Origin of the sequence: Peribacillus sp. NPDC094092 (genome assembly GCF_050279365.1) — a bacterium.
GTDB lineage: Bacteria > Bacillota > Bacilli > Bacillales > DSM-1321 > Peribacillus.
Genome location: NZ_JBNNUC010000004.1, coordinates 112,986 through 170,656 on the forward strand (window position 1 = coordinate 112,986; position 57,671 = coordinate 170,656).

Genomic DNA, 57,671 nt, shown 5'->3' on the forward strand with positions numbered 1-57,671 from the left:
TGTTCTTTCGTCAACACATGGGCTTTATAGCGGAAGGAATCCAGTAAATCCTCCTCAAAATATTTCAAACCCTCGATTTCCTTTATGTACCCTTTTAATGTGTGTTCTTCCAGGCTCAAAAGAAACGGCATGAAAAAAGCAGAAGCATTACTTATTTTCTGCCCTAGCTTACCAGCCCGATCCAGCAATGCTTGTGATGAGGTTACCCGTGTATCCAAATCCGCTTGCAGCATGGCAAAAACATATAGCTTGTTATAAATGTACCCAAGTTCCTCACTTAATCGTAAATACTCGAACAAATCTTGAGCCGACTGTATATGCCCATCATAAGTTTTTAATTTTTCTGTCATCTTCAGGACTTCTTGATAATCTTTTTCCCAATCAGACTGATCATTGTAAATATCCTTTAAGTTCCAAGTTTCTTCTATTTTTATTTCGTCACGTGATTTAAACGTTTGCATATTGTCTGCACTTCCTTTCATGCTTATAGGCTTACCCTTTATTATAATCGACTTTCAGAAAAATCTGCATAGAAAAACCAGTATGATAAAAATACATACTGGTTTTCCTTATAATCATTAGAATTTTGCTGCAGTTTCAGCAACTTTCGCCAATCCTTCTGCAACGATATCCTGTGAACGATCTGGGTATTGATTATGACCCTCGATTACAACTGTTTCTGGGTTTGTTATACCCCATAAGTTTAAATTCATCGTTACGTATTTCTCTGCCATTTCGCCAGCATCCATTCCAGGCAATGCATAATCAGATCCGCGTGCATTAAGTAATGCCACTTTTTTACCTCCAGCTAAGCCTACTGGGCCTTCAGCTGTATATTTGAAAGTTGTTCCCGCTTGAGCAAGATAAGAAATATAAGTTACCAATGGTGCTGGAACCGTTGCATTCCATAGCGGGAAGGCAAATACTACTTTATCGGCAGCAAGGAATTGATTCAAATATTGTTGCACGATATCGGCAATCTCCACTTCTTCTTCAGTCAATTCCATGCCTTGGCTGCGTTTATATAGGGCAGTAATTGCTGTATTTCCGTAGTAAGGTAAGTTCAGTTTAAATAAATCTAATTCAGTAATTTCATCGTTACTATTTGCTTCCTTATATGCGTTCAAAAACGTTTCATACATTTTAACACTAATTGCTTGATCCGCTGGGCGGTCATTTGATTTAACAAATAATACTTTAGACATTTTAGTTCCCCCAATTGTTAATTTTGTATGTTATTAAAAAAATAGCATTTAATCCATATATCTCGAATTAACTGCAATTGCTACTTTCACATTATAAAACTGAATATCCAATAAGGCAAGAAATATGTTTTTTATTTTAAAATGTCTTTTTCAAGAATTTTCACGGCTTAATTTTTTAACCCCCGATGCCTTCAAGTAAGATACGAAAAAACCGAGTGCAATATGCTCTCGGTTAAGTTAACTCTTTATGTTGGAAGGGACACTTACCTTTTATCGGTTCTATATCATCCCCTATGAAAAATTGTTTCCATTCATTATGATTTACATCTCCATAGTGACTGATATCAGGATGTTTAGGAAGGTTATCCCATTTCTCCACTCGTTCCCGAACCTTTTCACGCGACATGATTCCGCCTTTTTCTGTTCCTTCCAGGCCTTCAAAGATCATCCGGGGTTGGAATCCAAGTACAAGGCTATTTCCTAAATCTCGGGTTTTACGCTGTTTATAAGCAGGTGCATTACCAAAGACAAAGATTGGTTCCCCTGCAAAATGATAATCCCATAAATAATGTTCGGGATCTTTCGGCTTTTCAATTGGCCAAGGTTTTTTATCCGCTTTATGCAGGTATTGCAGGATATCCCAAAACCTTTTACGGTAAAATTCTATATCACCCTCTATCGATTCAGGCTCCATAAAGACAAAAAGGCCATGCCTGATATACGGTGGTTCCTGGAATAAATCTAGAAAGCTTTCCACTGCTTTTGGGAGATTGGACCAATCTTCCTGTGTTATATAAGCATAACGGAGTTCCCCTTTATTTTCAGCTTTCATACCAAAATAACAAGGAAAGGTTTTATCGGTCACTGTATTATGGAATGTTTGATATTCGTTAATAAGCCATTGCGGCACTCGATCGGGATTTGTCATATCTTCTTTTGTTAACAAACTTGAATTGGCAGTTAGCATCATTTTTCTCCTTACATCATTTTATTATATGTTACCCGCTTTAAATAAACTAAAACTTCTTAATCCATCGCATCCTATATAATTACTTCGTTATTTAAGAGATTATGACTGCACCCTACTTGGGATTCCAATTCTCAAAACTTTCGATCTGCATATTAATCGTTTTCTTTACATTAGGATAACCTAAGAAAAAAACAGGAGTGATGCAAATTGGCAAGAAGAAGGAAAATTCTAGTAGCTGAAGCGCGAAAAGGACTCAATGATTTAAAAGCCAAAGTTGCTGGTACAAAGAATCCCGAAGAAGCAAAGTTTGAAGTGGCAAAAGAAATGGGTGTACCGCTGAAAAAAGATTATAACGGTGAACTTACATCCAAGCAGAATGGAAAAATAGGCGGAAAGTTAGGAGGAGGCATGGTCAAGGAACTTATAAAGATGGCACAGGAAAACCTGGCAAAAAAACAATAACAAGTCAATCCCAGTTGGGGTTGCTTATTCAAAAGATCATATATCGAAACGAACTGGTTCTTAACATGTTGGATGACATTTTTACCGAACGCAAAAAAGCCAACCTTTATGGGCTGGCTTTTTTTAGCTACTTAATTCTCACGGGTGAAACTTTTGAAGCTACTGACATTATTAATTCTTCAGACATTGGGTAATTAGCGGCAGCTGGATCGGTCATTACTGCTTTAAGTATTATTCCCATATCTGACTGGTTGATGTCATAGGCGCTGAAGTCGGAAGGCAGCCCAAGATCAGATAAGAAAACACGGAGCTTTTCTACCACTTTCGCTAAGATCACTTTTGATTCTTCACCTTGTATTTTCACACTAAAGGCTTCGGCTATCAAATGGGCCTTTGGAAGATATAAATCCGGAATTGATTCCATGACGATCGGTAATAACACGGCATTTGCCAATCCATGCGGAATACGGAATAATGCCCCATATGCGTGGGCAAAGTTATGAACCGGAATCGCATTCAGTGCACTACAAAATGCTGTGATTCCCATCATGCTTCCATGCAGCATTTCCTTTCTGGCCTCAATATTCGATCCGTCCTTAACGGCCCTAGGTAAGTTTCTTTCAATAACTCGAATGGCCTGATAAGCATAGGCATCTGTTATTGATGTCGCTGCAGGTGAAACAATCGCTTCAATTGCATGTGTCAATGCATCTGCACCAGTAAACGCCGTAATGTCAGACGGTAGTCCGACTGTTAAATCGGGATCTAGAATGGCAACATCCGAACTTAAAAAAACATTGTATATATTCATTTTGACTTTTTTATGTTCATTATAAATGACTGCGATCGGCGATACTTCAGAACCGGTCCCTGCTGTTGTGGCTACGGAAATATGCGGGATATTCATGGATTGTGCTTTTGGAAATCCCTCATACAGATAACCGCTTGGTATCGAATCATTTATATCCGTAATTCCTTTATATAATCCGTATTTCAATGCTTTTGCTGTATCAATGACACTCCCTCCACCAATGGCAAGTATGGCATCGGCATTCACATCTCGTGCATATTTCAATGCTTCGTTTACACATTCACTAGCAGCGTCTTGTGTGACATCCAGAAACTGTCCAACTATTTCAGCTCTGGCAACTAATTTCTGTCGCTCAAAAGTTTCGACAACTTTTTTAACGACACCTGCATTTTCCAAGCCTGCATCACTCACGAGTAGAATCCTTTTGGCCCCGAGACCATCGAATAGGTCCGGAATGAGTGAACGAGTGTTAGTGCCGCTGTATACTGAAGACCTTAACCAAAAATTCGAAAAAGCGTTTACCTTCATAAAATATCACCTCAGATAAATTAGTCTTTATTCTCAGTTAAGAATTGTTCATGCCCCTTCCTGCAAGTTTCTGATGTCCATTCATAAGCAAATATAAGCTGGGCACTAAGCTTGACTCTTTTATCGACTTTTACAAAACCCCATATTCCATTTCGTTACTTTGATAGATTTCTTCAATCCCCTTTCCTTTTGCCCTGGCTAAAATCTCCATCCGCACTGTTAATTGTTTCATTGTAAAATCCAAAATAGCTTGTTGGTCATTACCAAATGGATTTCCTAACCGTTCATATCCCTCCGTATTTAACGCGATGGCCAGTGGTGAAAGTTCTGCCATTCTCTTTTCAACCTGTTTAAATATATGTGGATGTTCACTGATGATTCTTTGAAGCAGGAAGGTACCATATGCAATATGGCGTGATTCATCCTTCTTCAAAAGACCCACACCTTTTAATAAACCAGGCATCATTCTATTTGCTTCAAGAGTCTGATAAAACCCGAAATATCCAGTCTCTGCAAGTACACCCTCTGTAAACATATTATAAACAGTGGCTGCTTCTGCCATTGCTTCAGGGGATTGATCGGATAAAAGTTTCTCCATGGCCTCAGGCAATATTTCATAAAAAATCGATTTATATGTGTCTGAGTGATACACCGTCAAATCACCCGTTTCACCTATTTGATCTAATGTATAACGAAAGAACTCCATATGCTTTGCTTCCTCGAACAGAAATGTCGTTAAGTACATTTCTTCTTCGATCCTGCCTTCCTTGGCAATCGTCATAATTAAGGGAAGCAGATCCAAAGTCACCGCTTCTTCTCCGCCTTGAAAAAGGGAAATGATCCTTAATAACACTTGCCTTTCAATATCAGTAAATGACTTCCAATCTTCTTTATCCTGACTGAAATCAATGTCACGTGGATTCCATATACCGAATTTCTTTGCCTTTTGATAAAGTTTAAATGGGAGGGAATCTTCTCTAAAACTCCGGCTGGTGGTCGTTAAATTCATTCTTTTCATGGTAATGCCTCCTTGGAATTAGAACTTTAAACTAATGAATCTCTAAAGATTTTTTAAATTTGTAAGAGTTTTCATTTTATTGTAAGATATCAGTAGAATTTATCCTAGCACTGAAAATGTAGGGAGGAATAAAGTCGAATGCTTGAGGAAACTCTGTTGAATCATGTAAAAAAGATTTCCCAAGAAAAAGATATGGCAAATAAATCACAAATGATCGTAAAGGGCTGTGTGGATTTTTTTTCATTTCAACGAGCATCTTTATTCAGTTACTCATGTTTAACAGGAATGGGGGAAGGAATATGTGCATGTACAAATGAAGATACCTTTTCATTACATAATGTCAGAGAAAATATTCATGATATATACCCCATACACCAAGCAGTCATCCATAACAAACCCATATACTTAACCATCCAGCATGCGAAATCCTCCATCCCTGCAAAATACGTTAAAAGATTTTCCATCTCATCATTAGCAATCGTTCCGATAATTGTGAATGACTTGGCCATCGGTTTAGTTTTGGTCGACCCCATTCACGCCAACGAGCCAGTTACCAAGAATGATTTATTGAAGCTATCCCATTATTTAAAATTGGCTGTCGGTTCTACAATGGATTCCGCCCCTCCCACTTACCTTCTAAGCAAACGAGAAGTGGAGGTCCTTCAATACTTAGCCAATGGAATGGGATTAAAGCAAATGGCACCAAAAATGAGCGTTAGTGAATTTACCGTCAGAGATCATATTTCTTCTGCTATCAGGAAATTGGGAGTGAATCATCGGACCGAGGCGGTCGCGGTTGCCATAAGACACAAAATGATTATATGAAAACAAAAAAAAACCTTCAAAGAAGGTTTTTTTTAAGTATTTATTGAGTCACTTTTTCTTCAACTATCGTTGTCCAGTTCAACTCGTCTGCGACTTTACCTGTTTGGACACCTGTAAGTGTATCATATAGCTTTCTAGAAAGTTCGCCAGTTTCCCCGTTTTGAACAATCATTTCTTCACCGTTCCACAAAAATTCACCAATTGGTGATATGACAGCGGCTGTTCCCGTTCCAAAGGCCTCTTCCAATTGACCTAATTTATAGGCTTCATGGACTTCCTCCATCGAAATGCGTCTTTCCGACACAGGAAGACCCCAATGTTTCAGCAATTCGATAATGGAATCACGAGTAATACCCGGAAGAATACTTCCATTTAAAGCAGGAGTGACAATTTCACCATTAATTTTGAAGAAAACATTCATGCTTCCAACTTCTTCGATATACTTTTTCTCTACTCCGTCTAACCAAAGAACTTGGGCATACCCCATCTTTTCGGATACTTCCTGGGCTTTAAGGCTCGATGCATAATTACCGCCCGTTTTGGCTTCACCCGTACCTCCATTAACTGCACGTGTAAAAGCTGACTCCACTGCAATTTTAACAGGATGAATACCTTCTTTATAATAAGAGCCCACTGGTGACATGATGATGATGAACTGATATTTATCAGATGGAGAAACTCCTAGATATGGCTCAGTAGCTATAATGAATGGCCTGATATATAAGGATGTCCCTTCTGCCTGGGGAACCCACTCCTTATCAACGCTAATTAAAGTCTTTAATGCCTTCAACGCAAAATCCACGTCGATATCCGGTATGCATAATCGGCTATTTGAACTATTTAAGCGTTGGAAATTCTTTTCCGGACGGAATAAGATAATTTCATCCTCTGATGTTGCATATGCCTTCAATCCTTCAAAAACGGATTGACCATAGTGAAAAATCATAGCTGACGGCTCTAATGTGAGCGGTTGATAAGGAACAATTCTTGGATCATGCCACCCTTGCCCTTGTGTGTAATCCATAATAAACATATGATCGGTAAACTGCTTACCGAACTCAAGCTGGTCCGCCTGTGGTTTTTCTTTCTTTGTTGTACTAAGCGTGATTTGCATGTCATGTTCCTTCATTACCAAAACCCCTTGTTGATTAAATTTACAAGATTTCACTTCCATAAAATCTATCTTTAATTAGTTTACTCCTATAAGGAATCATAGTTCAAGCCTTTAAGACGAAATTTTCGGAATTTTTTCAAAATAAATGGGATTTTTTGATTTTCAGACGATGTTTTCTGATAAAAAGAACCCAAATTTCCGAAACCCTTCATCAAAATCTATTCCGATTGTCCGCTAAGGTAATTGAACTCGTAAATATTAGTTTATTTTAACAAAATTATTACAATAAAGCCAATGAGAAAATTTCTAGTTATTCGATCATGGCACCTTAAAGTAAATTCAATCGTTTCCCATTTTGTAAACAGGAAAATCACTATACAAAAAGATGTGCAGCAAGTTTGTGATTACAAGTTCTAAAAGCTTATATAACTGATAGCTACAAACTTATATGTATTTTTTAAGTATAAGAAGATAAAACATTTTTTGGATCTGATTCACAAATGGTTTTTTTAGTGCCATTTCCAATTTCAACCCAATGGAATAAAGAGGAAATTTTTTCATGAAATTCAATTTAGTAGTTTACTACTAAATAATAATCTTATATACTTATCCCACAAGATAGATAAAACGCATGCAAAACGATATATTATAGATAAAACGCATGCAACTTTCTTATTTTTGACGAAAAGGGGTAACAACATGACAAAAAACAGATGGTTAATCGCTTTATCAGCTATCGCCATTCACCTTTCCATTGGTGGTGCATACGCCTATAGCGTATACAAAAAACCGTTAGTTGAGACTATGGGGTGGTCAGAAACTGAAGTAACATTAGCATTCACAATAATGATGGCGCTTGCAGGAACTTCTGCTGCCTTCTTTGGTAAATTCGTGGAAAAAAATGGTCCAAGAAAATCAGCTATGGTGGCAGCTGTATTATTCGGTTTAGGACAAGCTGGTTCCGGATTAGCAGTAATGGTCGATTCACTTCCGCTTTACCTATTGACATATGGGTTTTTAAGTGGACTTGGTATGGGGATCGGGTACATTTCACCAGTATCCACTTTAGTCAAATGGTTCCCTGATCGCAGGGGATTGGCAACAGGGATGGCAGTTTTAGGTTTCGGCGCCGGAGCTCTCATTACAGCCCCAGTAGCTGCAAGCCTTATGGAATCCGTTGGCATTTATACTACCTATTATATTTTAGGAGCAGGCTATTTCATATTGATGTTCTTAGGTGCATCCTATATTGCACCTCCAAAGGCCAACTGGCTACCTGAAGGAATGAAAAAAGATATTGAGTCCGGTAAGAAAGAACTGAAGAAAGACCTAAGGCAATTAACTGCAAAAGAAGCGGTTAAAACTAAACACTTCTGGATGTTATGGTCCATGAAATTGATAAATACAAGTGCAGGGATCATGATGATTTCGGTAGCTTCACCGATGGCTCAAGACGTTGTTGGTCTTTCTGTAGCAGGTGCAGCAACATTAGTGGGCATCATGGGAATCTTTAATGGCGGAGGAAGACTTGGCTGGGCAGCAGCATCTGATTATATTGGGCGTCCAAATGTATTCATCATTTTCTTCATCATTCAAATCGGAGCATTCCTTTTACTTCCAACGACAACAAATACACTATTGTTCCAAGGACTCATCTTACTGGTCGTTAGTTGTTATGGAGGAGGATTTTCAAATCTCCCTGCATTTGCCGGGGATTTGTTTGGAACTAAGGAAATTGGGGCCATCCACGGTTATCTTTTAACTACGTGGTCTCTAGGCGGGGTTTGCGGACCGATGTTGGTAACTGCAATCAGGGAAAGTACGAACAGTTACATCCCGGTATTCTATGTTTTCGCAGCTTTAATTGCGATAGCATTCACCATCTCCATCTGGCTGCGTCTCGACATTAAAAAAATGCAAAGAGAACAGAAACAAGGAGTAACGAACACATTAAGTAAAATATCTTAATTCAAAACCTTGCAAAAAGGCATTATCAAGTAAACTTCCTTAAACGGATTTTACCTTTGATGATGCCTTTTTTAGTTTGTTTATGGCCATAACGGAGTTTCTATAGGAATTGTAGCACATCCGAAATTTTATGGGTGACTTCATTCCCCCGGAAGGTATGCTCGTTCAGTTGTTATCATTTCTGATGCTTAAATCCCATAGTCTTAGGAAATGCATTTAGCGGCGCAATCCTTTTAGGCCGACTTTATTTTGCTTATTAAGGCAGGAAAACGTCAAGGTGACCGATATTTTTTAAAACATTGACCATCATTTCACAGCGATAGACCAAACATTTGAACAAGTTATATAGTTTAACATTAAGCTAAATCAGGGAATCAAGTAAGATATGGATTTAGGGGGGATAGTCTTGTGGATCAATAAACCGTTTTTCAAATATGCATTCGCGACCATTTTGATCATTTTAATTATTTTTTTACTAGGTAAGATTGATTTCATTCTGCTTCCGCTGCAAAAAATCATTGCTGCCATGTTTTTCCCTATTATTGCGGCTGGGCTTTTATACTATATATTACGGCCAGTAGTTAACTTTTTGACTGAATTTATCCCGAGGTCAGCTAGCATCTTCACCGTTTTTTTGACTATATTTTTCATGATTGGGATGGTAAGTTACTTTGGAAGTCCTGTAATCGTGGACCAATTTCAAAAAATGTCTGAAAACCTCCCCAGTAAAGTCAAGGAATTCTCTAAAGAATCTGAAGTGATGATTGAAAAAAATGATTTTGGCATGGTTAATATGGAAGATCTGAAAGAAAAAGCGGTCAACCATTTGAAAAATTACTCGGAAAGAATAATAGTGAATGTCAATACCATTTTCTCCACGATCACGAGTGTATTAACAGTATTGGTCATTACACCATTCATTTTATTCTATTTCTTGAAGGATGGAGATAAATTAAGACCATTTCTATTAAAATATATACCGGACGATGTAGAATCAGAGGGGAACACGATTTTAAAAGACGTCGATAAAGCCCTTTCAACTTATATTATCGGTCAATTCATCATATCAATCGTCATTGGGACTTTGATGTATATCGGCTACCTGATTATCGGCCTCGATTATGCACTCGTATTAGCCTTATTCGCCATGATTTTTACGGTTGTACCATTCCTTGGTCCATTATTAAGCATCATACCTGCCCTTTTCATTGCCTTGCAGCAAGACATTGGGTTGGCAGTGAAAGTACTCATTGTCCTTACCGTTGTTCAACAGGTTGAAGGGCATTTGGTTACACCGAATATTATGGGGAAACGGCTTAACATTCACCCACTTACCATTATCTTATTGCTGCTTGCTGCTGGATCAATTTACGGTTTCATTGGCATTTTAATCGCTATCCCCGCTTATTCTGTAGTAAAAACGATTATAGGGAATTTCAGGAAGTTTTACAGACTACGGAAAAGGATTACATAAAGAATAACGTTTTTTTTAAAAAAGGACTTTCCATTTCAGATTCCTCTATGAGAAACGGTTTTGCCTGCAGTTTTTCTTAAAACTTCTTTTCGCCGACTGCCTGCCAAGCCAGTTATTCGGCAGGAGTGAAGCATATTTTTTCAATCTATTGAAGGTTAAAACAGTAAAAACCATTAAGAATTATCAAATTCAGTTAATTACGGAAGCCGTCGAGACCATGTGGAAAAAACGCGCCCAAGGGAGACCCCACAGGCACAAAGAGCGCCGAGGGACCTCCCCGGACCGCACTCGGAAAGCGAATGCCTAGATTGGAGATGAAAGGCCAAATTAACTAACCCTCAAAAATTCCAGATGATTTCATATACAGTAACAAAAAAGATTACCTTTTCTCGTAAAAATGAGTGAAACCTTCCCCACTTTTGTAGACAAACTAAAAACGTTGATATTCTATCAACGTTTGTTTAATAATTTTTTAACAATGCGTTTAAAAAACGCTTTGAAGCTTTTCTTTTTGATGACTTGCTGGACATGATATTTCTTCTCGATATAAATTTCCTCTTTGTTTATGGCATTATTTTCTGCTAATACCAAACCCAAATCGGAGTTATGTTCTTTATTTAGTACAATTTTGTAAGGAATATTATGACTCATTGCCAATTTTATATATTTCCCTAAATATTGATAGTCCATCTGACCATTTAAAAATAAATTTGAACGGGGGTGTTGCTTAATCATTTGCTCTATCTCCGGATATACGTTCGTCTCAAAGACTTGGCTTTTTTTTAGGACGATGACGACGCGCTCCCGTAATGTTCCTAGGAATTCCCTGCGTTCACCAGGCTTTATTTCTTTTGGACCATGAATGCCTTGTTCTAAATAGTCCTCCACCTTTAGGCGTGACAATTCTTCCCCACCTCCCACTTCAATAATGTATGTAATATGGCCAATATTAGTGCCCATCATTTCTACGTTTGCCAAAAAGCTGAAAGTTGCCCTTGTTTTAATATTACATATTTTTAGTCTACCCCTACTTTAAAAAATTGTCACTCCAGCTTCACTTCATGCATAGGATAGTATATGTGTAAATGTAGGTTGCTTAAATGGGGGACGGGGAGAAACATGAAAAAATTAATGGTATTTATATTAATATTCGCTTTTAGTTTTGTTGGGTTCAGTAATACTTCAGATGCGGCAGCAAGACAACTGATTATCATCAATAAAGCCAATAATCAGCTTGCCTATTACGAAAATGATAATTTGGTGAGGGTATTCAGCGTGGCGACAGGAAAGAAAGCCTCGTACACTCCTGAAGGGAAGTTCAAGGTAGTGACAAAGATTGTGAATCGTCCCTATTATAAAGGCAACATTAGAGGCGGAGACCCAAAAAACCCTCTAGGTAAAAGATGGCTTGGGATCAATGCAAGGAATACACCAGGAAATACCTACGCAATACACGGCAATAATGATCCTTCCACCATTGGAAAATATATAAGTGCCGGTTGTATTCGTATGTATAACAATGATGTTCAATGGCTGTACGATAGGGTGAAAATGAATACTGTAGTGTTGATTGCCAGTTCGAATAAATCATTTGCCACCATAGCTGCCACAAATGGATATAAAGTGAGCGGATCTGTGAGCCTACCTGTAAATACCAACACTTCCCTGAAGAAAGGAAGCAGCGGCCCCCAGGTAATTGAACTGCAAAAAAGATTAACTAAACTTGGATTCAGCACTAAAGGAGTAGATGGGTCATTTGGGAAAAATACTGAAGCTGCCGTAAAGAAGTTTCAAAAATCCAAAAAGCTCACTTCCGATGGGGTCGTCGGACCAAAAACGAAAAAAGCGCTTGGACTTAAATAACCTACATTACCGATATCCGCTGTCGAGGATATCTTTTTTATGTTTTAATTGTACAACCTATACATTATTACCCATATCGACTTTATTTTTCCACCATCAGTTATTGACTTTATGTTATAATTTATTCATCAACAGCTAATCATAATCGCACTGTCATTACATACAAGGAGGTAATACAAATGTACGATGAAATTCTCTTAACATCCATTAAAGCAATTTTTGTAATTGGCACCATCGCGATGTTTGTTATTTTAGGATTCGTAAAAGGACGCCGTTTTTAATCTTATCTAAAATCCTCACTTGCCTGATTGCATGTATAATTTTATACTCGTAATCAGGTTATTTTCACTCAGAAAAAAAGCATATCCTCTCTGGGCATGCTTTTCCTTACCAATTCCAATAATCCGTTTTATCCAAAAGTTGATCGATGTCAAATGTATCAAGATGGAATGGAACTGACTCTTCTGCAATCGCTTCAGTGGCTAACAATAATTGGTCGATATCAATAATGGCCAAAACAGTCCTCTCCCTTTTTTAATGGTTTATACCCTCATTTTCAATACATTAAACACTTCGTTCAAAATAAATTTTATTAGAGGGTATCCTTTAAAATTTTACATTCGACAATCATTTTTGATGCAGGGAGTCTTTTTCAGATCCTTCCTGAGAAAGCGTATGTATCAATTTAACGAGCTTATAAAAGGTCCCGCTGCAGATCGTTACCTCCGGAAGGTTATGGAAAATTGATTTTTTATTAATATGATAATTGTCTTTCTCGGGTGAATACACAATAATTTTCTTATTTAAAGATAAAGCATATCCAAGCTCATATAGATTACCTTTGCCCGCAGTTAGGAATATCAGCATGAAATCGGCTTCCTCAATCCCTTTTTTTTCATATTCCTCTATGCCATCCGTAATTGGGTTATTCTCATCATTCGTAGTCAAATTCAAGTCATTCACACAAGTGAACCCTTTTGAAGTCAATTTCTTGATCAATGACCTTACTTGCTTCAAATTTTTTTCGTCTGATGCTATATAATATTTCACACATACACCTCCAAAAAATATAACTATTGATACTTTTTACCTATGTTACCTTTACTATACATATTCGTTATAAAGAACGCAATATCCTTTTCCCAAAAATAAAAAATATCAAAAGGGGAATTTAAGCAAAACAAAAAACCATCATTCCTTTTACAGGTAATGATGGTTTTACAAAATATGCAGTGGTATCATTTTCACCCTCTACTTATAACGCATAATGTTTTACATTACGGGTTACAAATGTTCATTTTAATTCAAGAAAACCAAAATAAAAACCTTGTCCCCAAATCGGCAAGGTTTTTTTATTTTTCATATATTATGTTTTCTATTTCAATCCTGAAGGGTGCAGCCTCACATATATTAATTCCCCTATCCAGATTCACCTTTTCCATTTCACTTGCATCCGGGATTGTTTTTTTATCATGAATAAAATGTTCGACCATGGATTCCAACAGTTCTTGAGCACAAGCTAAGGCATCTACCCGATTCCTACCGCTAACGGAAGAAATAATCCCTTCTCGCCTAAAATCCGGGAAACAAACTTGAACGGAAAAAGAATCAATAATCAACGGGTGCTTTTCATAATAGAGTACTGCTGGATACTCAAAGATTTGAATGGTCAAAATATCATCCCTTCATACAGTATTTAGGTTTTTTAAGTTAATTATAACATAAAATTCCATTATATATATGTTTAATTTACTTTTCTTAGTTTTTCAGGTTAAAACTAGATTTAAAAGGTTGTTATGTCCGTACTTACTGTGAAATAAAAAAACACCAGGAAAATCAGGATCACGATAACATTCAAGATTATTCCAATAATGCTGCACACTCTGCCAGCTGTCACTAATCCATTTCCAGATTCACCAGTAAGTTTAATCTCTTGTTTACTCTTGGATGCAAATATTAAACCTAGAATACCTAATATGATGCCTATGAAAGGAATAAACAGGGATAATACCCCCATGATCAATGACACTATCGCTTTGCTATTGGTTGGTTTGATTTCCGACATATATCCCACCTTCTTTCTTCCTTATATATACGGGTGGTAAAAGGAAAAGATTCGTTTTTTGTAATTTATTCTTCTCTAATATTCCAGATGAGTTCAGAAATCCGCTCCCTTTCCTCCGACTTTCTGCAACCCTTCTCGCCGCAAGCATCTAACAGTGTCTCAGCTACTTTTAGTTATTCGGCAGTTATATCGCAAATTCTTCAAGCTAGTTAGGGTTTTTCCTAATTAAAAAAAGAAAAATACTTGAGGGTTTCCAAGTCTTTGGGGCAAGACCTTACGAACCCCGTTTTATCCACAAACTAAAACGACTCATCTCTGAGTCGTTTTCTTTAAGTTCGTTTCAATTCAAGTCTCTGGGCTACCAAAGAAAGACTATAGTTTACAATGAAATACATGAGGGCCACAAGGATCAAAATCGGTATTAAATACTTTTGACTTTGTCCATATATGATTTGACCGTGATGAGTCAGCTCCGGTAAAGAGATGACAACAGCTAAAGAGGTATCCTTTAATAATGAAATGAATTGGCTGACAATAGGAGGAACCATGCGGCGCAGCGCTTGGGGCAGAATAATATGTATCAATGCCTGTGTATAGCTCAAGCCAGATGATCGGGCAGCTTCCATTTGGCCTTTATCAATCGATTTTAGCCCACTTCGAATGACTTCGGAAAGCATGGCAGACTCGAAAATTGTCAAGGCAACAATGGCCGCTGGAATGATTTCCAGTTTAATCCGAACCTCCGGCAAAGCAAAATACGTAAAAAATATTATTAATAAAAGCGGTAAATTACGTACCGTTTCTACAATCAAAGCTAATATTTGTGATAACACCGGCACCTTCGCGTAACGGATTATACCTACAAGCCCGCCAATAATGAAACTTAGGATAATGGATATAAACGCTACCTGGAGCGTTACCCAAAACCCTTCTAATAAAAACTTAAGATTATCTGGTGTATAGGCACCTGCAAAATCCATATCATATACCTCCCTCAATTACTCCTAGCCAGACGTTTTTCCAAATAACCAACGCCAAAACTTAAAGGAATGGTAAGTAGTAAGTAAAACGCTGCAACGAAAATGTACACATCAAACACGACAAAAGTCCTTGAAGAAATCAAATCTCCGTGGTACATCAGATCAAGTCCTGCAACGACGGCTAAAATGGAAGAATTCTTAACTAGATTGATAAATTGGTTCCCTAAAGGAGGTATGACTATTTTAACGGCCTGTGGCAATATGACGAGCCTCATTGCCTGCCCATATGTCAGTCCTGAAGAACGGGCAGCTTCCATTTGCCCCTTTGGCACGGAAAGTATTCCCGCTCGAATAGCCTCAGCTATGAAAGATGAAGTGTAAATGGTCAAGGCCAATGTCCCTGCGTATAGACCGCTTAGTTTAAGGCCGAGAAAGAAGAAAAAGGTAATGATCAATAACGGTATATTCCGAATGAACTCGACATAGGCGGTACCTAGCCAGTTTAGTGGCTTTATCGGCGCAATCCGCATGATGGCAATCAGCACACCAAGAATCAGACTAGCAACCAACGCAATCAAACTCGACATGATCGTATTTTTAAAGCCTAATAAATACATATCGAGGTTCTCTGTTAAAATGGAGAAATCAAGCACGGCATACCCTCCTTTAACTAGTAAGGATGAGCAAAACGCGCTCATCCTCACAGACAATGTTCAAATGTTATTCAAGGTCAGCTTCCCTTATACATTTGCAAAAATGTTTAATGTTTAATCCATTTATCATGGATTTCATCGTACTTGCCTGAATCTTTAAGTGACTTAAGGGCTTTATTCAACTCGTCAACAAAGTCAGCATTTCCTTTTTTCACGGCAATTCCATAAGGCTCTTCCGTAAATGTACCGCCAACAAGTTCATAACTTGGATCTTCATCCGCCATTCCATAAAGGATGGAGTCATCCGTGGTCAATGCATCCCCTTGTCCGGACTTAAGTGCAGCGAACGCTTCGGAATAGTTTTCAAATTCAAGCACCTGTGCTTCAGGAGCTTTTTCACGGATATTTATGGAAGAAGTAGATCCCTTGACGGCCAATACCTTTTTACCTTTTAAGCTATCGATACCCTTAATATCACTGCCCTTTTTGACTAGCAAAGATTGTCCGGCATCGAAGTAAACATCAGTGAAGTCAACTTCCTTTTTACGATCTTCCGTGATCGTCATGGTCGCTACAATCGCATCGATATCACCATTATTCAATAATGCCATCCTTGTCTTAGAAGTCACTTCTTTAAATTCAACTTTATTCTCATCACCAAGGATTTCTGCTGCAAGAGCTTTGGCGATATCAATATCAAACCCTTCTACTTCACCAGTTTTAGGATTTTTCAGTCCGAAAAGCCTTGTATCATTTTTCACCCCAAAAACGATCTTATCCTTTTCCTTCACTTGTGCGAGGACATCTTTTTCTTTGTCTTGACCTCCGCCCTCTTCAGCTTTGTCTGAATCATTCCCCCCGCCGCATCCAGCTAATAGGATGACAGCCAGTAATGACAGCAAAGATAATTTTAACCATTTCTTTTTCTTCAACATGTAATTCCCCCCTGTTTTTTATTAATGATTTAATATACGGCTAAGGAATAAACGCGCCCTCTCTTCACGAGGATTGGCGTAAAACTCGGCCGGTGATGCTTCTTCCAAAACCCTTCCTTCGTCCATGAATACGATTCGATCCGCTACTTCACGGGCAAATCCCATTTCGTGCGTAACCACCACCATCGTCATTCCTTCATGGGCAAGGGCTTTCATTACATCCAGTACCTCGCCGATCATTTCTGGATCCAAGGCTGAGGTAGGCTCATCGAATAGCATGATTTCGGGCCCCATTGCCAAACCTCTGGCAATCGCTACACGTTGTTGCTGTCCACCTGAAAGCTGGGAAGGAAATGAATTCGCTTTATCTCCAATCCCCACTTTGTCCAAATACTTTAGTGCAATCTTTTTCGCTTCCTCTTCGGATTGTCCTAAAACCTTCCTGGGAGCAAGCATGATATTCTCGAGCACGGTTTTATGAGGATACAAGTGAAAATGCTGGAAAACCATACCGATATTCCGACGGAGTTTGTTTATGTCCGTTTTTTTATCTGCTACATTTGAACCATTTATGGAAAGGGAACCTTCCGAAATGGTCTCTAGACGATTAATGCATCTAAGGAGTGTACTTTTCCCTGATCCGGACGGTCCGATGACCACTACCACTTCCCCCTTCTTAATTGTAAGATTAATCTCTTTCAATACATGAAAATCGCCATAAAACTTATTCACTCGTTCAAAAACTATCATAATTTGCCCCCCGCCCATAATCAATCTCACGAAACTGAAAATTTATAATAATCAGAATTCTAAAAATGCGATATAGCATTTCCTTAACTCGAATCAAATTTTATGTATAATCCTTTCTTCCAATATTATTTCCCAATATTTCGAGAATGATAGTGAAAAGACCATTTTTATTGTTATTTTAAACTAGTAATTTAAATAATATATTCAATATTCACACTTTTTATTATATAAAATTTTTCTTAAAATTACCATATAAACTTTAAATTGTTAAAAACGGTATCATATTTTATGATATTATTGCTATATTTCATAAAACTGCTAAGTTGAAACGGTTGACTCTCGAATTATTCCCTTTTTTTTGAAATAAATCATTTATTTCCCATAAATACAGGATCTTTAATAATCAGGACGAAAAAAGACAGCAATGCTGTCTTTTTCACCACTCTTTTAGAGCATCTTCAAATGGCGCTGAATATAAACCTTTTGGCGCCAGCATGTCCGTATCCGATTCACGGATTTCCCCACCAAGAGCATATGGACCTGCTGGAAAATAATCAAACAATTCACTTTCCTTGTGTATGATTAAGAAATAATCGAATAAATCATCCATAAGTTCCTGATGTTCATCTATTTTCATGATTTCGCCGCATTCATCAATTTCAAAGTTTTCATTAATCGCATCTTGAAGTTCCTCATTATTTGAATACGTGATATAAAAATCGACATCCCCGCACTCCATGCATAGCAAGAGTTTTTCTTCTAATGCTTCTTCATGGGTTTTCAGGACGATTTCCTTTAAAATGGCATCAATCTTTCCAGTATTATTCAATTTAATTTTAGTCTGGAACACAAAACCCCTCCAATCAAATACAGCATTTAAAAAGTAAACGCCTATTAAACAAGCTCACCTATATAAATGAAATAGTGAAGATGATTTCCCAATCAACCAGATTCGTATACTAACCGCTAGTGGAACCTAGCCCATGACTTGGTCATCAAGGTCAATACATTCAATATTTCCGGATCCCGTTCTTGAATTAGATAGGAAACCCCGCTTCGTGCATATAATAAGTTTGTCCACATAATTAGAATCATAATCTTCTATAATACAAAGAAAAAGATGATCGGAAGCGTAATCAGGCTTAATGAGGTACTTATGAAAGTAGCACTTGATACGAATTCAGGCTCTGTATTGAATTGGAGCGCATACATCGTTGTGTTGGCCGCCGTTGGCATGGCAGCTACGATGATCATTATATGCCTGACCATTTCACCCACTGGTAAGGCAAGTGATAGTAAGAAGGCAATGGCTGGTGAAACGGCAAGTTTAAGAAGCAGCGAAACTGATAGCTTTCGATAGGCAATCTTTTTCAGGGAAATGTTGGCCAGCTGCATTCCCAGTGTAATCATGATTGTTGGAATCGCTGCATTTGCAACAAGGTTAATAGCTTCCATAACCGAATTGCTTAAAGGTATGTTCACGAGCTGAAATACCGTACCCGCAATGGCTCCATAAACAATTGGCATCCGACATACTGCTTTAATCGCGGTTTGGACTCCGTTACCTTCCGGGCTGCCCTTTGCTGCGAAATAAATGCCTATCGTACACATCACTAACTGCTGTCCCACCATAAGAATGATTGCATAATCGAGTCCTGCGGCTCCGAATAACAGGAAAATGACGGGTGTTCCGTAATTCCCGTTATTCATGAATGCCGATGCCAATATCATGCCGCTTGTTTCAGTGACTGTATAATGACGGAATAAAGATATGATATAGACTACCAGAATGAGAGAAAGACAAAGTACTATCGTGAATAAGAAAAGGTAAAAATAATTAATCGTAAATTCTGCGGAATAAAAAGTTCGGAATACAAGAAAAGGTGACATCAAATATAATGCCATCGTGGAAATCGATTTTGTATCAAGCTTAAACTTTTTCTGACCGATGAAACCTAAAACAAATATACCGAATATCGGTAAAAGAACTCCCAAAAACCCCATGCATATCACCTTCATAATTCTAATGATTTTCTTCTAACAATATCAGTTTTATAATTATTTGTAAAAATTCTTTTAAACCACCTTTGATTGCACGTCATATATTCTGACTCAAAATGAATTTTCTTTATTTTCAGAAAATCATACTCCGTTTCCGAATGCATATGGTATATTGATTATTATATTTACGTTATTTAACGTTACATCAACACTTTTTGGTTATAAATATAGGAAGGGGTGTTTTTTAGTGGATGTAAAATACATGGAGATGGCAGTTCGGCTTGCATATGAAAATGTTATGGCAAAGAACGGGGGACCTTTTGGTGCTATTGTCGTTAAAGATGGCAAAGTCGTAGGTAGGGGATGTAATAATGTGACAACGGCCAACGATCCTACAGCTCACGCTGAAGTACAGGCGATTCGTGATGCATGCAGGAATCTCGATAGCTTCCAGCTTACGGATTGTGAAATTTACACTAGCTGCGAGCCTTGCCCCATGTGCATCGGTGCTATTTATTGGGCCCGTCCAAAAGCCATTTATTACGCATGCACGAAAGAAGACGCTGCACTAATTGGCTTTGATGATCACTTTATATATAAGGAACTTGCCCTGCCAATGGAAAAACGGACGATAAAAATGGAACAACTTACTTTCAGCGACTACGAATTACCATTTCAAACATGGGAAACCAGTACTGAAAAAGTGAAATATTAACCGGTTATATTTTTGCCAAAGGGGTTACGCATATGAAAAAAAACTTGCTTAAAAGGAGAATAGACGTTGCCGCAGGGAGAACGCCTGCGGATTGCGTCATTAAGAACGGGCAAATCATAGATGTTTTCAATGGGGAAATCTATACAGGCGACATTGCTATCGCCGATGGTTTTTTTGCTGGAATTGGGTGTTATGAGGGTATTTCAGAAATCGATGCAGCAGGAAAATTCGTATGCCCTGCATTCATTGATGGCCACGTCCATATTGAATCTTCGATGGTAAGGCCATCGGAACTCGCAAAAGTCCTCCTTTTACATGGTGTGACCAGCATTATTGCAGACCCTCATGAAATTGCTAATGTTTCTGGCAAAATGGGCATGGAATATATGCTTGATCAATCTGATCAACTTCCTTTTGACTTTTACTTCATGATGCCTTCTTGTGTACCTGCTACTGAGTTTGAACATTCTGGTGCTGTCCTAAGAAGTGAAGATTTAATCCCATTTTATCAAAACCCGAGAGTGCTTGGTTTGGCCGAAGTCATGAATTTCCCGGCCGTTTCACAAACGGAGGAGGATATGCTGCAAAAAATATACGATGCTAATAGACTAGGCAAAAGCATCGATGGCCATGCTGCCGGATTATCCGAACAACAGCTCGATGTTTATATGTGTGCAGGCATTAAAACGGATCATGAATGCACAACAGCGGAAGAGGCAAAAGAAAGACTGCGTAAAGGGATGTATCTTATGATCAGGGAAGGCACCGTTGCCAAAGACTTAAAAAACCTGATTCCTGTTATTAATGAGAAGAACTCCCGCCGTTGTTTATTCGTCACCGATGACCGGCACCTTGACGATATTGTATCTGAGGGGAGTATCGATCACAACGTTCGACTTTCCATAAAAACAGGTGTCCCGCCCATCACCGCCATTCAAATGGCGACCATTAATGCAGCAGAATGTTTTGGCTTAAAGGAAACTGGTGCCATAGCACCTGGATACAAGGCCGACTTCCTTATATTGGATGATCTTAATTCAGTCATCATCCACTCGGTCTTTAAAGAGGGACAGCTTATCGTTCAAAATAATCGTTTACTTAACTTTCCACCAGAAAAGGAACATGCCATTGACGACGGATTGAAACAATCCGTTCAATTTCATGAAATAACGGAAAGTGATTTAGCGATACCTTTTAAAAGGAAGTTCGCTAATATTATTGAGATAACTCCAAACAGCTTGATTACAAAACATTCTATTGAACCAGTTACACTTAATCAGGATGGGCTCTTCCGGTTCTCCGGACATGCTGATCATATAAAACTTGCTGTAATTGAACGGCATCATATGACCAAACAAGTAGGTCTGGGAATCGTCAAAGGGCTCGGTTTGAATTCAGGCGCAATCGCTACGACAGTAGCCCATGATTCACATAATTTGATCATTGCCGGGACAAATGATCAAGATATGCTTATGGCAGCAAATGAAATCAAAAAAATGCAGGGGGGGTTGGCCGTAATCCAAAATGGGGAAATACTTGCATCCCTTCCCCTTCCGATAGCTGGATTGATGAGTGAGTGGAATTATATGGATGTGGTCAGTTCATTGAAAAAAATCGATGGAGCCCTATTGAAACTGGGTGCAAACCGGCATTTCAACCCTTTCCTTACACTTGCATTCTTGGCGTTGCCTGTCATCCCTGAAATTAAACTGACGGATCAGGGTTTATTTTCAGTTTCTGAGTTTAGGCATATTCCTATCGAAGCATCAAAGCCAGTCGATAAAATTTAACCCCCTAGTCGGGGGTTTTTTTCTACCCACCCCAATAATTTCTAAAAGAATCAGGTTCCAACTCGACTTAAACCGGGAAAAGGATATAATGGGTACCATCTATGTTAAAATAAATGTAAACACACATCTTTCTTGGAGGAGATAAAAATGGCAAATCATGAACAACAAACCATAATTGGATACATAGGCACTTACACAAAAGGAAACAGTAAAGGCATTTACCGCTTCACTTTAGATACAGCAGAAGGAAAACTCAGTACACCGGTTCTTGCAGCTGAATTAACAGATCCGACTTATGTTGCCATCAGCCAGGACAAAAAGTATCTCTATGCCATATTAAAAGAAGCGGGCAGCGGCGGAGTTTCAGCCTATTCGATCAAAGAAGGATCAGGTGAACTTACCTTCTTGGGCAAACAACTGACCCCAAATGGCTCTTCCTGCCATATAAGTGTCGACAGCAAGAAACAGGTCTTGGTCACTTCCAGTTATGGAGAAGGCGTGATTGAATCCTATCCGCTTCATGACGATGGGACCCCTTTGCCTGTTTCATCCACGGTTCAGCATGACGGTAAAGGACCGAATGAAGAACGTCAGGAAAAAGCGCACACTCATTTCGCCGGATTCACACCGGATGAAAGGTTCATTGCTGTAGTCGACCTCGGAATTGATAAAGTAATAACCTATAAATTAGATAATGGGGCTTTAGAAGAAGTAAACAGCTTATCTGTTGCTTCTGGCAGCGGACCACGGCATTTGACCTTCCACCCAAACGGAAAATTTGCGTATGTTATGGCAGAACTTGTACCAGAAGTCATTGTTTTGAGCTACGATAGTCAAACCGGAAGCTTTTCTGTATTACAAACGGTTCGGTCCGTCCCGGAAGATTTCAAGGAAAATAACCAAGGAAGCGCCATTCATATTTCTGATGACGGCCAATTCATATATGCCGCAAACCGCGGACATGATAGTATTGCCGTTTACCGAATCAATCAAGAAACAGGCAAACTGGCATTCTTGGAACTAGTTTCTACAGAAGGCCATTGGCCACGTGATTTTTCCTTGGATCCTAGCGGGAAATTCATGATCGCTTCTAATGAACAATCAGGAAACCTGACACTATATGCCCGGAATGAACAGGACGGAAAGTTAATATTATTGCAAAAAGATGTTCAAGTTCCCTTCCCTGTTTGCGTAAAATTCTTATAATCGATAAAAAAAGGATCGAAGCTTGCACCACAGCTTCAATCCTTTTTTTATTATCCTTCATTAATTCCATTTCTCCGCCATTTCGGGAAAATCTATATATGGGTTACGATTACCCTGCATTTCATGTATTGCCTGGTTTCTATGTTTTTCATACGTGCTGACCGGGAAAAGCCGATGCCATTCCATAAGCAGCTCCATGTCGATATTGCCACTATCGATGATTCCCTCATATCTGAGTAAAAAGTATAACGTAGCCCTAGCCACGATGCCTTTTCCGTATTCAGGTTCGAATTTACCCTCCTCAGATTTCCCGCAACCCGCTTTTATACCGGCAGCCGATTTTTCAGGGATATAATCCTTAAAATCATGGTATGGATAGTTACTCCGGCTACTGTTACATGTTGGCTCACAGGCGAACAGATGATGCAAATCCCCCCTCATCGGTTCTTTTTTATCGAACCATGATTGAGGTACGACATGTTCACAATTAACCAGAATGTTTTCCGTATTCATTGATTCTATGCTTCTTGACATCACTTCTAGTATATGGATATCTTCCTCAATTACTCGTACAGGGTCCATCCCTTTACCGGAATACAGGCTTTTCAACTGGCCATTTTCCTGTAAGTCCACCCAAGGATATACATGACGGTGTGGTGAGTAGTTCAGCTGGTTTTTATGGGTTGCCACAAGTAGGTCCTTCAATCCTTCCCGGTCCAAGGAACCACCTTTATAGTATGCCAGCTTAAGTTCCTGATCTTTGGTTTCATCATAGTATTCGCGGTTTTCGTTGAAGTTCACAAGTGCAGCCATTGCCATTTCCCGTTCTTTTTCAAGTACTTCAAAACTATACTTCATCCACTCATCCCCCCGCTTCTATTAAACCCTAACTATTACCATAATTTAAGTTTAATAGAAATCCATCGAGAAAAAAAGGTGCTTTAGAAGGGTCTAACGAAGAATTTCAATAAAATGGGTAAGGATTTTCGCCGTCATTCCCCAGATTACCCGTTCATTATATATGTAAAAATATTCCTCCATCTGTTTTGGCTGCCATTTATAATTCTCCCCGCCAACTACTAAATCATGAGGGAAGTTGTCATGCGGTTCCACTTTATATTTAACATGATAAATCTCTGGCGGTTTTTCCATGAAAAAGGATAGCGGAACCGTAAAAACGGTTTCTACCTCAGCTGGATTAGGTATTATTCGTTGATGGTTACGAACAAATCCTGCATATGGATAGACAATCATCCCAAATGGAGATACCAAATAATCGATTGGAAAGACATTATCGATATCTTCTTTTCCCAAATTAAGTTCCTCATATGTTTCCCTTAGGGCAGCCGCCTGTTCATCATGGTCCAATTTGTCTATTTTCCCGCCCGGAAAACATATATCTCCCGGCTGCCTTCTCAGTTTGTGTGAACGCTCTTCGAAAAGAACATGAATTCCATCTTCTTTCTCTATAAGCGGTACCAAAACAGCATACTTTGAAAAATTCCCACTCCCTAAAATTTCAGGGATATGCAATGTCAGTTTTTTTGTTATATCATCATGATTCATGTCCCTCACCTCTTCTGACGGATAGTATTGATTTTCTGCCACTCCTTATCATTCCATTTTCGAACATCCGCTATGACTAAGCAAGGAAAACGATTCCAAAATGTCACCTTATTTCGCATCAAAATCCTTTTCCGCTCATTCTTGCTAGATCATTGCCAAAAGCACCGTTCAAAGTTCTGAACGGTGCTAAGATTAAACGCAGCAGTCTCATTAAAAAATAAAATATGGATGCAATCTTACTTAAATAAATAATGAGTATCAACAGGTATATACAAAACTTGATTAAATGCCGAATTTTCAGTTTTTGCAATCACCTTATTTTCATAGTTCAGCTAGCGTTCGCTTTACAGTCGTTATGATGAATGAAAAATCCTCTTCCGTTATACTAAGTGGGGGAGCAAGGGTCAGGATATTATTGAAACCTGCTACTGTATCACCATTTTTACCAATGATCAGACCCTTTTCTTTGCATGATGCAATTACTTTATTGATTTTGGAAAGTTCAATCGGTTGTTTTGTCAGTTTATCTTCCACTAGTTCGATGCCTACCAACAAACCTTTCCCACGTACATCCCCAACATTGGGATGAGATTTGATTTCTTCAAACTCTTGCAGAAAGCGCAGACCTAACTCCTTTGACCGTTCTATAAGTTTTTCATTTTCATATATTTCCATATTCTTCAAAGCAAGGGCACAGGCAGCCGGATTGCCGCCAAATGTATTTACATGTCGAAAGCGGTCATAAACATCAGAGCCAATATACGCCTCATAAATTTCACGTTTGACTGCTGTAGCGGATAATGGCAGGTAAGCGCTCGTGATTCCTTTAGCCATTGTCACAATGTCTGGTTTTACATCATAGTTCATAAATCCGAATTTCTTACCGGTACGGCCAAACCCGCAAATGACCTCATCCGATATGAGAAGGATTCCATTTTTCTCACAAATTTCCTTGACACGTTTCATATAACCATCAGGCGGCATCAAAATTCCGCCCCCAGTGATGATTGGTTCCATGATGACCGCAGCAACCGTTTCACTCAACTCCCATGTAATGGTACGTTCAATTTCAGCCGCACTTTTTTCACCGCTTTCATCCTCTGGATTCCGGTAAGAATCTGGCGGTGATACATGAAGAAATCCCGGGGCGAGTGGTTCATATTTATATTTCCGCTGTGCCTGCCCGGTAGCTGACAGGGCGCCCATTGAATTACCATGATAGCCGCGATAACGGGAAATGAATTTATAGCGTCCATGTTCACCTTTTTGCTGATGATACTGCCGCGCAATTTTAAAAGCGGTCTCATTCGCTTCCGAACCGCTGTTAGAGAAGAAAATCACATAATCCCCGCCAAGCCATTCATTTAATTTCTCTGCTAGCTTAATGGCCGGGATGTGGCTATTCGTTAAAGGGGCATAAGGAAGTTCCTTCAGCTGCTCGTAAGCTGCTTCAGCCAGTTCCGTGCGGCCATAACCAACGTTGACACACCATAAACCTGACATCCCATCCAGGAAACGATTCCCATCAACATCCGTTATCCATGCTCCTTGCCCGTTTTTAATCACCATCGCTCCAGGGCTGGATTCAGCCCCTTTCATATGATGCCATACATATTTACCATCCATCGCTTTAAGGTCCTGCCCCTGTTTTTCAACCTGCATATGCTACACTCCTCCTAAAATAATTTATAAATGAAGGCCGACCACAATTTGTGTCGACCCTCACTTTCCTATCAATATCTTGCCGTTAACATTTTCTTTCTAGTGTAAAATTCAACGCCGTCTTTACCATTGGCATGGAGGTCTCCATAAAATGAACTTTTATAGCCTGAGAATGGAAAGAATGCCATTGGCGCGGGTACCCCAAGGTTAATACCAAGCATCCCTGCATCAATTTCCTCGCGAAATTCCCGGATGGCTTTTGCACTATCTGTATAGAGGCAGGCACCATTGGCAAATTCGGATTGATTGGTCAATTCGATAGCTTCTTCAAGGGTATTAACCCGAACAATGGATAAGACAGGAGCAAAAATTTCATCCTTCCATATCTTCATATTTGTTTTCACATGATCAAATAAAGTCGGTCCAACGTAATAGCCATTTTCCTGGTCGCCTTCATTCCTGCCATCACGAAGAAGGACAGCTCCTTCTTTTTCCCCGATTTCAATATATTGTTCAGTTCTCTTTTTATGAGTATCGCGGATCACTGGTCCCAGGAAAACGTCCTTATCCATACCATTTCCAATCTTGATAGCATCCGCTGCAGCCTTTAATCTCTCAACGAGCGAATCTCCCACTTCGCCCACAGCTACAACTACTGACGCAGCCATGCAGCGCTCACCTGCAGATCCAAAAGCGGCATTCGTTATGTTCGTTACCGCATTATCCAAATCTGCATCAGGCATGACGATTGAATGATTTTTCGCTCCTGATAATGCCTGGACACGTTTTTTATTTGCAGCTGCCGTTTTGTATACATACTCTGCAACAGGCTGGGATCCCACAAATGATACCGCTTTAATGTCTTCATGTTCCAAAATCCCATTCACCACATCGTGTGCACCATGGACGATATTGACAACACCATCCGGAACACCGGCTTCTGTCAATAATTCCACAAGACGGTTCGCTAAGAGCGGTGTCCGTTCTGAAGGTTTTAGTATAAACGTATTTCCACAAGCTATTGCCAGCGGGAACATCCAACATGGCACCATCATCGGGAAATTAAACGGTGTAATCCCGGCAACGACACCCATTGGATACCGGTACATGCCAGATTCAATGCCTGGGGAAATATCAGGCAGCTGACTGCCCATCATCAAGGTAGGCGCACCTGCTGCAAACTCCACGCATTCAATCCCACGCTGAACCTCACCATATGCTTCAGTATAGCTTTTTCCGTTTTCGATAGTGACCAGCTTTGCAAGCTCATCCCAATGTTCTATCAATAATTGCTGGTAACGGAATAAGAAGCGAGCTCTTTTAGGAACGGCCACCTTTTTCCATTCTTTATAAGCCTTTTTAGCAACCTGCACCGCCTGGTTTACATCTTCCTTTGTTGATAGGGGTACGATTGCCAATGCTTCTCCTGTTGCCGGATTAGGCACTTGTTCATGTTTCGAAGTCGTGGAATCCACCCATTTTCCACCGATATAATTTTTCAACGTTTCTACATCATTGATAACTGCCATTAAATAAACCCTCCCTTTCAACACGATTTCATAGTTTCATTATATTTTTCAAATCGACTTTTTACATTAGACGTTTTGTATAGTTTTTGATTCAATATTTGCACATAATGTTTGTTTTTGATTTTCCCATAACCATAATAATCATGAACATAAATTCAGGCTTTCAAAGCCGATGTATATATCCCTATTACTTTGACTTTAATCAGCAGACTTCAAAGCCATCATTTTAAAATGGAATATAACTTTAGGTCTTGATGCTTCCCCTTAACAAACATGCCTTTTCTTATGATTCCTTCAAAAGACATACCAGCCTTTTGCATGACTCGTTCTGAACCCAAATTTTCAACGAAGCACCGTGCCTGTATTCGAACTAGATTCATATTTTCGAAACCAAAGGCGATAATCTTTTGGACAGCCTCCGTCATTAAACCACTTCCCCAATATTCGGGTGCAAGCACATACCCGATTTCTGCACTATGGTGGTCAACCTGCCATGAAACAAAATCAATAGTACCAATCAACTTACCACTTTCCTTGTATTCTATGCCCCATGGAGCAATTTTCTTATCCTCATAATTTTGTAGGATAAAACGGATAAAATCTTTTGTATCACATTGGGAACGATGAGTTTCCCATGTGACGTAACGGGAAACTTCACCGTTGGATGCATAAGTAAACATGTCTTCGGCATCATTCATGGTGACTTTCCTCATTACCAAGCGTTTTGTTTCCATAGTAGGCAGCTGTCCATATATGTCTTTCACATTCATGAATACACCCCATTCCTTTGATTACTAGTATTATAGCAAGATTGATAAGCAATAAGCCTTCCGGATTTAAATATGATCGAAACTTATGAATAATGAGGAATTTATCAATGAGGAGTTCACGCAAAATGGACAAAGATATTGCAGGTGCTGACTTGATGTGTTTGAAACGGTGCCACTTTTTCAGAATAACCCATTATGGTGGTTGAACAATGTAATCATCCCGCCGTACACATCCAGGAAATACGGAATTTAAAGAACAATCTAAATGTGAAAAAACATCCAACAAAATGGCTTGATTTAAAAAATAGGATGTCCAGAATTGTTCATTGTCTGTGTACATAAATAATCTTCCTTGTCAGCTTGCAGATTCCGACATTATCTGTTATATTTAAAAAGAATTATTTTTGTTCGGGAAGATTGATAAGTGAAAAACTTTTCGTCTAATGATTGAGCAAGGGTAGTAACACAATGTGTGGATTCACACTAGGAGGCAACAACAATGGAACAAGGTAAAGTAAAATGGTTTAATGCAGAAAAAGGATTTGGCTTCATCGAACGCGAAAATGGAGACGATGTATTCGTACATTTCTCAGCTATCCAAAGCGAAGGATTCAAATCATTAGACGAAGGTCAAGAAGTTACTTTTGAAGTTGAGCAAGGTCAACGTGGACCCCAAGCTACTAACGTTCAAAAAGCGTAATTTTAAATACACAATATAACAGACCCTACAAGTAGGGTCTGTTTTTTTGATGGAAAAAACCAATCATAAAAAAACCCTATTCACATGGAATAGGGAACATGAAACAAGTTTAGTAAATGGTAAACTCAGTATAACACACAAGGAATAGAAACCCTAATTTATCCGAAAAGTAAAAATTATCACGCACTTCCGAAGCCCTGACATTATCTTTCATTTCTTTTCGACTTCATATGTCCGATCCGTTCCCCAAGGATAAAACGGAGGCATGTCAGTGCTGCTTTTCATTTTGAATTCGGCTTTCCTTTTTTCGAGGAAAGCTTCTATCCCTTCTAGTGCATCCGCTTGTTTTCCGGTCCAATGAATCATTTTCGATTCTATTTTGTGTGATTCAACAGGATGGCTTGCACCGAGCATCGTCCACATTAACTGCCGGGATAGCGTCACAGAGACGGAAGATGTATTTTCCGCAATGTCTGTTGCAATTTCCATTGCAGCCGACATCAATTCATCTGGCTCAACGATCTTGTTTACCAACCTTCCCTCATATGCTTCACTGGCAGAAATCATCCTGCCGGTAAAAATCCATTCGGAAGCTTTACCCATTCCGACAAGCCTAGGTAAGAACCAGCCGCTGCATGCCTCCATCGTTATCCCCCGCCTCGCAAATACAAATCCCATTTTTGCATTTGATGAAGCAATTCTAATGTCCATGGGCAATGTCATTGTTATCCCAATCCCGACTGCCGCTCCATTAATGGCCGCTATCATAGGTTTCTTCATCTCAAAAATCCGTAACGACAGCATTCCCCCTGCATCGCGGTATTCTACCAAAGGAGTGTGATCCATAAAGGTTTCGGCCCCTTTTTCCAAATCCATTCCAGCACAAAAAGCATCCCCTGCACCAGTTAAAATGACGGCTCGCACTTCATCATTTTCATCCGCTTCATTAAAAGCGAGAATCATCTCCTCACACATCTTTTCAGTGAAAGCATTCATTTTCTCAGGACGATTAAGAGTTACAATCATGACACGATCGACGATTTCACTAGTTATCGTAGTATACAATAACAGTCCCTCCTTCTCTCACAAATTGAAAAAATTCCACAGAATTTAATTTTTACATATAATTACATATTATATGTTTTAATTTCAGATTCCTAGTAATTTATTTTGACATACAGTTAAATATTTTATTTCTGCAGGGTGATAGCTCTTATTCAAAAATAATTTACATAATAAAAAAGACCAGTTGCAAATGCAACTGGTTTTTTTGTTTACCAATATAAATGACAAGCAACGAAATGCCCAGGTTTTTGTTCTTTCCATTCAGGTACAGCACTGGAGCATATCTCCATAGCTTTCGGGCAGCGAGTGCGGAATACACAGCCGCTCGGCGGATTGATTGGACTTGGCACATCGCCTTTAAGTACGATTCTTTCCCGTTTAATAGTCGGGTCTGGTATCGGCACTGCAGAAAGCAAGGCTTGTGTGTAAGGGTGAAGCGGATCTTTCGTTAAAGAATCACTATCCGAAAGTTCCATCATTCTTCCAAGGTACATGACTAAAATGCGATCTGAAATATACTTGACCATTGATAAATCATGTGCGATGAATAAATAAGTCAATCCCATTTCTTTTTGTAGCTCTTTTAATAAGTTGACCACTTGAGCCTGTATCGAAACATCCAGGGCTGAAATTGGTTCATCACAAACGATGAATTTAGGATTTAAAGCCAAAGCCCTTGCAATTCCAATACGCTGGCGTTGTCCCCCACTGAATTCATGGGGAAAACGAGTGATATGTTCCGGACTTAAACCAACCAGTTTTAACAGGTCTTCCACCCGTTTTCTTCGCTCTTTACCTTTTGATATCCCATGAATGGCAAGTGGCTCCCCGATCAATTCCTCCACCTTCATCCTTGGGTTCAAGGATGCGTAGGGATCTTGGAAAATCATTTGTATTTCGCGGCGGATGTGTGACATTTCCCCAGGTTTGTAATCGAAAATATTTTTCCCCTGAAAAAGAACTTCTCCATCTGTCGGTTCATAAAGCCGAGTGATTGTACGACCTGCAGTCGACTTTCCGCAACCGCTTTCCCCAACAAGGCCGACGGTTTCGCCTGGATAGATTTTGAGATCCAAACCATCTACCGCTTTCAGCGATTGAGAACCAATAGGAAAGTACTTCTTCAGATTCTTTATTTCAACAAGAGGAGAATTTTCGTTGTCTTTCTTTTCTTTTACTGCCTTATTTTTCAGTGAAACCATTCGTTCTCCTCCTTTAAACATTAGTTGGTGCTTGTACCTGTGCTGCCTTTGCCATCGGGTGATGCAGCCAGCATGCAGCTGTCTGACCTTCTTCCACTGCTTCAAGCTCCGGATCATGGTCTTTGCACACTTTCATTGCTGATTCACATCTTGGATAAAATGGGCACCCTTTTGGCGGATCCAATAAATCTGGTGGTGATCCGATAATCGGAACCAACGGAGCCGTTTTTTCCATATCGAGTCTTGGCACCGTTTTAAGCAGGCCTCTTGTATAAGGATGCTGCGGGTTTGAAAATATAGCTTCGACCGTCCCCGTCTCCACGACCTTGCCTGCATACATGACGACTACCCTTTCACAAGTTTCCGCAACCACACCTAAATCATGCGTGATTAAAATGATGGAAGTATCCATTCTTCGTTGGATATCTTTCATCAGCTCCAAAATTTGCGCTTGTATCGTTACATCCAAAGCTGTTGTAGGTTCATCGGCAATCAGTAATTTCGGTTCACAAGCAAGGGCCATTGCAATCATCGCCCTTTGGCGCATACCACCTGAAAACTCATGCGGATATTGCTGCATCCTTTTTTCCGGTTGAGGAATACCCACCAGTTTGAGCGTTTCCAACGCCCTTTCATATGCATCATTTCGTGGCATATTTTTATTATGCTTTAAAATACCTTCCATGATTTGGCTGCCGATTTTTGTCGTTGGATTGAGCGAAGTCATCGGATCCTGGAAAATCATGCTGATTTCATTTCCGCGGATCTTCTGCATGTCCGGTTCACTTATTTTCAGCAGGTCCTTACCGCCAAAGTTAATCGATCCTTTTCCATACTCTGCTGGAGGTGTTTCCAATAATCTCATGATAGATTTCGCTGTAACACTTTTGCCGCATCCGGACTCCCCAACAATGGCAACGGCTTCCCCTTTTTTCACTTCAAAGTTCACGCCGCGAACCGCTTGCACTTTTCCTGCATAAGTATGGAAGGTGATGTGTAAATCATTGACTTCTAATAGGTTCCCCATCATCGTCCCTCCTATTCTAGTAATATTAAATCTTTATGTTAGGACTCATTTATTTCCGAAGTTTTGGATCTAGGGCATCCTGCAATCCGTCACCAGCCACATTGAATGCGAACATGGTTAAGGAAATCAATATTGCAGGAATTAAAAGTTGATAGAAATTCCCTACCAGAATGCTTCCCAGGGCATCACTTGTCAATGTTCCCCAACTTGCCTGAGGTGCTGGCACTCCCAGCCCCAAAAAGCTAAGTGTAGCTTCGGCAAATATAGCAGTAGGTACAGTCAGCGTTAAATTGACAAGGATCGGTCCCATTGTATTTGGAATCATATGTTTTCTTAAAGTCCAGCTCGTGTTGGCTCCAGAGATGGTTGCAGCATGGATATATTCATTCTCTTTTAGTTGTAAAACCTGTCCACGTACCAAACGGGCCATCGGAATCCACCCAGTTATCGACATCGCAATGATGATCGGTAAAATACCAGGTTTTAATACGACCATCATTAGGATAACCATCAATAGGTATGGAATCGCGTAAATCACTTCGGCAAAACGCATCATGATATTATCTGTGCGCCCACCGCGAATGGCTGAAATCCCGCCATAAAGGACACCAATTAAAAAGTCGATCAGAGCTGCCATCAATCCAATGAACAAGGAAATCCTCGCACCATACCAAGCTCGCGTAAATAGATCCCTTCCTGATGAATCCGTTCCAAACCAATGCTCGCTATTTGGGCTAAGATTCTTTTTCTCGAAATCTTGACCATAATAAGTATATCCGTTAATATACGGACCAAAAATCGCCATCAAGACCAGGAGGATAATAAGAATAAACCCCGTCATCGCCAGCTTATTTTCCTTAAACCGACGCCAGACGTCAGACCAATATGAAACTGTTGGTCTGGCTATTTTTTCAGCCTCCTTAAAGTTGTCTTCTGCGGGTTGGAACATATCTTCGGTTAAATGCACTTTATCTGCCATTATTTCTTCTCCCCCGTCACTTTAATTCTAGGATCAATCAACGTATAGGCTATATCAACAATGAATATCAATAGGATAAGCACCGCACTATACACAATTGTGGAACCAAGAATGACCGGGTAGTCTCTGTTGGATATTCCCTTTACGAACATATCTCCCATGCCCGGAATACCAAAAATACGTTCAATGATGAAGCTTCCTGTCACGATATTAGCCGTAAGGATGCCCAGAATCGTGATAATCGGCAATAACGCATTCCGTATAGCATGTTTGATTATGACACCGCTCCGTTTCAATCCTTTGGCCTTGGCTGTCAAAATATAATCCTGCCCCATCACTTCAAGCATGCTTGTCCGCATCAATCTCGCGATGAAAGCGAGCGGCATCATCGAAAGGGCAATGGATGGTAAAATGGTATGCTGCCATGTCGCCCATGTAGCAACAGGGAATATATTCCATTTTATTGCAAAATAATTAATTAAAATAGTCGCCAGGATAAAGTTAGGAACGGAGATTCCTACGATGGCAATGACCATTGAAAAATAGTCGGGCCATTTATTTCTTTTCAGTGAAGCCACTACACCCAAAATGAGCCCAAAGAAGATGGCAATCACCAATGCTTGCGCCCCTAAATGCAAGGATACTGGAAATCCCTTCAAAATGTAATCATTCACAGAAATGGATGAGGATTTCAATGAAGGACCAAAATCAAATTGAACGACTTCCAATAAATAATTTCCATATTGGGTCAACAACGGCTTATCCAATCCATAGTGGACTTGAAGGTTTTCATAAACGGCAGGAGGCATGGCTCCTTCTTTCGCGAATGGATTTCCCGGAATCGTATGCATTATGATGAACGTTAATGTAATAACAGCCCATAAAGTAATAATCGCCCATTTAAAACGGTTTAATGTATATCTCAACATGGTAATCACCCCAATCATCGATTTTCTAAGGAGTTGAAAACGGAAATGAATTCATGAAATATTCAAATTCGCAATTGAAAAATGGGGTATGTCCTTAAATCGGACATACCTCCCATTTCACTTTTATCACTCTCTTACTTTTTATCCGCGTAAATAAAGTTCGGATAAGCGTTAATCGGAGCATAGACTCCAGTAACATTCGATTTAACCATATATGGTTTTGTATAGAAGTAAATCGGAAGAATCGGCATTTCTTCAATCATGACTTCCTCTGCTTTATGCAAAGCAGCCATGCGTTCTTTTGGTTCCATTGTAGATTTAGCCTTTTTCAATAAACTATCATATTCTTTGTTGGACCAACCTGCATCATTATAAGCTCCGTCAGTTTCCCAAAGCATGAAGGTCATCGGGTCAACATAGTCACCAACCCATCCTGCACGGGAAATCTCGAAGTCCCCAGCTTTTTCACGATCAAGCTTAACTTGGAATTCTGCATTTTCAAGTGTCACTTCAACACCTAGGTTGTCACGCCACATTCCTTGAACGGCTTCAGCAATTTTCTTATGGGAATCTAATGTGTTATACAAAATTGAAAACTCAGGTAATTCTTTCATGCCTTCTTCGGCAAGACCTTCTTTTAACAATTTCTTGGCTTCAGCTACGTTTTCCTCAAATAGGTCACCTGTATTTTCCTGGAAATCACCAGTTGCATCAGGAATTCCCGGAGGGACTACGCCAAATGCAGGCTTTTGTCCGCCTTGAGCAACATTTTCGGTAATTTTTTTACGTTCGATAGCCATTGAAAGCGCTTTCCTTACCTTTGCATTGTTGAAAGGTTTTACTTCCGTATTGAAGTTGTAATAGTAAACAGCAAGTTCTGCGCCGTTTTTGAATTCTTTGTCTCCAGAATTAACCAATTGACCTTGCACATCCACTGGAAGTGGATAAGCGATATCCAATTCGCCACTCTGATACATTTGCCATGCTGTATTTTCATCTTCAATTAGAGCAAAGTTTACCGCATCCAATTTAATTTTATCTTTATCGTAGTAATTTTCATTCTTTTCGATTTTCAGGCTTTCTTTATGTTTCCACTCCGTTAATTTGAACGGACCGTTCGAAACGTGTGTTTTTGCATCCAAAGCCCATTTTGGATTTTCTTCCTGCACCTTTTTGTTGATTGGGTAGAAAGTATAGAAAGAAGTCAAGTCAAGGAAATATGGTGTAGGCTGTTCCAAAGTGACCACCAATGTATGTTCGTCTGTGGCTTTAACTCCTACGTCCTCTTCCTTGCCTTTCTTACTGTTGTAAGCTTCCCCGCCTTTAAGATAATAAAGTTGGTAAGCATAATCAGCAGCTGTTTCAGGTTTCAAAGCATATTTCCAAGCATATTCGAAGTCATTGGCCGTTAGCGGATCTCCATTTGACCATTTCAAACCATCTTTCAATTTGAATGTCCAAGTTAATCCATCTTCACTGATTTCCCATGATTCTGCAGAACCGGGTACGATTTTGCCCTCTTCTGTTTTCTTTGTCAGTCCCTCAAACGTATGTTCAAGGATCCATGATTCATGAGTACCTTGCGCATTGGCAGGGTGAAGAGAACCAGGTTCACTTGAGTTGTTTACGTTTAATACTTTTGAACCGGATGAGTCACCCGAGCCGCCTTCTTTTTCATTCGAAGTTTCCTTCGAACCGCCGTTGCATGCTGCAAGCATAAGCATGATGGCCATAAGAAGAGCAAGCACTGAAAATTTAGACTTTTTCAAAAAATATTCCCCCTCATCTTTAATCTTTCTTAGAATATTCCCATTTAAGAGATTATCCTTCTAGCACCTATTAATCTTCCGTATAGTACATATAATGCCAGCGAGGAAAGTTAGAAGCATTCATTGCAAGAATTCACCAAAAACAACTAGCGAACCGTTTGCATAAATCTGTATTTCTCCCTAAAAAAACGCATTAATGCAGTTTACTAGTAAAAAATCACCCTCTTTTCAACCTCGCTAAAGGTACTATACCTCGAATTAAAGATGTTGAATTTTAAGTATATTACGAATAAATCAAAAAATCAATAAACCGATGAGTACTTTTTCACAAGATAGTAATTATTTGCTAATCAATTCGATCTAGATACTAGGCAAAAAGGAATGATTAACCATTTGATGTACAATGACTTACGTCTTCATGTGGTTTTTTCAAAGAACTTTATGATAGTATTCATATAAGTTCCCTTATCTATTTTTCCTGAATATTCCGATAATTTATCTCGGATTGGTTACTAAGACCACTTTCCTAGCACACCATTCCCAAATCGATAATACTTTTTAGTAGAATAATATTTCTTCTCAATAAAACATTGAGTTAGCTTCTAGTAAATCCCAAATAATGGATAATAACTATATAGAAATAGAGATATTCCATCAGCTTCTCACCTTATGTACACGACAAACCCAATGAATATTGCCCCTTCCTCATTTATGATTAAATAAATATAATGACACGAAAAGTAAACAAATACCTGCCACCTTTTTCGCGTCCAATGGGATTCGTACGCCTCCAAATAAACCGAAATGGTCAATGACTGCCCCGATCAGTATCTGGCCTGCAATAACCCCGACCAATGCTGGTGCCACTCCAATCTGAGGAACGACCAATACCATCACAATGACATAAAAAGCCCCTAATATTCCTCCTATCAATTGCCATTTTGGTACAGACGCGATGGCAGAGATGTTTCCATTTCCAGCGAACAAAACAATAAATAATAAAGCGAGTGTCCCGATTCCAAACGAAATGAAAGAGGCTTCAATAACCCCAACTTTTTTCCCTAATCCACCATTGATTTGTCCTTGTACGGCAATGGTGATTCCACCTAGGACCGCAAGCAACGGAAAGAGTATCTTCACAATGATTTTGCTCCTTTTTACGTCCATCCGGACTTAATTATGAATCCGCACTCTATTTTAACATGAAAAATATGTATATTGTCTTTAGTAATTTAAAATGATCCTAACGGGAGGGATATGCTACAAATAAAAAACTGGCACTATTGGCCAGCTCAATGTCTAATACTAAACTATAATCTATTTGATCCCTGAATACTTTGTTGTCTTAACTGGCAATACTCTGTACTTAACAAAGAAAATACAAGGGCATCATGCGATTGATCCCGAAGAAATAGATAACTTCGAAGGCTGCCTTCCTCCTTAAATCCAAATTTCTTCAGGAGGTTCCTGGATGCAATATTATCCTTGAAAGTTAAAGCGGCGATTCGGTTTAGCCTCAATTCTTCAAAGCAATAGCGCAATACTTCGTTGACAGCTTCAGAAGTAAAGTGGTTCCTCCAATATTCAGGATGGATTTCATATCCTATTTCGGCCCGTTTGTTCGCAAGGCTCAATTGATTCAGGCCAACAGTACCGATGAATTTCCCTGAATCCTTTAAAATGACTCCCCACCGCAGTCCACGTTTGTTTATATAAGCACTTTTAAACGAGTCGATTAAGCGGCGGGCATCTTCAACTCGGGTTAAACTTTCTATTCCATCATATTTGGTCACTTCATCTTTAGAGAGAATTTCAAATAGGCTCTCAGCATGATGGTGACCTATTTCGATTAAACTCAGCCTTTCAGTTTCCAATTCCTTAAACCACATCGAAGAATCCCCCCGGTATTTTCAGCTGTCTACTTTATTCTATTTTTGTAGAAGAGATACCTGTTCAAATGGACAATACTTTTTGAAAAACCCAATTCCTTAACATACAATGCCCTGTCCTTACCTTCCCTTTGTAACCAAATCCCTGATAATATAGGAAAGATTGGCGCTGTAAACCGTCCCATTCCGCCATAAACTTTACTATAAAAAAGCCATAAAGATGGATAGTATTCATTCCTATTGTAAGTTAACCATCATAGGTCCTACAAAAAAAGCCCCCAGGACGACATTCAGAGGCCCGTTTCTGCAAAAAAAAATAGGCTCAATGTGCCCCCATGAATCACTCCCTACTATAGAAACATTGGATATTTTCGAGCTTCAAATGTACCTTTTCCAAAACACTAAGTCCATTCAAGCTCCACCCTAGGATAATTTATTAGATTCATCATTTTTAGTTCCATATAACTATATCGTTTTGATGTTATTATTATTTTCCCTGACAAACATGTCCTGCAAACGTAAAATGATTCTTTATCTACATGAAATAATTCTTCCAATTTATCAAAAAGCCCTATGATTTTGGTTACCCTTAACACACTTCCGGGTTATATGGACTCTTGACATCTTCTCTCCATTAGATACCTTTTTCCCATACCAATAAAGAATGTTAATGAGCTAATTTTACACAAAACTATTTTTATAGCATACTATACTTCCAATCCAGATATTCTACTAGGAGGAATCAAAATGAAGAAAATCATCCTTTTATCAGCACTGTCGCTATCCCTATTATCTCCAAAAGTTGCTCTGGGAGCCAATACTTACGAGGTGGCAAAAGGAGATACCTTAACGAAAATTGCTACTGAATATAATGTCAGCATTGACGAATTACTTAAAACGAATTCCGCTATAAACGATGCAAATCAAATTCGAATCGGACAAATCATAAATCTTCCAACGTCCAACACGACAGTTAATCGGGAAGAAAGTCAATCAGTTGAACAGCAGGTCCTTATTTTAGTGAACGAAGAACGGTCAAAACGGGGCCTTCCTTCCCTTAAAATGGATACAGCCATTTCTAACGTAGCAATCCTGAAATCCGAGGATATGCGAGATAGTAATTATTTCAATCATACAAGCCCCAGTTATGGATCGCCATTCGAAATGATGAAATCCTTCGGGATCAGTTACAAGTACGCAGGGGAAAATATCGCAGCAGGTCAACCTAGTGCGGATGCTGTCATGAAATCATGGATGAACAGTCCTGGACATAAGGCCAATATCCTGAACAAGAACTATACACATATTGGAATTGGGCATGTGACAGGAGGGAAATACACCCACTATTGGACCCAGCAATTCATTGGAAATTAAAAACGTTTGAGGCGGCAATCTGCCGCCTCCTTTTTTATCCTAATATTCCAAATCTAGAGCTTGCTATTTTCCTCTACTAGAGACTCCAAGCATAAATGTGCCGGGGACTTTCACTTTATATAAAAAAGACGCCTTGCAGTTTTCGCTTCAATGATAAGTCGTTTCCTATTTTTTTTGGATAAATACTATAGGAACACAAATAAAGTAGTTATATCATACTATCTTTCAATTATCGTACTTATAAAAATAAAATTATGTTAAAATAGAATTCAGATATAGGTACAAAGGAGCAATTGTAATGAAAATAGAGGTTGGCTCTGTTATCAACGAATTACGAATAAAACAAAATCTTACAAGAGAAGAACTGGCTAAGGATATATGTGACCCTAATGCCCTGTCAGATTATGAAAGAAGCATCACTTCTCCAACCATTGATGAATTGGCACTTTTTGCGGATAAACTTAAAGTTGACCTGCCTTATTTCTTCACTTCCAAAAATGAACCCATTTTTCAATACATAGAAACCATTAAACTTTTGATTAACAAGTACAAACGCACACGTAATTATGAAGCAATTTATGAAATCGTCCTAAAAGAAATGGCAACTGCACCGGAAAAATCGATATCGTTTTATCAATTCTTGAAATGGCATGAAGGTATCTCTTTTTTTTATTTGTACAATGACAAACAAAGGGCTATAGAATTATTGAATGACGCCATTCATATTACCATGGGTAAACGGGTCATTCTTCATCAACAGGAGATTGAAGTTTTAAATAGTATCGGAATTATCCATTTTAAAACGAAGAATTATGATGAGGCCATCGGCATCTTCAATGAAGCAATGGAATATATCGAGAATATTCCCCATGCAAATCAAGAAGGCACCATTATTTTAAAGATCATTCATGGATTGGCACAAACATTGACTGAACTTCATTATTATCAGGAATCATTAAATTATACCCTTAAGGGGATCAACATTTGTAATTCAATAGAATCATTATATTTATATGCGGAGCTCCACCTTTTAACTGGTAAAAATCTGGTTCATCTCCAACAACCTGAAAAAGGACTGCACTATATAAAACAATCCAAGAACATTTTCAGCCTTCAAAAAAACGAAGAATTCATACGAATTGCCGAACATGAATTGGAAAGCATTTTGCAATCCTTATGAACTTCATTGCAAAAAAAGATAGAGATTGCTTGAAAAAGCAATACTCTATCTTTTTTTTGCATGGTTACTCCGCACTTGTTCTTGAAAATCATTTCTAAGGAATGACTTATCTTTTTCAATTTAAAAATGCTACTTTAAAACCATCATTACACTTTCAATAGCTATCGTATGTCAGCTATAATAGAAGAATGTAACCCAACTGGAGGAAAAAAAATTGTCTAATAGATTAGGTTTAGTGCTTGACGTAGAAACAACTGGTTTACGTCCCTCTTCAGATGAGATCATCGAGCTTGCTCTTATACTCTTTACATACAGCAGTGAAACAGGGGAAATTATTAATCTTATTGATCAGGAATCATTTTTAAGGGAGCCTCTCTCCTATGGAGCAAGGAGGAATTATGATCAAGCATACAGAATTCATGGTATACCATTCAGCTCCGTAGAAGGAAAAAGTTTTCACGATGAAAAAATTAAATCCTTCATTTCCCGTACCGATTCGATTTTCGCACATAATGCTTCTTTCGATAGAAGTTTTCTTTACCAAATGTATCCGGAAATCAATGATCAAAAGTGGTTCTGTACGATGCGGAATGTACCTTGGAAGCAATACGGGTTTGAGAATGGTAAACTCTTAACATTACTGCAAGCACATAATATCACCAATTTCCAAACACACAGGGCTATGGACGATATATCTTACCTAATGGAACTCATGAGAAAACCAGGACCTTCTGGAAATCCTTATTTAAAGGAAGTCATTGCAAAAAATCCAATGAAGAAATATGCACCTGCTTCTCAAAAGACTAGGGTATAGCTGATTGCATAATTACTTCTTTGAACAGGCTGCACCGAAGTTTTGTCACAGACAAACCGTTTCATCGGAAATTGCTCATTCCATGAGAAAACGGTTTATGCTGGTATTTTAGGGCACTTCTATTTCCCTGCATTTCACTTATTACCTGATATTTATCAAAACAGCGACCCATGACGGGGCGCTGTTTTTATTACCATTATACAGTTGCTTCTTCCTGTTTTTCATTTAATGCGCCGTTCAATTTCTTATACCGATAAATAAAGTAAAGAAGTGATAATATTAATGCTACAAGAAGGAATATGGCCAATATGCCAAGATTTTGCCACATGAAGCTATAATCTCCTGTTGAGATGACAGCACGGAAAGCATTAATAGAATATGTCATCGGCAGGAACGGTGTGAATCCTTGCAGGAAGCCAGGAACTAATTCATTTGGGAATGTTCCGCCGCTGCTAGTCAGTTGAAGAATCAAAATCAATAATGCTATGAACCGGCCAGGGTTGTCAAAGGCCGAACCCAGGAACTGAATGATTGCCATGAATGTACAGCTAGCAAGAATGCTTACTGCAAAAAATAGCGGCAGGCTCGTAACATTGATTCCAAGACCTAAAATTAAAATCGAGTCCACCAATATGGCTTGACAGATTCCTATAAGTGCCATGACGCTGTATTTACTAATAAACCAGCTAAATCCACTCGCGGGTTTTACAGCAGGATCTTTTAACGGGAAAATGATCGTCAAAACGATAGCCCCGATAAATAAACTTAATGAAATTAAATATGGTGCAAAACTAGTGCCATAGTTCGGGACATTATTAATTGGTAATTTATCCACTTTAACTGGGCTTGCAAACATGTCATATACTTCTTCATTGGACTTAATCTTGCCTGCTTCGTCTGCCCCATCACTTAATTCGTCATGTAATTCTGAAGATCCATCTGAAAGTTTGGCGATTCCATCTTGTAACTTAATGGCTCCATTCGCCAGTTCTCCCATTCCGTTAGTAAGGCTGGATGAACCTTCCTTCAACTTATCCGTTCCTGTAACCAGACCTTTCGAACCTTCGGAAAGCTGTGAGGTTCCACTTGATAATTGCTTGGAACCATCTTCAAGCTGATCAAGCCCGCTTACCAAGTTATTGCTGCCTTCGGTTAACTGTCCAAGCCCGCTTTGTGCTGAATCTATACTATCTCCAAATGTTGTCAAGCCAGATACCAATTGACCTTGACCATTTTTCAGTTCATTCGCCCCATTTGCGAGTCTATCCTGAGCTTGCTTCAATTGAGTGAAACCGCCGCTTATTGCACTTGTGCCTTCACCTAACTGATTAGCTCCAGCACTAAGACTGTTTGAGCCTTTAGCAATTTCAGTTGCACTTGCCGATAGTTTCCCTACTCCTTCAGATACGCCTTTACTACTTTCACTTAAGCGGGTTAGAGAAGTTATCACTCCCTCCAAACGCGCTTTCTCTGCAGGATCATCCGTTGCTCCAGATTGTTGTTTCAATCCGGAAATCACCTCATCCAAACCTGCCGAAACTTCAGATGCCCCAGCTTTTGCTTCGTTCGATGCTGCACTCCATTCAGACAATGAACCTGATAGTTGGGAAGCTCCAGAAGCTACACCATTTGCTCCCTCTGTCAAAGCGGGCAGCTTTTCTTCGATTTGATTGAAGCCCTCTAATGACTGTTGCAGTCCAGAGGCCAATTCACCAGTACCTGCTTCAGATTTCTTGGCCCCTTGCAAAAGCTCGGATTGCCCATCCTTCATTTCTCCAACACCAGAGCTAAACTGTTGTAACCCTTGATTGAGTTCTTTTGATCCTGCAGCTGCCGAACCGACCCCATTCGAAAAGGTCAATGATTTTTCAGCTAATTTTTCCAGGTTTTCATGGATTTCGACAGAACCTGAATGAAGGGAATCAATTCCTTCACCGACTTTTTCGGAACCTTGTTTAGCTGAGTTTATCCCTTCACCAAGTTCACTTGATCCGTTCTTCACTGTATCTGTCCCATCTTTCAATTCGCCAGCTCCGTCACTGGCACTCTTGAGTCCGTCAGCCATTTCGTTCAAATTATCGAACATTGACTCCGCATAGGTTTTCGTAACGGCTGACGAAACCTCCCCTTTAATTCTCTCCGAAGCTGCGTCACCTATTTTAGTGGATATATAGTTGAACCCTTCATTGGACGTATAAATTAAATCAAGCTTTTCCGGATTGTCCTCCTGTAAGGTCGTTGCATTTTTAGAGAAGTTTTTCGGTATTTCTATTTTCATGTAATAATCTTGTTTTTTCAGGCCTTCATTTGCTTCTTTTTGACTGACGAAATGCCAATCGAAATCCTGCTTTTCCTTTAACTCCTTGACTAAATCTTTTCCTATTGTAAGTTCCGATTCATTGAACTCCGCACCCTCATCCATATTGACGATGGCAACAGGCAATTGGTCCACCTTCCCATATGGATCCCAAAATGCCCACAGGAACGTGCCGCTGTATAATAAGGGAACAATTATGATCCCAATTATGGAAATGAGTATCATAGGATGTTTTATTATGGCTAAAAATTCACCCTTTATGGATTTTAACACGCCTATCAAGCCCTCCTATACGACAAATATGCCGTTTTATTTAATCTATCTTGGTGAAAAACGGATTGAAGATTACATATTCAATTCATTTGCTTCTGCAATATATATTTTAAAAATTCACCATCTTACTCTTTAAAATATACTACTTTTCACGCAAGTAATAATTAATGACTATATTGTTCATTTGGTCATTTATCACGAAAAATAATATAACATTTATCGATTCTTTTATCAATATTTTTTCACTGTCTCACATCCTAAATTTACTATTTATCTCTTTATATCCTGTTTAGATTGCCTTTTTACTGATTAAGACCATCTAATCGGCTGATAAATTTTATTTTCGTGGCAAAAAGGGTATCCATTAAGGATACCCTTTTAAATTAGCTATATTAGCATAATTAAATGAAGCGCTTACATTTCACTTTGATATAATGCCTTTTAATTTTTCCGCCTGCCCGGTAAGTTTCTTTAAGGATTGCTGATATTCTCGTTCTAATTGTTTTATGATGCCGGCAGCGGTATCTATTTTTTTAATCGCCCCAACACCGTGACCCGCTGACCAAATATCACGCCACGCTTTAGATTCAGATGATTTGGACATGCTGTCAAAATCGACTTTTTCTTTTTTGGCTAATCTTTCTGGGTCCAATCCTTCTTTTCTGATGCTTGGTTTCAGCATATTACAATTAACGCCTGAAAATGCATCGGTCAAGATGATGTCATCATGATCAGAATCGACAAGCATTTCACGATATTCATCATTGGCCCTGCTCTCTTTCGCCACGATAAAACGTGTACCCATATATGCAAGATCCGCTCCTGCAGCCTGAGCTGCCAAGATACCGTGACCAGTACTGATGGATCCGGCAAGCAAAATGATTCCGTCCCAGAATGTCCTTACGCTGTCCACGAAAGCAAAGCTATTTATCTCCCCAGCATGACCGCCGGCTCCCGCAGCAACCAAGATCAATCCGTCCACACCTGACTCCGCAGCTTTTTTTGCAAAATCCACAGAGCTAACATCCGAAAAGACCAACCCGCCATAGCTATGTACGACATCCACCACATGTTTTGGTGAACCTAATGATGTAATGACGATAGGAGGCTGATGCTTTTTGACCAAATCCAATTCTTCTTCAAGACGGCTATATGTACGGTGGACAACCATATTCATTGCCCATGGAGCAATCTTTGAGCCAGGTTCTTTATCCTTTGCTGAAGTCAATGTGTCGTTTATATCACCCATCCACTGATCCAGTACCTCAATCGGCCGCGCATTCGGTGCTGGAAAAGAGCCGATCACCCCATTCAAGCAGCATTCTTTCACTAACTCTGGACCGGATATTAAAAACATAGGTGCTGAGATAACGGGTAAAGATAATTGATTCCACCACTGTTCAGGCAAACTTCTTGTCATCTATGAAACCTCCCCTATTAATATATTACCAAAATATAACACTACAAGATTATCATACTTCTAAAATACACAATTTTCAAGAAATTAATTCAACAGCTGAATCAACTTGTCAAGCATCGACATTTCAATAAAAAAACTGTATATGGAATACATCCCATATACAGTTTTGATTCAATTTGAAAGCGCCCATTTACGAATGGCCTTAGCCACACCATCTTCTTCGTTTGTTGCTGTAACCCAATCTGCTTTTTCTTTCACAATTTCTTGTGCGTTTCCCATTGCCACACCCACTTTTGCATCAGAAATCATTGCAAGGTCGTTAAGGCTGTCACCTACTGCCATAACATTATCCATCGTAATATCGAGCAATGAACAGACAAGCTTTATCGCTTTCGCTTTGTTGACGCCCATGGCATTCACTTCAATATTCGTTGGGCTGGAATTGCTTATTTCAAAATTCCCTTTTGATACCAGTTCATCCATGATGATTTGGCGGACGTCATCATCAGTTGTATCAAAACCGAATTTAAGCCATTCCGAATCATGGATTTTTTTCGGCATTTCAGCCCTGTAAATATTATCGCAACTAATTGCCCAAAAATGTGTACCATGTTTTTGGCTTAATTCCCACATCCATTGTATGGACTCACTATCGACGATATTCCTTTCCACCAGCTTCCCTTGATTATCGTATATTTCGCTTCCGTTTACGGTAATGAGGTATGATTGGAGTTCCATTGATTTTGCAAAATCACTGCATGTCGCATAAGATCTTCCTGTGCTCAATACCACAAAAATCCCTTGGTTTTCTGCTTCTTTTATCGCTCTCCGATTTTCTTGGGATATCTCTCCAGACTTATTGAGAAGCGTTCCATCCATATCAAGTGCAACCAGCTTAATATCTTGTTCCTTCATTCTTATTCACCCTTCCATAATCCTTCTTTATGTAACTAAGTCCATGATAGCTTATAATGCATACGCAAGGAAAGTGCGTGAATGATTGAACAGGCATTACCTTTCATTTTCATGATTTTTATAAACAACCAAATATCCTTAACCAGCCACTTTGCATTCTGCTTCTAAACATCCTCTACTCCCTTTCTTTTTTCATTTCATTCAATTCTTTTTTTATCTGACCTTCCCATTTTGGGATACCATCATTTTCATCAAATTCTATAATGACATCCGTTACTCCTCTTTCCTTGAATATCTCATTAAACAGCCGATCTTTAATGTCATCCGCCTGGGCGATTGAAATATGGGGGTCAAGTTCAACTTCAAGTTCAACATGAAAGTCTTCCCCTTCTTTTATTACGGCCAGTTTCTGTATATCCCTTACATCTGGATCATCCATGACCATCGTTCCAATTTTTTGTCGCATTTCAATATCGGCTTCCCCAAGAGCACCTGCAGCATTATCAAGAAAAACCCTACCAACCACATAGAACATACCGAGACCAATCATGACGGAAGCAACACCTTCCGCTTGGATGAAGGGCGTGAAGTTTGCTAACAAAATGGCAATTATCGCAAGTACCCCACCACCGGTTGCTACCATATCTTCCATGAATACTAATTTCGTCGCTGGTTTTGCTCTTTTTAAACCAGCGAAGCTCTTAAATATGACGGCTGCACCTTTAGCTTCTATTCCAGTCTCATGCACCACTTCTTTCATCGCTTTAAATAATACATATGATTCCAACACAACCGCTAATGAAAGGACGGACAAGTTAATAAGGATACCGGTTGATTCTGCAGGGTGCAAAATGTGATGGAACCCTTCTTTAACCGTTTCATAAGACATGATCCCGACAACCAATACCGCCCCTAATAACACGAGGTTAACCAAACGTCCAAAACCATCAGGGAATCGATCAGTTGGAGACTTTTTACTTAGTGCGGATCCAATGAAGACGAAAAATTGATTCGCAGCATCGCCCAAAGTATGTAAGGTTTCCGCGAACATAGCCACATTCCCTGTCATGAAATAAGCAATCCCCTTTAGCACAGCGATGATACTATTCACACAGGCAGCAATGAACGCCGATTTATTCCCTTGTTTTAATAACCGAAATAACTCTTTCAAATAAAAACCCCCCTAATCTTTTTATAAATCCATTATCATAATGTATTATCCCCAACACTGGAAAATATGAAACCACATAAGCGAAACCCTTAACTATACGATTGAATAAGTAAGTTGTATCTCCCACAAACGAATATATTCCAGGAATGGTCTCAACTATTCTAATAAGTTCATAATGCATGCTTTCATTTATTTTGAAAACTGGTTAAGCAGCAAAAAAAAGGAGTAAGCGCGGCTTACTCCCTATCATGCAAGAACTTCAGCGTTTAATCTTACATCTCCTTTTTCACTAACTTAGATGGATTATTAACTTTATACCGTATTTCTTTATTGTATTTTTTGTCGACTACTTTACCATCAAATTCGATTGCGTCCCCTTCTTCGAGCTCAGCTTTTTTTAATGTCTTGCTATATCCGCACCAAGCATCGCCGATAGTCAATTCAGGCTCCGTTGTCACTTTGACATTCTCCAAGAGTATGACTTCATCTTCTTCACCAGTGAAATGGTTCATTTTTGCCGTGAACTCCTTGACCGTTGCGGTGAAATGCACTTTTTCTCCAGGTAAGTCCAATTTAGGTTTTGCAGTCGTCTTTTTAGTTTTGGTTTTTGCTTTTTTTGGTTCTGCATTTAGCTGATCGGAGTTTTCCGTAATTGGTGCTTCCATCACCTGCTCAGTTTCACTTGAATCAGCGAATGTTTCGGAAACCGGTCCACTCAACAACTCTTTTCCGAAACTGGTGCTTTGCATTTCCTTTAAATAGGAAGGGTGAATGCAACTAAGCTTACCATTTTCAAATTCAACAACTACAGTGTCAAGGCCATTTCCATATTGTTCATAACCTGCCAATTTGACTTTAGTTTGAAAACTGCCGTATTTATATAATAGTTCTCTTTTTACAGAACGTGCAGTGAATAATTTCCATTCCAATCCCTTAGCGATATAGTCCTTATCATCTAAAAAAGGGATATATTCTCCTTTAGGTGCAATATAATGAATCAACTCTTCAGCTGGAGTTTCAGCCACAGTCACCACTCCTAATCTTTTCTATAGATTATATTCTAGCAAAGGATTTCAAAGATGCAAATAAATGACTATCATTATGGGCTGATAGCAGTCACAATTCCAAACATGCTTAATTTCCCCCTGTAAATGATTGCGATCAATTTTAGAACCAGAAAAAAAGCTGCCCACTTAGAGCAGCCCAAATTGCAGACAAAATGTTCCTTTTGATTTCAGAAATCCGCACCCGGACCGCCCACGGAAAGCAAGTGCCTGGAGTGGAAAATCAATAGTCTATATGAACAAACCCTTTAAAAAAACATTCCAGTTGATTGGAACGGAAGGTACGAGACTCCTGCGGGAAAAACGAGTCCAAGGGAGACCTCACAGACGCCAGAGTGCTTCGAGGAGGCTCCCGGACCGCCTACGGAAAGTTAGTGCCTGGAGTGGAAATCACCTTACAATGTTCACTCATAAAAAAAGTAAAAAACTTTAAGAAAGAATGAAGTTTTGGGATGAGAATTTTCGAACCTTCTTTTATCGAGTAGTTGAGCTGCCCACTAAGGGCAACCCTTTTATTTGAATAGTCAATCATTTCTACCTATAACCAGACATACCTTACCCTTCCTTAACGTGAATGTTTTTTAGATTTCCTTCTTGTTCGGAAGTGATTACGTTTTTCTTATGATAAAACAGAAAGTATGACCCAATAACCAGAATCGTGAGAAGGGTTGTAAGAAAGAATTGCAATCTCATGGAATCAATAAACGCCTGAGCTACGAATATAATAAATAATAAGGCAATAGTGGCGTAGGTCAAATAAGGGAATAGCCACATTTTCACTTTGAGTGTCCCTGGATTTTCTTTTTCCGTCTTTTTTCGTAAATACAGATGGGAAAAGGCGATAAAGATATACATGATCATAGTGACTCCTCCCGAGCTGTTTGCGAGAAAAGCAAACAATTTATCAGGGGAAACAAATTTAAATGTCGTGCACACATAAGCAGAGAAAACACTTGCCATTAACGCCCAAATCGGGATTCCCCTCTTATTCACACGGGAAAGGATTTTCGGTGCATCACCTTTTTTGGATAAAGAATATAACATACGAGAGCTTGTATATAGCCCTGAATTCAATACAGAAAGCAATGAAATGAAGATTACGATATTCATGACTTGACCCGCTGCCGGGAGGCCTGCCATATCAAATACGCTGGCATAAGGGGTTTTAAGTAAATCTTCAGCCCCCTGGGGGATTATGAGAACCAACACAGTCACTGAACCAACAAAGAAAAGAAGGAGACGCCATACTACACTGTTTATGGCTCTAATAATATTTTTTTCAGGATTTTCAGACTCCCCTGCAGCAATGGCAGCTACTTCACTTCCTGATAAAGAGAAGGTAATGAATATCACACTAAGGAGAACAGGTAGAAAACCATTTGGCAAAAAACTTCCATCCCCAGTAATGTTTGAGAGGCCTGGTGAATCGAATCCTGGAACCAATCCGAACATCATGGCGGCGCCCAGGATGAGGAATATTATAATGGCAGCCACTTTCATGAAAGCTAACCAGTATTCAAATTCCCCATAAGCTTTGACCGAATAGATATTCGTAACCGTCATTAATATAGGGAAAGATAGACTGGCAGCCCACATAGGTATGCCAGGATACCAATCATGAATCATAGTACCCAATAACGTAGTTTCAATGGCAATGATGATAACCCAGTTGAACCAATATAACCAGCCTATCGTGTATCCAGCCCATGGACCAAATGCTTGATGTGCATATGTTGAAAAGGAACCGCTATCAGGATTCACCACAGCCATTTCACCCAGCATGCGCATTATAAGGACGATCATCAAACCTGCGATTATATACGATAAAATAGCCCCAGGTCCTGCTGAATCAATTATTGTTCCGCTTCCGATAAATAGTCCTGCACCAATTACCCCGCCAATAGAAATCATTGTGACATGCCTGGTCTTAAGACCATGTTTCAATTCATTTGTTTGAAGTGCCACTATTGTCACCCTCCTTTAAAACTGTCAATTTACCGTTTTGTAAGCAGTAGGCCACTGCTCATGGGTACCCTAGCAGAAATCTTTCATTCAATAACAATTTACAGTCCTATCCCCGCTTCATCATTAATTTTAATGAGGCCACAACGGTATATGTATATTGCAGCTCCCTCTTTACTACTCAGCCCCTCAACGAATGCATGGAAAGTATAATGAAATTTTTGTTGATTATGCATTTTTTGCTTTTTGTTGAGTGAAGTCCTACTATGTAAAAAATATAGTTACCCAGCTCTATCCTTTTTTCCCGCTCATCGCCCTCTTTCATTAAAATTTTATACATATATAATAAAAGCAATATCCATGCCATAAAAAGGATAGTTATTTTATTAGGGTTTAACGTATATATGAATTTAAAATGATTCATTATCGAATCATTAATCCAATTTATGATTCATATATTAATTATTGATCCTTTTCGATCCACAATCGAATTAAAAATGACAATGTAATCGTTTTCTTTTATATTTTCGACAAATATTTATTCTGAAAAATGACAAGGATAAAAAAAAGATGCTAAAATCCAAATTATGATTTCATGGCATCTTCCAAATAGATTTATTTTCACAGAGAATGATTTTGTAAAATACCGAAAACACCGAAGTTCCTTCCGCTATTAATCAAAGATTTATGTACAAGCCTCAAAAAATATTGATAAGTATATAATGCTTTGTTTTAGGTAATGTCACTATAAGATATGTATTAAACTCTTATAAATTCGTTCTGAACTTTTGGGAAATGGATACTGAATGTGGTTAAATTTTCATTGGAGACACAATTCATATATCCAGCATTACTTTCAATGATTTTTTTACATACGTATAATCCAATTCCAGTTCCTAACTCTTTCGTTGTGACAAAGGGCTCAAAAATAGATTCGATCAATTCACTGGCAATGGCCGGTCCATTATTTGAAATTTTAATTATTCTTTCATCCGCCTCAATTAATGAGTTTATCCTCAAAGTTCTTGGATGTTCCTTATCCTTTAAGGCATCGATGGAATTTATAAAAAGATTCAAGAACACTTGTTTTAACCCATCCTTGCTCGCTGTCATGACGAAGTTTGGATAAATATCTATTTCCACATTAACACTGGCATCCACTATATTTGCATAAGTCAGTTCTTGAATTTCTTCAATTAACTTCAACACGGAAATTTCCTCTCTTTGCTCCTCATTAAAATCTGATTTGGAGGTATGGAGAAATTGGGTTATCCTGAAATTCAACTGATTTAACTCATAATCAATGATATCTAAATATTTCAAGCCCGGGTTCTCCCTTTTCAGTAATTTATTGAACCCCATGATAGCTGTAAGAGGGTTTCTGAACTCATGTACAAAACTTGATGAAATCTGACCCAGTACCGCTAATTTATCCTTGTGGTTTTCACTAATATAAGACTTTTTCTCTTCAATCACTTCATTTGTAAGATTCGTATATCTCGTTACTGCATGGTAGCTGAACGTATCAAAGTGAAAGTTGATATCATTAATGAATTTCTGCATATAATTAATTGGGATATTGGCCCCAAAAAGATTTCTGATTATGATATTTCTCCCCAAATTGATATTATATAGAAAATCCCCAATGTTGATATTTGCTTCAAGTCGCTCTTTTGCAACCTGGTAAGCCAATTTTATCAGCACATCTTCGGATAATACCTCCTTGAACGTTTGGATGACCAGTGAGTACATCCCATAACCATTTTCTTTAATCTTATCTTTGTAGGGGTCTATTTCATTGATCTTAATAGTCTCGTTCCATTCATTTAAAAACACAGATTCATTTTCTTCCAAATATTGAATCAATACATTTTTATACTTCTTATGTTCAGATGACAACTCCATACTATTGACCACACATCCCCTTACGGAATTTTAGATACTATATCAATAACATCATTCTATATGAGATTTTGATTTCTTGCACTTCATAATTTACTGTTTTTAAGGTGAAATGCAGCTTATAAGGAGACAAGGTATGCTGGTCCGCATATGTTAACTTGCGATACCAAATAACCGACCAAATCAGGTCGGGGATATAAAACAGAATCTTCCATGGAAATCTTATTTTTGATAGTTGATTCCATATTTTTTCATTTTTCTATAAAGCGTATTTCGGCCGATATCGAGTTGTTTCGCGGCCTTACTGATATTTCCATTTGTTCGTTCCAACGCATTCCTGATCAGTAGGGATTCTTGTTCTTGAAAGTTTCTTGGTTCTTGATCGGCGTTTGCCACTTCCTCATGTGAAATGGAAGAAACAGGACAAAGTGCCACAAGCAAGTCCCTTGTAATCGGACCATTATCAGCAAGGAATGCAGCCTGTCCCAGTACGTTTTGCAATTCACGGAAATTCCCTGGCCATGAATATTGCAAAATGAATGCTTTAGCTTCATCAGTCAGTTCGGTATGCTCGCTCTTATAGGGTAAATCCACTAAAATGGATTCTGCCAATAGCAATAAATCTTTGCGACTCCTCAGATTTGGTAGTTTTAAAGATAATCCACAAAGACGGAAAAATAGATCTGCACGGAAATTTCCAGCTTCAATTTCTTTTTGTAAGTCTTTGTTAGTCGCGGCAATGACCCTTACATCGATTGGGATGGAAGCATGTCCGCCAACACGCGTCACACAACGTTCCTGAAGCACGCGTAGCAGAGATGCTTGAGCTTGAAGCGGCATGTCCCCGATTTCATCCAAAAAAAGGGTTCCGCCATTCGCAGCTTCGAACTTTCCCTTATGCCCGGCGTTTTTTGCGCCAGTAAAAGCACCCTTTTCATACCCAAATAACTCACTTTCCAATAAATTTTCGGGAATTGCGCTGCAATTGATGGCGATGAATGGCTTATCACTTCTTAGGCTAGCCCCATGGATGGATTGAGCGAACAATTCTTTTCCCGTTCCGCTTTCCCCAGTGATTAGCAGACTGATATCAAGCGCTGCAGCTCTTTTAGCAATGGATATGGTTCGATTCATTTGCGAATCGTTACTTAATATATCTGTGAATTGATATCGATTAGTTGTTAAACCATCAATCAATTTTTGTTTTTTTAACCGAACGATCACGGATTGTTCCATATTGTCGCTAAGGGTTTGCACCAAAAATTCCTGGTCTTTAATTGAAACCCTTTGTTCCAAAACAAGTGGGTCTGTTCCTGATATTATATTCGATACCGGTTTTTTCAATGTGCCGATAACATGTGAGGCCGCTAAATTGAGATCTGTAACTCTCCCCTCTTTATCAAGGGTAATTAACGGATCAGGATATGAATCATATATAAAATAAAGGTTTTTCTCCCTTTTTTGTGTATGGGACAATAAGAGTGCTTGTTTGATGCTATCAGCCACCCTTTGAACTAAGCTAACGGAAAAAGGATGATAATTCTGTTGATGGCTGCTTAAATTCAAAACACCCAGCAGATGCCCATCTGGGTGATAAATGGGCGATGCGGCACAAGTGAGGAAATGGTTATCCTGATGAAAGTGTTGACTGCCATGAATCAATACAGGATTTTTCTCTACTATTGCTGTTCCTATTGCATTTGTTCCTTTTGAATCCTCTAGCCAATTGGCCCCTTTCCTCAGGGAAACATTATCTGCATGGCGAATGAAAGCTGGATCCCCAACTGTTTCGATGATATATCCTTCAGGGGCAGCGAGTAATAAAATGGACTCCAAACCATTAATCGAGCGATAAACTTCTTCTAAAATGGGGGAAGAATGGTACAGGAGTTCAGCATATCGATCATGGTATTCGGCCAACTCAAATGCCCCAAGCATATCTTCCTTATCCATCATGCTTGGCTGAAGTCCCTTTGAAATGCACCGCTGCCATGATTCTTGGATAAATGCCGGTATGGTTCCTTTATCCACGCTTATATTAACAGACATTGAATCATCCTCCCGTATGTGTAATCGAGTAAATCGGCTACTGCTTTTTATTGAATTTCATAAATGAAACTCTATGTATTTCAGAGCATTCAGGATTCGTTCATTCAGTTTAATTATAACAGAAAATTCAGATACTAACCAAAATGAAAACGGCTTTATGCGAACTGCCTGTCCCTTTTTGTTCCAATATGGAACACCTGTCTGTTCCATATTGGAACAGTTTGGCACCATCCCATTTCGTTCTACTATCTTTTAACTGGGTTTCATCGGATTTCTGTTATGGCATAACTCTTGCATAATTACATGTCGAGAAAGTGATTCCTTTGATAAGGGGGGAAGAATCAGTAATCCAGTTTTTAAAATCATTCTGACTTGCTGTAAGCCAGCCAAAGAGAATTGTTTCAAAAACATAAGATCATGCCTGATCCTTTACTTAGAGAAACGCATTGCCTTAAAAGATATCGAACTTAAAATCCAAATGAAAAGGGGTATTATACATGGAACAAACTATTAAACTTAATCAACGGGTGCAAGAATTCTTGAAGGGCACTAAAAAGCTTTTGATTAATGGGGAATTGGTGGAAGCTGCTTCAGGAAAAACCTTTGAGACCCTCGATCCTTCGAACGGCAAGGTTTTAGCGGTCGTGAGTGAAGCAGGCCCGGAAGATGTAGATAAAGCAGTCAAAGCAGCCCGTAAGGCATTCGACAACGGTCCTTGGAAAAAAATGAGTGCAGCGGAACGCAGCCGCCTCATATATAAATTAGCGGACCTCATGGAGGAACATAAAGAGGCTTTAGCACAATTGGATACCTTGGATAATGGCAAGCCAATTGGCGAAACCACTAATGCCGATGTCCCCCTTGCAATCGATCACTTCCGTTATTATGCTGGATGGGCAACTAAGATAGTAGGACAAACAATTCCTGTTGCTGGAAATTACTTCAATTATACCCGTCATGAAGCTGTGGGGGTAGTAGGACAAATCATCCCTTGGAATTTCCCTCTTCTTATGGCTGCATGGAAATTAGGCGCAGCCCTTGCAACCGGATGTACAATCGTTTTAAAACCAGCGGAACAAACGCCGCTTTCAGCATTATATTTAGGTCAATTGGCGCTTGAAGCAGGTTTTCCTCCTGGCGTTCTCAATGTCATCCCTGGATTTGGGGAAACAGCAGGCTCACCGCTTGTTGACCACCCAGATGTCGATAAAATTGCCTTTACCGGTTCAACCTCTGTAGGGAAAATGATCATGCGCCAAGCTTCGGGAACTGTGAAAAAAATCTCGTTGGAGTTAGGCGGGAAATCACCTAATATCATTCTACCGGATGCTGATATGAGTAAAGCCATTCCTGGTGCTTTAATGGGCATCATGTTTAATCAAGGACAAGTTTGCTGTGCCGGTTCCCGCCTGTATATTCAAAAGAAATCCTATGACAACGTGGTAGCTGACTTAGTGTCTCATGCAAAAAACATTAAACAAGGGGCTGGTCTTGATCCATCTACCCAGATAGGGCCATTGGTTTCCAGTGAACAATTGGAACGAGTGGGCAGTTATATTGAAAAAGGAAAGTCTGAAGGAGCTGAAGTGGTTACCGGGGGCAAATACGGACAGGGAGAAGGCTATTTTGTAACACCTACAATATTTGCAGGTGTTGAAGATGAAATGACGATCGCTAAAGAAGAAATCTTCGGTCCTGTTGTAGCTGCAATGCCTTTTGATGATTTGGATGACGTGATAAACCGCGCAAATAACTCAGAATATGGATTGGCTGCAGGTTTATGGACACAAGATGTAAAAAAAGCCCATTATGTGGCTAATGAATTAAAAGCGGGTACAGTTTGGGTAAACTGCTATAACGCCTTTGATGCAGCTTCTCCATTTGGCGGTTATAAACAAAGTGGAATTGGTCGGGAAATGGGCAGCTATGCTTTGGAAAATTATACGGAAGTCAAAAGTGTATGGATTAACTTAAACTAAATAAAAAAGTGAACGCAACTTAGGATCATTTGGCTCAAATATCGTGATTGCAATGTTGGATATTTTTTAAAAGGTGTACCGAAGCTTCGACTTTGGTACACCTTTTCTTGTTTTATAGCTAATTGAACTTAGACACAAAGAGAGACCTTTCACTTTCGAAAGGTCTCTTTGTATCCATTATCCATTACGTTCGATTTGCATTTTTTCTCTGTTTGTTTTTTCTTTTTCGATATTTTTCTGTCTTGAAATCCCGGCTACCAGGATTCCAATCACCACTATTGCTTCAAATCCATATTTAAGGAAAGGATTTACAAAGTAGTCGTGCATGAAAGGTTCAGCTACGATCATTTTAGCAGCTGTCCAGCCTAGTATTCCTGCACCAATGATAATGATGAATGGGAAGCGTTCAATCAGTTTCAAGATCAAAGTGCTTCCATACATCACTACTGGGATGGAAACTAGTAGACCGATCACCACTAAAGCGAAGTTACCATGTGATGCACCTGCAACAGCCAGGACATTGTCCAATCCCATCAATGCATCTGCGATAATGATCGTTTTTATAGCAGCCCACATAGAGTCTGCAGGCTTCACATCATGTTCTTCTTCATCAATAAGGAGCTTATAAGCGATCCATACGAGGAGTAATCCCCCTATTAAATGCAGTCCTGGCACCTCTAATAGCCAAACAACCAGCAGCGTTGCAATGATCCTTATCACTATTGCCCCGACCGCTCCCCAAATTATCACCTTTTTTTGCTGTTCTTTTGGAAGCTTTCTTGCAGCCAATCCAATAAGGATCGCATTATCACCGGCTAAAACCAGATCTAT

General features: G+C 39.2%; 52 protein-coding genes (2 of these 52 cut by a window edge). 13 read left to right on the forward strand and 39 right to left on the reverse strand.

Features of this window, described 5'->3' with window-relative positions:
* The 3 genes from pepF to ACQKNS_RS19030 all read right to left on the reverse strand — a co-directional run.
* Positions 1 to 461, reverse strand: the 5' end (the start) of a protein-coding gene (gene pepF / locus ACQKNS_RS19020) for an oligoendopeptidase F (protein WP_427644844.1). The gene continues 1,336 nt to the left of window position 1, outside the view; 461 of the gene's 1,797 nt are visible here — the first part of the coding sequence; it begins with the start codon at positions 459 to 461; its stop codon lies beyond the left edge, outside the window.
* Between the two features lie 117 nt (positions 462 to 578).
* Positions 579 to 1,205 (reverse strand): FMN-dependent NADH-azoreductase, encoded by a 627-nt coding sequence (locus ACQKNS_RS19025; protein WP_427644845.1) that lies wholly within the window; start codon positions 1,203 to 1,205, stop codon positions 579 to 581.
* A 232-nt stretch (positions 1,206 to 1,437) separates the two neighbouring features.
* Positions 1,438 to 2,172 (reverse strand): YqcI/YcgG family protein, encoded by a 735-nt coding sequence (locus ACQKNS_RS19030; RefSeq protein WP_427644846.1) that lies wholly within the window; start codon positions 2,170 to 2,172, stop codon positions 1,438 to 1,440.
* A gap of 210 nt (positions 2,173 to 2,382) precedes the next feature.
* Here ACQKNS_RS19030 and ACQKNS_RS19035 point away from each other — a divergent pair, with 210 nt between their 5' ends.
* Complete coding sequence (locus tag ACQKNS_RS19035; RefSeq protein WP_427644847.1) at positions 2,383 to 2,637, forward strand: small, acid-soluble spore protein, alpha/beta type; 255 nt, start codon at positions 2,383 to 2,385, stop codon at positions 2,635 to 2,637.
* A 127-nt stretch (positions 2,638 to 2,764) separates the two neighbouring features.
* Here the strand turns inward: ACQKNS_RS19035 and ACQKNS_RS19040 are convergent, their stop codons facing one another.
* Entirely contained in the window at positions 2,765 to 3,976 is a 1,212-nt protein-coding gene (locus ACQKNS_RS19040; RefSeq protein WP_427644848.1) for an iron-containing alcohol dehydrogenase, read from the reverse strand.
* A gap of 130 nt (positions 3,977 to 4,106) precedes the next feature.
* Complete coding sequence (locus ACQKNS_RS19045) at positions 4,107 to 4,994, reverse strand: R2-like ligand-binding oxidase (protein WP_427644849.1); 888 nt, start codon at positions 4,992 to 4,994, stop codon at positions 4,107 to 4,109.
* 138 nt (positions 4,995 to 5,132) lie between these two features.
* Between ACQKNS_RS19045 and ACQKNS_RS19050 the strand changes: the two genes are divergently transcribed.
* Entirely contained in the window at positions 5,133 to 5,819 is a 687-nt protein-coding gene (locus ACQKNS_RS19050; protein WP_427644850.1) for a LuxR C-terminal-related transcriptional regulator, read from the forward strand.
* Between the two features lie 40 nt (positions 5,820 to 5,859).
* On the opposite strand, the gene ACQKNS_RS19055 is transcribed toward ACQKNS_RS19050, so the two are convergent.
* A complete protein-coding gene (locus tag ACQKNS_RS19055) occupies positions 5,860 to 6,948 on the reverse strand; it encodes a branched-chain amino acid aminotransferase (RefSeq protein WP_427644851.1) in 1,089 nt (362 codons plus the stop codon).
* Positions 6,949 to 7,632: 684 nt separating this feature from the next.
* Between ACQKNS_RS19055 and ACQKNS_RS19060 the strand changes: the two genes are divergently transcribed.
* Both ACQKNS_RS19060 and ACQKNS_RS19065 read left to right on the forward strand, forming a co-directional pair.
* Entirely contained in the window at positions 7,633 to 8,901 is a 1,269-nt protein-coding gene (locus tag ACQKNS_RS19060; RefSeq protein ID WP_427644852.1) for an L-lactate MFS transporter, read from the forward strand.
* A gap of 406 nt (positions 8,902 to 9,307) precedes the next feature.
* On the forward strand, positions 9,308 to 10,375 hold the full coding sequence (locus ACQKNS_RS19065) for an AI-2E family transporter (protein WP_427644853.1): 1,068 nt from the start codon (positions 9,308 to 9,310) through the stop codon (positions 10,373 to 10,375).
* Between the two features lie 450 nt (positions 10,376 to 10,825).
* On the opposite strand, the gene ACQKNS_RS19070 is transcribed toward ACQKNS_RS19065, so the two are convergent.
* Positions 10,826 to 11,278, reverse strand: a complete 453-nt coding sequence (locus tag ACQKNS_RS19070) for a YueI family protein (RefSeq protein WP_427644854.1) — start codon at positions 11,276 to 11,278, stop codon at positions 10,826 to 10,828.
* A 216-nt stretch (positions 11,279 to 11,494) separates the two neighbouring features.
* On the opposite strand from ACQKNS_RS19070, the gene ACQKNS_RS19075 reads away from it, so the two are divergent.
* A complete protein-coding gene (locus ACQKNS_RS19075; RefSeq protein ID WP_427644855.1) occupies positions 11,495 to 12,238 on the forward strand; it encodes a L,D-transpeptidase family protein in 744 nt (247 codons plus the stop codon).
* Between the two features lie 387 nt (positions 12,239 to 12,625).
* Here ACQKNS_RS19075 and ACQKNS_RS19080 read toward each other — a convergent pair whose 3' ends face one another.
* The 10 genes from ACQKNS_RS19080 to ACQKNS_RS19125 all read right to left on the reverse strand — a co-directional run bounded on the left by ACQKNS_RS19080 (position 12,626) and on the right by ACQKNS_RS19125 (position 19,625).
* Entirely contained in the window at positions 12,626 to 12,754 is a 129-nt protein-coding gene (locus ACQKNS_RS19080) for a hypothetical protein (protein ID WP_260288268.1), read from the reverse strand.
* A 111-nt stretch (positions 12,755 to 12,865) separates the two neighbouring features.
* Positions 12,866 to 13,288: a nucleoside 2-deoxyribosyltransferase gene (locus ACQKNS_RS19085; protein ID WP_427644856.1), complete on the reverse strand. Its 423-nt coding sequence runs from the start codon at positions 13,286 to 13,288 to the stop codon at positions 12,866 to 12,868.
* A gap of 302 nt (positions 13,289 to 13,590) precedes the next feature.
* On the reverse strand, positions 13,591 to 13,911 hold the full coding sequence (locus tag ACQKNS_RS19090; protein WP_427644857.1) for a hypothetical protein: 321 nt from the start codon (positions 13,909 to 13,911) through the stop codon (positions 13,591 to 13,593).
* A gap of 110 nt (positions 13,912 to 14,021) precedes the next feature.
* On the reverse strand, positions 14,022 to 14,303 hold the full coding sequence (locus tag ACQKNS_RS19095; RefSeq protein WP_427644858.1) for a DUF4190 domain-containing protein: 282 nt from the start codon (positions 14,301 to 14,303) through the stop codon (positions 14,022 to 14,024).
* 329 nt (positions 14,304 to 14,632) lie between these two features.
* A complete protein-coding gene (locus ACQKNS_RS19100; protein WP_063234989.1) occupies positions 14,633 to 15,283 on the reverse strand; it encodes an amino acid ABC transporter permease in 651 nt (216 codons plus the stop codon).
* Positions 15,284 to 15,297: 14 nt separating this feature from the next.
* Positions 15,298 to 15,936, reverse strand: coding sequence for an amino acid ABC transporter permease (locus ACQKNS_RS19105; protein WP_427644859.1), 639 nt, complete (start codon positions 15,934 to 15,936; stop codon positions 15,298 to 15,300).
* Positions 15,937 to 16,043: 107 nt separating this feature from the next.
* On the reverse strand, positions 16,044 to 16,871 hold the full coding sequence (locus ACQKNS_RS19110) for a transporter substrate-binding domain-containing protein (protein WP_427644860.1): 828 nt from the start codon (positions 16,869 to 16,871) through the stop codon (positions 16,044 to 16,046).
* A 21-nt stretch (positions 16,872 to 16,892) separates the two neighbouring features.
* Positions 16,893 to 17,621, reverse strand: coding sequence for an amino acid ABC transporter ATP-binding protein (locus ACQKNS_RS19115; protein ID WP_427644861.1), 729 nt, complete (start codon positions 17,619 to 17,621; stop codon positions 16,893 to 16,895).
* 436 nt (positions 17,622 to 18,057) lie between these two features.
* Complete coding sequence (locus tag ACQKNS_RS19120; RefSeq protein ID WP_427644862.1) at positions 18,058 to 18,471, reverse strand: hypothetical protein; 414 nt, start codon at positions 18,469 to 18,471, stop codon at positions 18,058 to 18,060.
* Between the two features lie 251 nt (positions 18,472 to 18,722).
* Positions 18,723 to 19,625, reverse strand: a complete 903-nt coding sequence (locus ACQKNS_RS19125; RefSeq protein WP_427644863.1) for an AEC family transporter — start codon at positions 19,623 to 19,625, stop codon at positions 18,723 to 18,725.
* A 259-nt stretch (positions 19,626 to 19,884) separates the two neighbouring features.
* Here ACQKNS_RS19125 and ACQKNS_RS19130 point away from each other — a divergent pair, with 259 nt between their 5' ends.
* From ACQKNS_RS19130 to ACQKNS_RS19140, 3 genes are all read left to right on the forward strand, one after another.
* Positions 19,885 to 20,337, forward strand: a complete 453-nt coding sequence (locus tag ACQKNS_RS19130; RefSeq protein WP_427645141.1) for a nucleoside deaminase — start codon at positions 19,885 to 19,887, stop codon at positions 20,335 to 20,337.
* Positions 20,338 to 20,369: 32 nt separating this feature from the next.
* Positions 20,370 to 22,127: an adenine deaminase gene (gene ade, locus ACQKNS_RS19135; RefSeq protein ID WP_427644864.1), complete on the forward strand. Its 1,758-nt coding sequence runs from the start codon at positions 20,370 to 20,372 to the stop codon at positions 22,125 to 22,127.
* Positions 22,128 to 22,274: 147 nt separating this feature from the next.
* On the forward strand, positions 22,275 to 23,333 hold the full coding sequence (locus ACQKNS_RS19140) for a lactonase family protein (RefSeq protein WP_427644865.1): 1,059 nt from the start codon (positions 22,275 to 22,277) through the stop codon (positions 23,331 to 23,333).
* Positions 23,334 to 23,393: 60 nt separating this feature from the next.
* On the opposite strand, the gene ACQKNS_RS19145 is transcribed toward ACQKNS_RS19140, so the two are convergent.
* The 5 genes from ACQKNS_RS19145 to ACQKNS_RS19165 form a co-directional block, all read right to left on the reverse strand.
* Positions 23,394 to 24,191, reverse strand: a complete 798-nt coding sequence (locus ACQKNS_RS19145) for an endonuclease I family protein (protein ID WP_427644866.1) — start codon at positions 24,189 to 24,191, stop codon at positions 23,394 to 23,396.
* Positions 24,192 to 24,284: 93 nt separating this feature from the next.
* Positions 24,285 to 24,899, reverse strand: a complete 615-nt coding sequence (locus ACQKNS_RS19150; protein ID WP_427644867.1) for an NUDIX hydrolase — start codon at positions 24,897 to 24,899, stop codon at positions 24,285 to 24,287.
* A gap of 321 nt (positions 24,900 to 25,220) precedes the next feature.
* Positions 25,221 to 26,561, reverse strand: coding sequence for an aspartate aminotransferase family protein (locus ACQKNS_RS19155; protein ID WP_427644868.1), 1,341 nt, complete (start codon positions 26,559 to 26,561; stop codon positions 25,221 to 25,223).
* Positions 26,562 to 26,632: 71 nt separating this feature from the next.
* Positions 26,633 to 28,090: a CoA-acylating methylmalonate-semialdehyde dehydrogenase gene (locus tag ACQKNS_RS19160; RefSeq protein WP_427644869.1), complete on the reverse strand. Its 1,458-nt coding sequence runs from the start codon at positions 28,088 to 28,090 to the stop codon at positions 26,633 to 26,635.
* Positions 28,091 to 28,311: 221 nt separating this feature from the next.
* Positions 28,312 to 28,860, reverse strand: a complete 549-nt coding sequence (locus tag ACQKNS_RS19165) for a GNAT family N-acetyltransferase (protein ID WP_427644870.1) — start codon at positions 28,858 to 28,860, stop codon at positions 28,312 to 28,314.
* 499 nt (positions 28,861 to 29,359) lie between these two features.
* Here ACQKNS_RS19165 and ACQKNS_RS19170 point away from each other — a divergent pair, with 499 nt between their 5' ends.
* On the forward strand, positions 29,360 to 29,560 hold the full coding sequence (locus ACQKNS_RS19170; RefSeq protein WP_029714163.1) for a cold-shock protein: 201 nt from the start codon (positions 29,360 to 29,362) through the stop codon (positions 29,558 to 29,560).
* Positions 29,561 to 29,770: 210 nt separating this feature from the next.
* Here ACQKNS_RS19170 and ACQKNS_RS19175 read toward each other — a convergent pair whose 3' ends face one another.
* The 8 genes from ACQKNS_RS19175 to ACQKNS_RS19210 all read right to left on the reverse strand — a co-directional run bounded on the left by ACQKNS_RS19175 (position 29,771) and on the right by ACQKNS_RS19210 (position 38,420).
* Positions 29,771 to 30,625, reverse strand: coding sequence for a crotonase/enoyl-CoA hydratase family protein (locus tag ACQKNS_RS19175; protein ID WP_427644871.1), 855 nt, complete (start codon positions 30,623 to 30,625; stop codon positions 29,771 to 29,773).
* 209 nt (positions 30,626 to 30,834) lie between these two features.
* On the reverse strand, positions 30,835 to 31,827 hold the full coding sequence (locus ACQKNS_RS19180) for an ABC transporter ATP-binding protein (RefSeq protein ID WP_427644872.1): 993 nt from the start codon (positions 31,825 to 31,827) through the stop codon (positions 30,835 to 30,837).
* A 13-nt stretch (positions 31,828 to 31,840) separates the two neighbouring features.
* Positions 31,841 to 32,854 (reverse strand): ABC transporter ATP-binding protein, encoded by a 1,014-nt coding sequence (locus ACQKNS_RS19185; RefSeq protein ID WP_427644873.1) that lies wholly within the window; start codon positions 32,852 to 32,854, stop codon positions 31,841 to 31,843.
* A 49-nt stretch (positions 32,855 to 32,903) separates the two neighbouring features.
* Positions 32,904 to 33,833, reverse strand: a complete 930-nt coding sequence (locus tag ACQKNS_RS19190; protein WP_283896273.1) for an ABC transporter permease — start codon at positions 33,831 to 33,833, stop codon at positions 32,904 to 32,906.
* Positions 33,833 to 34,762 carry an ABC transporter permease gene (locus ACQKNS_RS19195; protein ID WP_427644874.1) on the reverse strand — a complete coding sequence of 310 codons (930 nt, stop codon included), beginning with the start codon at positions 34,760 to 34,762 and terminating at the stop codon, positions 33,833 to 33,835. Before ACQKNS_RS19195 ends, ACQKNS_RS19190 begins: the two co-directional genes overlap by 1 nt.
* Before the next feature lie 134 nt (positions 34,763 to 34,896).
* A complete protein-coding gene (locus ACQKNS_RS19200; RefSeq protein WP_427644875.1) occupies positions 34,897 to 36,531 on the reverse strand; it encodes a peptide ABC transporter substrate-binding protein in 1,635 nt (544 codons plus the stop codon).
* Between the two features lie 705 nt (positions 36,532 to 37,236).
* Positions 37,237 to 37,671, reverse strand: a complete 435-nt coding sequence (locus ACQKNS_RS19205) for a DMT family transporter (RefSeq protein WP_427644876.1) — start codon at positions 37,669 to 37,671, stop codon at positions 37,237 to 37,239.
* A gap of 170 nt (positions 37,672 to 37,841) precedes the next feature.
* Entirely contained in the window at positions 37,842 to 38,420 is a 579-nt protein-coding gene (locus ACQKNS_RS19210; RefSeq protein WP_427644877.1) for a GNAT family N-acetyltransferase, read from the reverse strand.
* A 747-nt stretch (positions 38,421 to 39,167) separates the two neighbouring features.
* Between ACQKNS_RS19210 and ACQKNS_RS19215 the strand changes: the two genes are divergently transcribed.
* The 3 genes from ACQKNS_RS19215 (at position 39,168) to ACQKNS_RS19225 (ending at position 41,788) form a co-directional block, all read left to right on the forward strand.
* Positions 39,168 to 39,794, forward strand: coding sequence for a CAP domain-containing protein (locus ACQKNS_RS19215; RefSeq protein ID WP_427644878.1), 627 nt, complete (start codon positions 39,168 to 39,170; stop codon positions 39,792 to 39,794).
* A gap of 298 nt (positions 39,795 to 40,092) precedes the next feature.
* Positions 40,093 to 40,974, forward strand: a complete 882-nt coding sequence (locus ACQKNS_RS19220) for a helix-turn-helix domain-containing protein (RefSeq protein ID WP_427644879.1) — start codon at positions 40,093 to 40,095, stop codon at positions 40,972 to 40,974.
* A 214-nt stretch (positions 40,975 to 41,188) separates the two neighbouring features.
* Positions 41,189 to 41,788: an exonuclease domain-containing protein gene (locus ACQKNS_RS19225; RefSeq protein ID WP_427644880.1), complete on the forward strand. Its 600-nt coding sequence runs from the start codon at positions 41,189 to 41,191 to the stop codon at positions 41,786 to 41,788.
* A 196-nt stretch (positions 41,789 to 41,984) separates the two neighbouring features.
* On the opposite strand, the gene ACQKNS_RS19230 is transcribed toward ACQKNS_RS19225, so the two are convergent.
* The 8 genes from ACQKNS_RS19230 to ACQKNS_RS19265 all read right to left on the reverse strand — a co-directional run bounded on the left by ACQKNS_RS19230 (position 41,985) and on the right by ACQKNS_RS19265 (position 54,861).
* Positions 41,985 to 44,378 (reverse strand): YhgE/Pip family protein, encoded by a 2,394-nt coding sequence (locus ACQKNS_RS19230; RefSeq protein ID WP_427644881.1) that lies wholly within the window; start codon positions 44,376 to 44,378, stop codon positions 41,985 to 41,987.
* 421 nt (positions 44,379 to 44,799) lie between these two features.
* Positions 44,800 to 45,798 (reverse strand): NAD(P)H-dependent flavin oxidoreductase, encoded by a 999-nt coding sequence (locus ACQKNS_RS19235; protein ID WP_427644882.1) that lies wholly within the window; start codon positions 45,796 to 45,798, stop codon positions 44,800 to 44,802.
* Between the two features lie 171 nt (positions 45,799 to 45,969).
* Positions 45,970 to 46,713, reverse strand: coding sequence for a Cof-type HAD-IIB family hydrolase (locus tag ACQKNS_RS19240; RefSeq protein WP_427644883.1), 744 nt, complete (start codon positions 46,711 to 46,713; stop codon positions 45,970 to 45,972).
* Between the two features lie 175 nt (positions 46,714 to 46,888).
* Positions 46,889 to 47,884: a cation diffusion facilitator family transporter gene (locus ACQKNS_RS19245; RefSeq protein WP_427644884.1), complete on the reverse strand. Its 996-nt coding sequence runs from the start codon at positions 47,882 to 47,884 to the stop codon at positions 46,889 to 46,891.
* 272 nt (positions 47,885 to 48,156) lie between these two features.
* Complete coding sequence (locus ACQKNS_RS19250; protein ID WP_427644885.1) at positions 48,157 to 48,909, reverse strand: hypothetical protein; 753 nt, start codon at positions 48,907 to 48,909, stop codon at positions 48,157 to 48,159.
* Between the two features lie 594 nt (positions 48,910 to 49,503).
* Positions 49,504 to 50,922 carry an amino acid permease gene (locus tag ACQKNS_RS19255; protein ID WP_427644886.1) on the reverse strand — a complete coding sequence of 473 codons (1,419 nt, stop codon included), beginning with the start codon at positions 50,920 to 50,922 and terminating at the stop codon, positions 49,504 to 49,506.
* 747 nt (positions 50,923 to 51,669) lie between these two features.
* Positions 51,670 to 52,815: a histidine kinase N-terminal domain-containing protein gene (locus ACQKNS_RS19260; protein ID WP_427644887.1), complete on the reverse strand. Its 1,146-nt coding sequence runs from the start codon at positions 52,813 to 52,815 to the stop codon at positions 51,670 to 51,672.
* A 219-nt stretch (positions 52,816 to 53,034) separates the two neighbouring features.
* The gene (locus ACQKNS_RS19265; RefSeq protein WP_427644888.1) at positions 53,035 to 54,861 is read right to left on the reverse strand and encodes a sigma-54-dependent Fis family transcriptional regulator; all 1,827 of its coding nucleotides are present in this window, start codon (positions 54,859 to 54,861) and stop codon (positions 53,035 to 53,037) included.
* Positions 54,862 to 55,358: 497 nt separating this feature from the next.
* Between ACQKNS_RS19265 and ACQKNS_RS19270 the strand changes: the two genes are divergently transcribed.
* Positions 55,359 to 56,840: an aldehyde dehydrogenase family protein gene (locus tag ACQKNS_RS19270; protein ID WP_427644889.1), complete on the forward strand. Its 1,482-nt coding sequence runs from the start codon at positions 55,359 to 55,361 to the stop codon at positions 56,838 to 56,840.
* A 177-nt stretch (positions 56,841 to 57,017) separates the two neighbouring features.
* Here the strand turns inward: ACQKNS_RS19270 and ACQKNS_RS19275 are convergent, their stop codons facing one another.
* Positions 57,018 to 57,671 carry the 3' portion of a TerC family protein gene (locus ACQKNS_RS19275; protein ID WP_427644890.1) on the reverse strand. Its footprint extends 51 nt past the window's final position, so only the last 654 of its 705 coding nucleotides appear in the window; its start codon lies beyond the right edge, outside the window — the gene reads right to left on this strand; it ends in the stop codon at positions 57,018 to 57,020.

Coding starts and splice junctions, on each gene's coding strand:
- ACQKNS_RS19025 (WP_427644845.1), bottom strand. CDS start 1,205: ATGTCTAAAGTATTATTTGTTAAATCAAATGACCGCCCAGCGGATCAA.
- ACQKNS_RS19030 (WP_427644846.1), bottom strand. CDS start 2,172: ATGCTAACTGCCAATTCAAGTTTGTTAACAAAAGAAGATATGACAAAT.
- ACQKNS_RS19040 (WP_427644848.1), bottom strand. CDS start 3,976: ATGAAGGTAAACGCTTTTTCGAATTTTTGGTTAAGGTCTTCAGTATAC.
- ACQKNS_RS19045 (WP_427644849.1), bottom strand. CDS start 4,994: ATGAAAAGAATGAATTTAACGACCACCAGCCGGAGTTTTAGAGAAGAT.
- ACQKNS_RS19050 (WP_427644850.1), top strand. CDS start 5,133: ATGCTTGAGGAAACTCTGTTGAATCATGTAAAAAAGATTTCCCAAGAA.
- ACQKNS_RS19055 (WP_427644851.1), bottom strand. CDS start 6,948: ATGAAGGAACATGACATGCAAATCACGCTTAGTACAACAAAGAAAGAA.
- ACQKNS_RS19060 (WP_427644852.1), top strand. CDS start 7,633: ATGACAAAAAACAGATGGTTAATCGCTTTATCAGCTATCGCCATTCAC.
- ACQKNS_RS19075 (WP_427644855.1), top strand. CDS start 11,495: ATGAAAAAATTAATGGTATTTATATTAATATTCGCTTTTAGTTTTGTT.
- ACQKNS_RS19095 (WP_427644858.1), bottom strand. CDS start 14,303: ATGTCGGAAATCAAACCAACCAATAGCAAAGCGATAGTGTCATTGATC.
- ACQKNS_RS19100 (WP_063234989.1), bottom strand. CDS start 15,283: ATGGATTTTGCAGGTGCCTATACACCAGATAATCTTAAGTTTTTATTA.
- ACQKNS_RS19110 (WP_427644860.1), bottom strand. CDS start 16,871: ATGTTGAAGAAAAAGAAATGGTTAAAATTATCTTTGCTGTCATTACTG.
- ACQKNS_RS19115 (WP_427644861.1), bottom strand. CDS start 17,621: ATGATAGTTTTTGAACGAGTGAATAAGTTTTATGGCGATTTTCATGTA.
- ACQKNS_RS19125 (WP_427644863.1), bottom strand. CDS start 19,625: ATGGGGTTTTTGGGAGTTCTTTTACCGATATTCGGTATATTTGTTTTA.
- ACQKNS_RS19130 (WP_427645141.1), top strand. CDS start 19,885: ATGGAGATGGCAGTTCGGCTTGCATATGAAAATGTTATGGCAAAGAAC.
- ade (WP_427644864.1), top strand. CDS start 20,370: ATGAAAAAAAACTTGCTTAAAAGGAGAATAGACGTTGCCGCAGGGAGA.
- ACQKNS_RS19140 (WP_427644865.1), top strand. CDS start 22,275: ATGGCAAATCATGAACAACAAACCATAATTGGATACATAGGCACTTAC.
- ACQKNS_RS19145 (WP_427644866.1), bottom strand. CDS start 24,191: ATGAAGTATAGTTTTGAAGTACTTGAAAAAGAACGGGAAATGGCAATG.
- ACQKNS_RS19150 (WP_427644867.1), bottom strand. CDS start 24,899: ATGAATCATGATGATATAACAAAAAAACTGACATTGCATATCCCTGAA.
- ACQKNS_RS19155 (WP_427644868.1), bottom strand. CDS start 26,561: ATGCAGGTTGAAAAACAGGGGCAGGACCTTAAAGCGATGGATGGTAAA.
- ACQKNS_RS19160 (WP_427644869.1), bottom strand. CDS start 28,090: ATGGCAGTTATCAATGATGTAGAAACGTTGAAAAATTATATCGGTGGA.
- ACQKNS_RS19165 (WP_427644870.1), bottom strand. CDS start 28,860: ATGAATGTGAAAGACATATATGGACAGCTGCCTACTATGGAAACAAAA.
- ACQKNS_RS19170 (WP_029714163.1), top strand. CDS start 29,360: ATGGAACAAGGTAAAGTAAAATGGTTTAATGCAGAAAAAGGATTTGGC.
- ACQKNS_RS19180 (WP_427644872.1), bottom strand. CDS start 31,827: ATGGTTTCACTGAAAAATAAGGCAGTAAAAGAAAAGAAAGACAACGAA.
- ACQKNS_RS19185 (WP_427644873.1), bottom strand. CDS start 32,854: ATGGGGAACCTATTAGAAGTCAATGATTTACACATCACCTTCCATACT.
- ACQKNS_RS19190 (WP_283896273.1), bottom strand. CDS start 33,833: ATGGCAGATAAAGTGCATTTAACCGAAGATATGTTCCAACCCGCAGAA.
- ACQKNS_RS19195 (WP_427644874.1), bottom strand. CDS start 34,762: ATGTTGAGATATACATTAAACCGTTTTAAATGGGCGATTATTACTTTA.
- ACQKNS_RS19210 (WP_427644877.1), bottom strand. CDS start 38,420: ATGTGGTTTAAGGAATTGGAAACTGAAAGGCTGAGTTTAATCGAAATA.
- ACQKNS_RS19215 (WP_427644878.1), top strand. CDS start 39,168: ATGAAGAAAATCATCCTTTTATCAGCACTGTCGCTATCCCTATTATCT.
- ACQKNS_RS19220 (WP_427644879.1), top strand. CDS start 40,093: ATGAAAATAGAGGTTGGCTCTGTTATCAACGAATTACGAATAAAACAA.
- ACQKNS_RS19235 (WP_427644882.1), bottom strand. CDS start 45,798: ATGACAAGAAGTTTGCCTGAACAGTGGTGGAATCAATTATCTTTACCC.
- ACQKNS_RS19240 (WP_427644883.1), bottom strand. CDS start 46,713: ATGAAGGAACAAGATATTAAGCTGGTTGCACTTGATATGGATGGAACG.
- ACQKNS_RS19260 (WP_427644887.1), bottom strand. CDS start 52,815: ATGGAGTTGTCATCTGAACATAAGAAGTATAAAAATGTATTGATTCAA.
- ACQKNS_RS19265 (WP_427644888.1), bottom strand. CDS start 54,861: ATGTCTGTTAATATAAGCGTGGATAAAGGAACCATACCGGCATTTATC.
- ACQKNS_RS19270 (WP_427644889.1), top strand. CDS start 55,359: ATGGAACAAACTATTAAACTTAATCAACGGGTGCAAGAATTCTTGAAG.